This window comes from Burkholderia sp. AU27893 (assembly GCF_002223205.1).
Taxonomy (GTDB): domain Bacteria; phylum Pseudomonadota; class Gammaproteobacteria; order Burkholderiales; family Burkholderiaceae; genus Burkholderia.
The window spans coordinates 57,672-111,845 of record NZ_NKFD01000007.1 but is presented as its reverse complement, the minus strand read 5'-3'; the positions used below and the strand labels follow the sequence as shown (position 1 = coordinate 111,845).

Below are 54,174 nucleotides of genomic sequence, written 5' to 3'. Positions count from 1 at the left end.
GTCCAGGCTGTCCACGCGTCGTCGTCGGCCGATGTTTGCCAGCCCGAGATCGGATTTTCGCCGGAGGGTTCCGGCATCGCCTTGGTACTCAAGGCGATCGCAAGCGCGCGTCAGTCAATTCGCGTGTCAGCCTACGCCTTTACGTCGCGGGAAGTCGCGCGGGCCTTGGTCGATGCGAGAAGCCGCGGAGTTGATGTCGCAGTTGCGGTCGATGCACGACAGAACCTGACCGGTCCGGGGCGCGGAGCGAGCGCGGCCGCGCTGAACATGCTCGTCCGCGCTGGAATCCCGGTGCGAACGATCGAGGCGTACGCGATCCATCACGACAAGACGGTGACGATCGACGGTGAAACAGTCGAGACCGGAAGCTTTAATTTCAGTGCGGCAGCCGCCCGCCGCAATAGCGAAGACGTGATGGTGCTGTGGCACTGCCCTACCGTCGCGGCGGCCTATCTTGCGCATTGGCAGAGCCGCTGGGCACGCGGAACGCCCTATTCTGTACGAGGCGGCGTATGAAGGCGGCCACTGTGTTCAAGTTGCTGGGCCTCATCGCGGGCCTCCTCGCGTTCGGTGCGTTGGTGGTTGCCGGCCAGTATGCTGGCGCGACCCTGTTCGCGCAGATCGAGCAGCTGCCAGAGTCGGTTGTCAGCGTGTGGACGCTGCTTGACTACTGGCAAGCGTACGGCCACGTCTTCAAGGTGCGTTTAGCGCTGATCGCAGGGACGACCGTGTCGGTCATTCTGCCGGCTGTTCCGCTGTTCGTGGTCGTGCTCGCGCTTCTGGTGAACCGGCCGAAGCGAGAGTTACACGGCAGTGCGCGGTTCGCGCGGGTGCATGAGATTCGGAAGTATGGTTTGCTCGATGAGGCCGAGGGCCGAGTAAAGCCCGGGCGGCGTCGCTATCCATCCATCATCGTTGGCAAGTACCTGGGCAAGTACCTTACTTTCGCTGGCCAGCAGTTTGTGATGTTGGCCGCGCCTACTCGCAGCAAGAAGGGCGTCGCGGTTGTGATCCCGAACCTTCTCACCTATCCGGACTCGGTCGTCGAACTCGACATCAAGGGAGAGGGCTTCGACATTACGTCGAAGTACCGGCAGCAATGTGGCCAACAGGTGTTCCGCTGGGCGCCTTTCGACGAGGGCGGCTACACGCACTGCTGGAACCCGCTCGAGAAGATCGCGAAGTTGGCGCCCCATATCCGGATCGGTCGCCTGCAGATGATTGCGGCCCGTCTCTATCACACGCCGGATGCGCGCAACAAATTCTTCTATGACAGCGCGGCTGACTTGTTCCTGGGTGTGGCGCTGTACCTGATGGAAACGACCGGAAACTGCACCTTTGGGCAGGTGCTGCGTGAGGCGGTGCCGGTCCGACCGGACGTGAAGCTACGAGATCACCTTGCGGACATGATGAACCGCGAGGTCAACGGCGAACCGCTGTCAGGTGACTGCCTCGGCGCGCTCGGGCGGCTGATGGCGTCGCCTGACGAGACGATGCTCAACATCACCAAGACCTTCACGTCGGGGCTCATGCTCTTCGCGAACCCGATCGTCGACGCCGCGACGAGTCGGTGCGATTTTCAGGTCGATCAGGTACGTCGGCAGCCGATGTCGATCTATCTGGTACTGCCGGCCGCCAAGATGGCGATCGCCGGGCTGCTCGCGAATCTGTTCTTCACGCAATGGATCGAGGAGAACTTGGAGGTTCTGCCGGAGGCCGACGCGAGCCTGCGTTACCAGTGCCTGGGGATTCTTGACGAGGCGACTTCGGTCGGCAAGATTGAAGTGCTGGATAAGGCCAATGCGTTCATCGCTGGTTACAACATCCGTCTGCTCACGATTCTGCAGTCGAAATCTCAGGGCGAGGACGCATACGGCAAGCTCGGGATGCGGACGCTGGTCACGAATCACGCGCTCAAAATCATCTATCCGCCTCGAGACACCGAGGACGCGAAGGAAGTATCGGAGACGCTCGGCTACTTCACCGAGAAGTCGAAGTCCTCGAGCCGACAGCGTGGCCGCAATACGTCAGTGGGCGAGAGCACGTCGGATCAACGGCGCGCGCTGATGATGGCGCAGGAGCTCGAGCAGGCGGACCAAGATGAGGAGTTCATTCTCGGCATGGGCCTGCCGATCCGATGCGAGAAGGCGACGTATTACGAGGACCCCCAATTCATCGACCGCCTGAAGTCCGTATGCCCGATGCTGGCCGCGCTTGGCGATCGCATGCCGACAGAAGAAGAGATGAAGGCTGCGCAGATGTCGGGGCAAATGCGTGCGGAGGGGATCGAAATCCTCGACATCGCAAAGATTCATGCCGAGCGCTCGGCAAAGGTCGCCGCGGCCGTGCGCGCGTCTCGTCAGGCGGGCGCTGCGCCGCTGACTGCGAAAGCCCTGCGCGCGCTCAACGACGAACAGCCTGCCTCGCCGATCGTGGCAAAGGTATTCGAAGCTGCGCTTGCTGATCTGTTCGATCTCGGCGAGACGGTCACGGACGAGCTGCGCGAGATGTTCGCGCCTCTGACGTCGGCGACGAACCCGAGCGATTGGCCGGTCGGTAGACCTGCGCCCACTCCTACGAACCCGCCCGCACCCAGCGCGGCGAACAACAGCACCCATATGACGACGGAGGCTCTGTACCACCATGGCTGATGAAAAGACGACGATCGACCGTGACGCGATCATTCGCGAGTTCGCGGCGGCAGCAAAGGAACGCGGGCTGGTGTTGGGCGGGCCGCCGGTCGCGGACGGCGAATTTCACCGCGTGCCGGTGGAAGGCGACGCACCCGGAAAGACGAGTGGATCATATCGGCTGACGCTTGATGGGCGCGTGAACGGAAGCATTCGAAACTTCAAGACGCGCCGCGGTGGGAACTGGCTTCCGCGTCAAGCTGCACCTGCTGCCGATCCGGCAAAGCCAGCGAGCCGCAAACGAACTGCACCGGCGCGCGGTGCCCCTGCCGCCGATGCGGAGATCGCGGCCACGGCCGGGATCGCCGACAAACCTGCAGGCGCAGCGCAGTACACGTTAAAGGACCTCGATGATCCGGAGCGGCGCAAAGCAATCGCTACGGATATCGCGGCGAGCTCGGGGAGACCGCACGAGGAGGTCGAGGCGAATTTGCGTGCTCTCGTCGAGAAAGACAATTCGCCCGAAGCGGCCGCACTCAACGCCGCGCGCGAGGCGTTCTGGCAGAAATGGAACAGGGGGGGGCAGGTGCCATCGACGGTTGCGACGGGCGCTGTACCGGTCGCAGGCGCTGCACCACTCGACGAACAGATCGGGCGGGCGTTTCGCGAGGCGCTGCAGTCGATCGCCGCGTCCACGAACCTGAAGGGTTCGGAGGTGACCACGACGCTTGCGCTCGATGCGAAAGTCGAAACGCTGCATCGTGATGCATGGAGACGAACGGGGAATGCGGCCGCCGGCGATCGCGCGGTCGGTGAAGCGATCCGTACCGGGAGCGGCTTCGTTGCGGAGGGGCTGCCTCCGTTGGCAGGCGCAGCCGTCGCGAAGATCCGTAAGCAATTTCAGCTGGAGCAACCACTGGAGGCAGAGGTTGGTGTATCGACCGCGCCCGCCGTGGAGCACGTCGGCCCGTCGAACGGGGCGACGCAGAACGTGACGAGTGGCGACACGGAAATCTCGCCTTCATCGACGGAGGCCGATCACCGTGCCGATATCGCGGCCGCGCAGGAAGCGGATGTGGCTGGTGGAAGCGATCCCGAGCCGCAAGCATCGTCGAACTGGATGGACAGCCAGATGGGATTCTGGCGCGCTGTCGCGGATCGCCGAGGCTTGACAGCCCGTATCGAGGGGGAATTTGCGCAGGGCAAGACCGCGAAAGAGGTGGAGCGTGCTCTCGATAGCGAACTGGCCTTTCTTGAGTCGGCGGCCGATCGATCGGAGCTCGTCTTGTATGTGCGCCAGTCGCTCGGCATTCCGTCACGGTTGTCGTCCGAAGGGCAAGAGGAATTCGAACACTGGAAGCAAGCGTACGACCGGCGCCAGGCCACAGGGGAGGAGCCGGAGATCGGCGGCGCAGTTGAGCTGCCGGCCGCCGACTTGCACAAGGGCCATGTCGAGCCGCAGGTCGGAGAGCCCGGGCAGATGCCAGCAGCATGGACGCAGCCGCGCGATATCGAATCCTATCCGTTCGCGGGTACCGTTGAACTGTTTGAGTCGCTGGATCTCGACAGTACGCTGCCGGTGCCGCTTTCGACGTCGCTCGACACGGTCGCGATGCGGATCCGGATGTCCGCTCGGATGAACAGTGACCTGCCGGACGGCGCCAGCGAGCAGATCGTGGACTGGCTGGAGTGGGTTAGCCAGAATCCGGACCCGGCGGTGCAGGATGCAGCCGCGCGCGTCGCGCAGGCGCTCGGGCGCTACGATGACCGCGACGCTGGGCGCGCAGAGAATCCATTCCAGAATCCCGTGTTGGCCGACGCGTATCACGTCGGCCGGACCCGCACGGTAGTCGAGCACGATCCGGCGATCGGCCCTGCGAACGCAGCGAGTGCCGAGCGATTCGCCCCGATGTTTCGGGCCCTGGGAGTCACGGTGGATGCTCAGCGTCCGTTCTCGGAGATGGTCGGTACCGTTGACGACGCGCTGCGCAATACGGTCGCCCGTGGCGTGAAGATTCCTGATCACGTTCGCGAGCAGACGATCGCGTGGGTAAAGTGGGCATCCGCGCATGCGGTGACCGACGCCATGCGGCAATCGGTTGAAAACGTGGCTCGCACACTCGGTCATTACGATGGGGCGCGAAAGATTGTCGATCAACCGTTCGTCAACACGACCGTCGCGGCCGCGCACGTGTCCGGCTGGACGCTCGGCAAGCAGGCGATCGAGCAGCCGGCGCGTGCGCCAAAGCAGACCGTGGGCGACACGCCGGTACATGGCAGCACGGTGAAGGTCGGCAAGCCTGCCAACGAGGGGGACGCCAAGCATCCGGCGAACGATGCGGTGCGTCCGAGCGGCGATCGGATTGCCGATGCCGCGCTGGCGCGGGTCGGACAATCGCGGGTTGCCGATAGCGCCGCGGTGCGCGAGCAGCTCTCGGCCGCCCAAGCGCGCCAGCAGACCGTCTCGACCGAGGCACAGCGCAAGGTCGAGCAGGTCAACGAGCAGTTGCAATCGAAGCCGGCGAAGGTAAAACCAACGGTGACGTCGACACCGGGTGAAACCGCGAAGCCGCAGACAGCGTCCAAACCCGACGCGACGCCGAACGTGATCGAAATCGGCGACGGCGTCGATCGTAAGCCAGTGCTGAAAGCGAGCGGCTACGACGTCCCGGCCGACATTGCGGCACGGTACGTGGTGAAAGACGGGAAATTCTGGAAACCGGACCTGAAAAATCCGGGCGCACCAGAGCAGACCAAGCCGCATTTCGAAGACAAGGGGCCCCGGCTCACGTCGCACGCGAACGACCGAGAGACGATCGCGGACATGATCTCCGTCGCCGTCGTGAAGAACTTTACGTCGATCGCGGTAACGGGCAGTGCGACGTTCCGGCGCAACGCGTGGCTCGAGGCCAGCCTTGCGGGGGTCGAAGTTACAAATTTCAAGCCGAGTGAAGCGGATCGCGCGTTGCTCGAGGCGGCCACGCGCGAGCGCGATCGGCAGCGGGAGGCCCTGACCATCCGCAAGGGCCAGTCGCCAGACGGGGGCGGTGAGCCGGCGGTCGCGAAGCCGACCGCAGCGGCGGATTCGAGCGCGCCAGCGCCGACAACGCAACCGCCTTCACCGGCAGCGAAGACTGATCCGCAGCCCGCAACGCAACCGTCGACGACCGCGACGGTTGCGGCGACCCCATCCGCCGAGAGCACACCGGCCGCCGTCCAGGCGCCGCCCCAAACGGTCGCGGAATTGCGCGGCCTCGCGGAAAAAGCCTTGGCGAGTTACCCGGCGCGGACACGTGCGGAAGTGATGAACCGGTTCAATGCCCGCATGCAATCGGCGATCGAGATCCAGCAGCGCGTCGAACGCGGCGAATTGACGCCGCAGCAAGCGCTGGAAGCGATCGACGCCCGATTCAAGACGCAGAAGGCTGAGTGGACGGCACCGGCCCCCACGCCGGCGCCGGCGACGCCTGCGCCTTCACCGAAGATGGGGGTGTAAGTGGCCCGCCGCAAAGGATCCAGTCTGATGCCGGCCATCGCCGCTGCGCGATCGCCGCGTGTCTTGCCGGGATGGCTGCGCCTGCACCCTGCCCGCCGGAAGGGGTGGTTCGACGCATACCGGTTGGCTGACGCGATGGTCGATCCCTTCGTTGATGCACTGCGCGCCCGCTGGCCGCACCTGGCCGACATCGAAGCCCGCACCAGTGTCGTGGCTGGCAGCCGCCTTGGCGTCCACGCGCTCGGCGAACGGCACCTCGACACCGGGCTACGAGTGCTCGGCCAACCCGTTAAAAGGGTTCCCCGTACCGGCACGTTCCTGTGCGAAGCCCGGCCCGGACACAACGTGTTCGTCGCGTACACGCCTGCCTTATCCACTTTGGAGACCGTCAAATGAATATCAGCATTGCTCTCGTCAACTGTTCCGGCAACGTTGGCAAGACGACCCTTACCCGCGAACTGTTCGCTCCGCGCCTTCCTGGGATGCCGGTGCGCCAGATCGAATCCATCAATGCAGATGAGGCCGACCTTGCGCATCGCGGGGGAGACGTGCAGGTGATGATCGCCGGCCAGTTTGACGAGCTCCACGAGGAGTTGATGCAGGGACGCGCGTTCCTGGTCGACATCGGCGCGTCGAACGTGGAGGAGTATCTGCGGCGGCTGGATGAAGCGTCGGGGCTCCAAGAGGACTATGGCTTTTTTGTGGTCCCCGCCGTGCCGGATCGCAAGCAGCTACAGGACACGCTCAAGACCATCGACTTGCTAACCGACCTGGGCGTCGAACCCGAACGCATTCGCGTCGTGTTGAACCAGGTGGTGGTCGAGCGCAACGAGACGGTCGAGGTTTCGGTCGGACGTGCCTTCGCGCCGCTGCTCGAGCTTCATCGACGGGGAGGACACTTCATGCTCGATACGTCGGCGGTTGTTCCGAAAAGTGACGTGTTTTCGCTGGCGGCCGAGCTGGGAACGACCTTGCACGCGCTCTGTCGCGACGAAACCGATTACCGAGCGGCGATTGCGGCCGCTACCGATTCAGGCGAGCGCGTGCGCCTGTCGCGGCGGCGGATCCTCCAATCCAAGGCCAGATCGATCAGCCCGAAGCTGGATGCGGTATTCGAGGCCGTGATGCGGGAGACAGTTGCATGAATGCGCCGGCGCAGCGCCGAGAAGCGCAGTTGGCCGGCGAGAGCCCCGCGGGTGCTTCGGTACTCGACGGGCTTCAACGCTGGCCTAGCAGCAACGAATTGCGCGAGGCCGCGATCGCCGACCTCGTCAGCGACGTCTGGAATCTGATGGAGGCACTGAAGCACGTCGCCCCTGCGATCCACGAGACGGACGAACGCCTGACCGCGACCTTGGTGGCCGCGCGCGACACGACGGATCGGCTTGCCGAGATCGTCGGACATTCGGAGGCCGCGTTTAAGGGCGAGCTGGCGGTACGCGCATCACGCCTGGCGCGTCGCGAGGCGGTCGACGCGCTGCAGGCCGAGCTGACGAAGCTGCAGCAGCTGATCACGTTTCCACGTCCAGCGCCCACGCCGTGGCGGACCATCTTGCTTACCGCGGCGCTGAGCTCGGGCCTCTCGATACTCGGCTTCGGCCTGTTGTCGGCCGCGCTCCACCACTAACGATGCACCCACGCACCATGGAACAACTCGACACGTTCGGCTTACCCGATACCTTCCCGCCGCACCTAATGCCGCAGCGGGGCGCCCAGTTCGTCGCGGATTGCATGAGAGGCATGAGCAAGTCGGCACTCACACGGCTCGCACGGCAACGTGGCTTTATGCCGACGTGGACGAAGCTTGATCATGTCGGCGTAGGTGTGTACGGACTGAGCCTGACTATCGACGGATGCGGCGTGCCGCTGATGGTTCGCATGACGACAGTGCCGAGCGCGTCGACACCGACCGTCGCTCCGGACCGTCAACCTTCGCTATTTTGAACAGGATGCTCGACATGCACGCCTATCGCTTCGATACCACCGTGGTACAGGCTGATGCTGAAGACCTGCAGAGCCATCTCGCTAAAGCGTACCGGGGGAAGATCCGGCCGCTTTGCAACTGCCGGGATCCCGAGCCAGGGATCCCGATGTACATCGCACAGTTCGATGGTCGGTTCCTCATCAAGCGGATGCCGGGCACCGCTGGACAACACAAGCTTGGATGCGATTCGCATGAATTGCCCCCCGAGCTATCGGGTCGCGGCGCCGTGGTCGGCCAGGCAGTCCAAGATGGTGGGGATGAGGGACCGACGACACTACGGCTCGACTTCAGCATGAGCAAGTCGAGTGGTCGCACCGCGCCGGAAGCATCGGGCAAAGAAAGCGATACCGTCCGAACGGACGGGACCAAACTGACCCTGCGCGGCCTGTTGCACTATCTGTGGGAGGAGGCTGGCTTGAATCGCTGGTCGCCGGCAATGGCTGGGAGACGCAGTTGGTACGTCGTACGCCGGGCATTGTCGGAGGCGCTGCACGGTAAGACCGCGAAGAAGGCGCCGCTCGCACAGCAGGTGTTCGTTGCGGAACCGTGGTCGAAGGAACGGGACGCCGAGCTGACGGCGCGTCGGATCGCGGCGATGGCCGAGCTGATGAAGCCGGGAAAGACTCGAGCGATGATGATTGTGATCGGCGAGGTCAAAGATATCGTCCCGTCCCGCTTTGGAATGAAGCTGATCCTGAAGCACCTGCCGAGCTTCCCGTTCATGATGGACACTGACCTGCACCGGCGCTTCGAGAAGCGCTTTGCGAACGCAATCGGCCTGTGGGACAGCGTGGACGATGCGCGTCTGGTGGTGATCGGGACGTTCTTCCTCGGGCCGACGGGAATCGCGTCGCTTGCAACGCTCTCAGCAATGGTAGTAACGGGAAACTGGATCCCGTTCGAGGATGCCTACGACAAGATGATAGTCGACGCGCTGTCGGCCGACGAGCGCCGCTTCATTAAAAGCCTGCGCTACAACCTGGCAGATGACCAGGCGCTGGCGAGCTGTGTATTGACCGATACCGTCGAACCGATTGCGCTGTACGTAGCGACGCCTGGTGCGGCGCCGTCAGCGCGAGCTGCGCTCGAGGGGCTTATCGCGGACAGCGAGATCGACGGATGGCTCTGGGAGGCGGGTGAGCCGATGCCCATCCTGCCATCTCCGAAGTACCCGCGGCCGGCACGCCTCGCCTTGCCGGCGCCGACCAAAGCAGCGGGAGCGGACGAATGATGGAGCGCCAACCGCCCTCGATGGGACAGTGGACGCGTTCGCCGCACGTCTGGTTCGACGCATCACCAGTATGGATGGTGAACTTGCCGTTGATCATGCGCTCGGCCTTAGCCGAAGCTGCTTTGATCGTTGGGCTTGCCGCTGCTGCGGCGTTCACGCGCATGTGGCCGGTGCTTGCGCTCGCGCTGCTGGTGTCGCCTGTCGTTGCCGCAGCTGCGATGGCACAGACGCGTGCGATCCGGGTCGTGATCGATACGGAGCGGCTGACCATGACGACAGGGATTGCCTCGCGCCGTACCACGAGTCTCGAGCTCTTTCGCATCCAGAACGTGGTCGTCGAAGCTGCCTGGTGGCAAGCGCAACTCGGGTTTGGCACGCTGGTGATCGAGACCAGCGATGCATGGCATCCAGTTTGGGTTTTGCATGGGGTGCCAGACGCGGTGAAGTGGCGCGATCAGCTGACGCGATATGCGGTCGCACTGCGCATTGCGCGCGGTGTCGGCGAACTCAATATCGGGCGAGCGTAAGGGGACACACCGTGAGCAACAACGACTTGGGCGCCCTCGACGCGCGGCCGAAGCGCGGTCGTCGCCGTGCAGAAAACGGGCTCGGAACGCCGATTAGCACGCGCTTGACCGAGGCTGAGCGGCAGGCTTTCGTCGAGAAAGTCCGGGCATCGGGTTTGAGCCAGTCGGAGTTTCTGCGCCAGTGCGTGCTGACAAACCGGACTCAGATCGTCGCGCGGCCGCCCGTGAGTGCCGACTACAAGCGCATCGTGTTCGTGATCAACAAGACCGGCAACAACCTGAACCAACTGGCCCATGTCGCGAACCACGCGAATGCTGCAGGCCAGCTGCGCGACGACCTGTTCGTCGCGTTGCTCGACGAACTGGAACTGATCACGCAACTCCTGAAAGCGCACCTCCATCGTGTTGATTAGAGTGAAGGGCCGCCACGACGGCGTAAAGGCGTATCTCGAAGACGGTCGAAAGGCCGGGCGTGAACTTGACCGTGACGAGCTCGACGAGCGGGTCGTGCTCGACGGCGATCTCGATGTCACCGACGCAATCATTCAGATGATCAATGTGGCGCCGAACGTCGATCGGTACTTGTCGATCACGTTGAGCTTTAAGGAGGACGCCGTTGACCGGGCGACGCTCGACGCGGTGGTACGGGATTTCAAATCCTTCGTGTTTTCGGCATACCGCCCCGACGAGATGAATTTCTACGCCGAGGCGCACCTGCCGCGCGTGAAAAGTTACATCGATCAGAAGACCGGCGAACTCGTGGAGCGCAAGCCGCACATCCACGTGGTGATTCCGAAGCTCAACCTCGTATCGGGGATGCACTTGGAGCCGCTGGGTTACGTGAAGAAGAACCTCGCATTCATCGACGCGATTCAGGAACACATCAACGCGCAATACGGGCTCGCGAGCCCAAAAGACAACCGTCGCGTTGAGCTGACCGACGCGTCAGAGATGCTCAGCCGCTATCGCGGAGATCTGTTCAAGCCAGTCGGCCGTGAGTTGAAGGAGGCGTTGCTCGACGCGGTGCTCGATCGTGGAATCGAGCGCTACGAGGACTTTATGACGCTGTTGGCCGAACACGGCGCCGTGCGGATGCGCAATGCCGGGAGCGACGACGAATATCCGAACGTTAAGCCGCCAGAGGCGGCCAAGGGCGTGAACCTCAAGGACTTCGTGTTCTCGCGCGAATTCATCCAGCTGTCGACCGAGGAGAAGCGTGCCCAGCTATCGGCCGACGCTACGGCGAACTACGAAGACCGGAAGGCTCCGCGCGCGACACCACATGAGATCGAGGTGTTGCTCGATGAGTGGTCCTCGAGCCGTGCGCGCGAAGTGAAGTATCTCAATAGCGGCAACGCACTTCAGTGGGCGCGCTATTACGAATCTTCGGCCGCCGATCGGCAGCTGATGTTGGATGAACTGGAACGGGGCTTCTATGCCCAGCATTTGAGGGAATTTCATGATGACGACACCTCCGGATTCGCACCACTTCGACCAGACGACGTCGAGCGACCTTTTGACGGGCCATTCGACAGCCCATTCGACGACATCACCCTCTCCGGACCACCTGCCGGATTCGAACCTGGCGGGCCAGGCGGCGCCAGCATCGATGCCGACGACGAGTTTGGCGCTTGGGCAGATGAACAGGAGTTTGCGCCCGAACCCTTCGACCTTGTGCGAGCGCTGTCCAGCAGCGCTGTGGTTCGGGTCCCCGAAGGACGTACAGTGCTACTGCCAGATCATGCGGACGATTACCTGGAGCCCGAGCGTCCCGTATCCGCGTATCGCTTGCGACGGCCTCGCGATCGCGATCGAGAAATTGCGCGAGAAAGAGAGTCGACGGGGCGAGTAGCCGACAACGCGATCTCCCAACGTACCCGTGATGTACATGAGCGGCAGCGCGAACGGGCCGCGAGTGGCGAGTTTGGCGAGATCCGCCGGCGACTCAGCGGCGAGCGGCTGCTGGCGGAGCTGTCCCATTCGCATGGGGTCCTGCCGCAGAAATACATGGTTGTGACCGGAAAGGATGGCGGCACGCGCATTCGTGCCGGCCGCCGGCATCTGACGGTGTCCGATTTTTTAACCAAAGAATTGAATCTGCCTTGGCGGGAAGCAGCGCCGCTACTCAAGGCGGTCTACCAGCGCCAGCTCGATGGGCATCCGATTCCCCGTGTTCGTGAGCAGCCGCGAGCAGCGCTGTGGCGTGAGTATGTGATGGAACGCGAGGCTCGCGGCCGTGCGCGGCAGAACGCATGGCAGAACCAGCGGGAAGGGGAGCGCAGTCGCCGGGACACAATTGTCGAGACCTTCGAGGGCAAGCGCACTGCACTGCGCCAGGATCCGACGATGTCCCGCGCGACTCAGCGTCAGGCGTTGTCGGCCGCGCGATTCAGTCGTGCACTCGACGAGACGTCACTTGCGGCGGCTGTTCGTCACGAACGCGATGCGCTGAAAGCGCAACACGGACCGGCGTCCGGCCCGACCTTTACCGAATGGTTACAGGAACGGGCCCAGGGGGGCGACGTCGCGGCGATCGCCGAGTTGCGTCGGACCGGCAAACCGACCGAGCCCGATCGGCGCGCGGTCGGAGTGGTCCGGTCGCCCGGCGCAGTCGAATGGAGAGAGAACGCTATCGTCTTCGGTGGCCAGGATCTCGCACTTTCGGTCAGCGCCGGCGGGAGCATCTGCTATAGCCGCGATGGCCACGATCTGATCGTCGATCGCGGTAACGCTGTCGACGTGCTCGCGATCGACTGGGCCGCGCTCGAGGCGGGGTTGCGGCTCTCGCAGATGAAGTTCGGCCGGACGCTTGAGCTCGAAGGTAGCGCGACGTTTCAGCAGGCTGCTGTCGAGGTGGCCGCTGCCGCCGGGCTGAGCATTCAATTCAGTGACGCGGCCTTGAATCGTGCACTGACCGAGGCGCGTCATGTTCGCATCGATTCACACCTGCAGGCGGCACAGCCGTCGCGCGTCGACACGGCGGTCGGATCGCCGGTCGCGCAGCACATCGAGACGGTCGACGTGGTGCCGTCCTCGCAACCGGAGATGAAACCGTGATCTAGCCGAGAAAAAGAAAGCCCCCGTGGACTAGACGGGGGCTCTCCCGGATGATGCCTACCGAACGTATCCCAGACGCCGACAGTCACCCTCCTCACCAGAGAATTGATTGTAGGAGAGGACAACGTTCTGTCAAGCGTCATCTGCCGCCTTATTTTCTTAATATTCGAGCAGATGAACCAACCTCACAAAGCCGTCTCCAAAACATGCACCGGCGCGGTCTCGACGCGGCGTCGGCAGGTATTGCTGTCGACCGCCACACGCACGTTGCGTAGTGGCCAGGAGCGCGGTTCACGGTAGCGCGCCCATCGTGCCGGTCGCACTTCCATTCAACATGTCGCAATGCCCGCCAACAACCGGGCAGGCTGAGCCGTTGACGCCCGATCCGAGTCGGTCACTTCCGGAGCGGGTGTGGCCGGCCGACATTCCATTTCCTGCGTCAGCTCGCTCACCGCGCATCCTGCGCGAGTTGAAGATGCGCCTCGGCCGATATCTCGACCAGCCGGCGCAGTGGCTTGGACGCCTGAACGCACAGAACGGTAGCCCCCGTCAGCAGCGCAGCGAACGGCGCGTTGCATGTGTGCAGCTCGCACGTGCGATGATCAAATTCTGTGACCTGGCGACGCTGCGGATTGGCGTACCAGGTGCCAACGGTTGGGTCGACTTCACTCTCTCTTACCTCGCGGAGCAGGCCGGCTTGCCATTGCGCCGCGCGGAGCGTGCGCTGCGCGATCTGGCTGGCGCCAAGCTCGTGAAGCTTCGCCGGCAATGCGAGGTCCAGGAATCGGACCAAGGTGTCCGATACAAAGGGATCGCGGCAATTCGATACATCGCGCCGGTACTGTTCGAAGCATTCGGCCTCGGCCGATGGCTCCGTCATGAACGCACGCGAGCGCTGCTGCGAGCGCAGCGCCGAGTTTCGAAGCAGAGGAAGCATGATCGCAAGGCGTCGGAGATCGCAACGGTTCTGACCGACAAAATCGCCGCGATACAAGCGCGTAGCAGGCAGAGTGCCGACAACGGAACCAGCCAGGCCGAGTACGATCGCGCACTCGTGCTCCGTGCAGGACAAATCAAGGCCGAACATCCCGAATGGGGCCGCGACGCTTGCTACGCGGCCGCACGTCAGCAGCTGGCCCCACCAGGCTGACACCTCTCCCATAGTTGTCCACCTTTCGATCGCGCGAGCGAGGGCAACCCACGTCCCGCGCTCGTGTTTCGCGTTAGCGCGACGTCGCGGCGTAGCCGCGGCCACCGCGAATTGGTGACTTTTGTCGTGTCGACAGTCCGTCCGCCGGTCAATGGCTGTGTATAAGTTCGTTTATTTGTCGGGTCTGACGGCATTTAAATGTCGGTTCTTAACCAGGGTACATCTCTAACTACAGCCGATTGAAATCCACCCACGGCTCCGCCGTGGCGTCACGCGTGCTACGCACGCTTGCCAACTATTGGCCAGCGGTCAGCGCAGACTGTCCTCCGGCAGGCCCTAAGTCGAGGGCGGCTATCGCCGCCCTCGACAAGGGCGCGTAAATCGCTCGCGACCGACCAGTCGGCCGCGAGCTCAACGCGCGCGTGTGCGCGCCCGATTGCCCGCCATTGCCCTCGATCGCCACCGGCCCGCATGTCTACAGAGGAGGGGCAGCGCGAATCTCCTTCGCAACTAACTGTCAGCGACCAAACCGTCTCCGCGCAGTGTCGCCAGCGCGACCCACCCACCTGCTTCCTGAAACCGGCCACACGCCGACCACCTGGTCGGGATGCCGCACCGCCGACAAGCGTGCTATCAGCACGTCGGAGGTGCGCCTCTCGAAGCACCGCGACACGAGCCGAATGTCGCATCGACGCAACGCCTGCCAGCGGCAGGCGCCCCGCCGATTTCGGCGCCGGATGTTGAGCGGGCGGAGCCCGCGGGGTTTCCAAAGGGGCCCGCCCCTTTGGGCACGCGATATGAAAACGGGAATGCGTTAGCATTTCCGTTTACATATCCATCGTGCCTCGGCCGACAGGCGGCCGGGCCGCGACCGTACACGACCTAACAAGCTCCTACGCAAATCCAACAGCTCAAGTCGTGGCCTCTCAGATTCCATACGGAATCCGTATCATTTCGGTCAGAACCCGGCACAAGAATCTGCCCTCCGCGTATTGACGCCCGCCCCGGTGCGGCTCTACAGTCAGCCCGTCTCACGTCACAAATGCACTGATGGCACACCTCGCGCTCGCTCTCCACGGGTCTACGTCATGACCGACCTCGCACTTCTCGCTCACGATTCGCTGGCACTGGCACGCGGGGCCGAGCATCGCTCGAAGATGGCCCGCTTTCGCGAAATGTTCGAATACGTCTGTGCCGCGATCGACGCAGGCGTGCGGCATCTCGCCATTCGCGACCTGCTCGCAAAGCACGGCCTCGACCTGTCCGTCGCGACGCTCGACGTGATGATTTCCCGCGTCCGGCGCGAACGTAATCTGCCGCTACCGCGTGACGCGCGGCGAGCCGCTGCACGGCCCGTTGCCCCCCGCACGTCGCTTTCCGAACAGCAGGCCCCGGAGCCGGCATCGGCGGCCGACGACGCACCCGCTACCGCAGCGCAGCGGCCAGCTGGGCCGGTCCAATCCATCAAGGCATTGGTCGCGGCCGTAGTACGGCCGAAGGTCGCGCTTCCCGACGACTGGCTGACGAGCGAGACGCTTACTCACGAACAGCGGCGCTCTCTGACGCCGGAGCAACGCGCGGCGCGACAGCAGGCACGAAAGGAACTGTATTTCCCGAATCCGCTGCGCGACCCATCTCCTAAGCCTGCGTCGGCCGCTGTTGACCCCGACAATCCGGAGCGACCGCCGGCGTGATGCCGGCGGCCTGCTGTGTTACCGGTCGGTCCGTGCCTGCGTACGGCCGGCGTCAAATGCAGCAATGAGCGCATCCTTTAGGCTCCACACGGCGACGTCGTAGAAGTCGAGCCGATCCCGATAACGGCGTTCGAGCGTTTCCACGAACAGGTATCGGCGCGCGATGCCCGCCAGCATCGCGTCGCGTTCAGGGTCGGGCATCACGCGTCCCCCACGGCCTTACCGGCCTCGTAGGCTTCGCGCAGTGCGTACAAGAGGTCGCCGAGCGCTACGTCGATGCGGGACGAGGCTTCGCCATGCACAAGCGCCGCCGGCACAAGGCAGAAGATGTTCTCGGCGATCGCACTCAGCATTGCATTCTCAAGATAGGGTTTCAGGGTCATTGTTCAGGTCTCCGCGAGGGGGGCCGCCAGCGGCACAGACACGCGCCGGCAGCGCCGTACTGTCGATAGTCAGGCGGCGATTGCGTCGAGCGCCGCCAGGCGCGCGACGGCCGATGCGTGATAGGTAGCGTCCAGCTCGATGCCGACATACCGCCGGCGCAGTTGCTTCGCGGCCGCGCACGTCGTGCCGGACCCCGCGAACGGGTCCAGGACGAGATCGCCCGGCTTCGTGAAGGCTTCGATCAGTGTTCGCATGCTGCCGATCGGCTTTTCGGTCGGGTGCAGACGATTACCGGAATACTTCCACGGCAGTACGTCCGGCACCGGCGACGCGGGCAGGGCCGGCGACCCCTTCGCGAGAACATAGGCGGATTCGTGCTGGTACTTTACGAACCGTTCGCGCGACGCGTACGGCTTTGCGAACACGATGTGTCCGACGATCCGGAATCCGACCGAGCGCCATGCGTCGAAAAATTCGTCTGTTTTCGTCCAGCCGTAGAAGCTGATACACAGCGCGTCTCGTTTCAGCACGCGGAACACTTCATCGAAGGCAGGTGCGAGCCATTCACCATGTACGTCGTTGGCGATCGAGCGACCGGAGCGGTCCTTGTAGTTGACGAGATAGGGCGGGTCGGTCAGTGCGAAGTCTGCAACGCCGTCCGGAAGGGTGGGGAGAATGTCAAGGCAATCGCCAAGGTAAAAGAAGTCCATGATGTGCTCCATCGAGGTTAGGACGATGGGCAGCACGGCAGCGCCAGCGGCTGCACAGTGTGTCTACCCGGCGCTGGCGAGCGCCGGAAGGGGGGCGGCGGTCAAGGGACCGTGGAATAAATGATGGGCCTCCCGGTCAGGGAGAGCCGGTCGTTTATGCCGCGAAAGCCCTTGAAGGTCGGTTGACGTGTGCGACACTCGTTGCGCACACGTCAACCGACCGGCCGTCGACACACTTCCGGCGATCGTTGGCGACGGGTAGACACACCCCCGTTAGCACGCTGACGGTCTTCCTTGAGCTGGCGATTGCAAGAACGACAAGGCGACCGTGGAGAGGGTGGTAAGTCGCCTTTGGACGTGAGAAAGCACCGCGCAGCGGTGCTTTCGATCTGGAGTGGCGGGCGCTCCACTGGATTGCCCGATTGCGCGCGCGAATGTCATTGCCGCGTGCGGCAGCTGAGCCGACCGTGGCTCCATGCAAAAGGCCCCGCCGAAGCGGGGCCTTTGGGAGCGTTGCAGGCTCGGCGGTTAGCCTTGCTTGAGCTTGCGCATACCTTCACCCAGCACCCACAGCGCGCGGTTGAGCTTTACGTTTTGGTCGATCCCGGCTACTTCGCGCGTTGTCATCGTGCGACCAGTGGCCGACCGGCCACGCAACCCGCCGCGAATCATGTTTTCCTGAATCCGGTTGAACGTCGTCCACAGGTCGTCGTTTCGATCCTCCGTGCGACGTGCCCGCAACAGTTGATCCGGCGTGATCGGCGCGGGCACGTCGGCGTTCGGTTCGTACTTCAGGGACAGCGCGGTTTCGGCGAGTAGCGCTTGCTCCTCGCGCTGCAGCGTGACAGCCTGCATGCCTTCCTTCTGCTCACGGATCAGGTTGAAGCCGTCCAGAACGTCGAACGCGCCTTGAATCACGTTGTCCACGATGTTGCCCTTGTGGGGCACACGGATATCCGACAGCGTGTCGCCGCACACCATGCCGTTTTTGCAGACGAAGCGGAACATCCCGGCGATCATCTGGTAGCTGCTCGAGCCGTCATGGCTGTTCAACATGATGATCTCGTCGGCTTCCGCACCGTTGATCTGCGTCGCATGGCGCAGACGAATCATGTGCTTCGTGTGCTCGCGCTTGCTGTCGTCGCGCACACGCGTCTGGCAAACAAAGAACGGCTCGAAACCCTCCTTGCGCAGGCCGTCGAGCACCTTGATAGTCGGGATGTACGTGTAGCGATTCGAGCGGCTTTCGTGCGCCTCGGTCGCGAGGATCGACGGGGCGACGCGCGCGATCTGATCATTCGACAGCGGCGTGTCTGCGCGCAGCGACGGGGAGTGGGCGGCGAACGTGCGCGAAAGGCGGGTAATTTGAGTCACGGCTTTTTCTCCGGATAAGGACCGCTGCGATATGCTGCGGCCATATCGATATAATAGGTCTTTAAGACCTATTAAGCAAGTGACATTTTTGTTTCAATGAGGAAGTCGCCCGATGTCTAATCGACAATGGGCGAGGGCGTATGAGTCAAAAGAGACGCCCCGTCAGGGCGCCACTGTTGCTTATCGGATCATGGCGTCAATGCGGAATGTCAGGATCAACCTCCGGGTCGGCTTCGTCTGCGTCCGGTTCATCGTCCTCCCATACCGTGTCCGTCTGCCGGTTCGCCAGCACCTCTGGCAACCAGCCACTTTCTGCAAGCCGCAGTTCGGCGGCCGCCGCCGCTTCGCCCTTCTTCATACCCACGAGCTGCGCCGCCGCGTCGGCCGATACCGCCTGTGTTACCACGTCGATGATGCGCTGCTTCGAAACGTGGTTCAGGTAACTCGCGCGGGTGGGCTTCCAGTACGCGGCCATGTCGAGGCCAAGGGTGTCGGCCAACGTGTTGACATCGTGCGGCCGGTCCCATCGACTCAGGCCGTTGACGGTCGAAGCCACACAGAAAGCGAACAGATTGGCAAGCATGTCCTCGGAGCACGACAGAAGCCACGGCAACAGATCGCGAACCTTGCAAGGCAGCACCGCGCGCCACTTCTGCCGCTCCCCGTCGATGAACAGCCACGCCGGACTGTCGGCCATGTCGTCGGCCGCGCGCAACAGGCGTTCATGGGTCGGCGTGAACTGCGCATCCAGTGCATCCATCGCGCCTGCCTCGTAATGCTCGGCGAACACGCGCGGCACCATCGCGAACATCTGATAGGCGAGGGCGACGGTCGGCCGCTTCATCAGTTCCACCTGGACGGCAGCGGTACGATGCGCCGTCAGACGTTCGCACAGCGTTTCACCATGCAGCGGTTTTGCCTTCTCAGGCGTGATTTGCTCGGTCCCGACGACACCCGACTCCTTTACTGCGGCCTTCTCGCTTGGCTTGACGAGTCCTCGCTCGATCTGCAGGGTGCCGGAATAGTCGATCCAGATGTAAGCGCCCGCGCGTGCTTTCTGCTCGTCCGTCCAAGCGTTGCGTCGCTCGGCAAGTTCGGCTAAAGCCGCTTCCGCCTCTTGCGCGACCTCTTCCAGTGCTTCGCCTTTCGCGTCGTCGTCCTCCGCTGCATCCGAGTCTTGGTGCGCAAAAAACGCTTGGCGAGCGTCATCACGGGCCTTCTCAAGCTTCCGAAACTCGGCCTTTTCCTTGCGGGTAAAGTCCCGCGTCTCCGGGCGCAACCGGCCATATCGTGCGAGTAGCGTCGAATCACGTTGGACAGCCGTTTCCACCCACGACCAGCCTTCCGCGCCGGTGTCCACGGCTACCGCCGTCAGCCTTTCTACTGCCAGTCGGCTGAGCAATTCCAGATCGTTGATGTATCCGCTATTCTTCGCATCGCTGAACAAATCCCGGCGCACGTATCCGCCTGCCGCCTCGTAAGCGTCCAGCCCGACAAAAGCAACAAGCGGGTTGTCGCGCGCGCATGTCTCCTCTTGCGTGATCACACTTCGGATTGCGTTGGGCCGCTTCTGCCAATCCTGTTTAGCGTCGAACCAAATCCGCTCTTGCTGTTCGTGACTGTCACTCAATGCGAGCGCGCACACCTGCTCGTACGACATCCCGTCATCGCGAAACACGTCGATCAGCTTTGGCGAGACACTCGCCAGCTTTAACGCTCGGCGCACGTCCCGCTCTGCCACGTTGAGACGGCCGGCGATGTCGGCGATGGAGCGCCCCTCTGCGGCCATTCGGCCGAACGCCACGCATTGGTCGGCAATATGCATGCCTTCACGCTCCGCGTTTTCGATCAGGGAGATCGCCAATGCTTCCCCTTCCGACACGATGCGAATCGGAATCAGGTCGCTGTCGCGTGCGCGTCCCTCACTTTTGAGCAGGTCCATCGCGGCGAGCCTGCGCTGTCCCGCGCACACGCCATGCTGGCCGGGTTCGCCATCGATCACGTGAGCGACAAGGTTTTGCAGCAGGCCCGAAACGGCGATGTCCTCCGCCATCTCGCGGATACGAGTGGGCGGCTTCTTACGTGCGTTGTGCGGCGACACGCGCAAGGTGCCGAGGGGTACGTACTGGAGCGGGGCAAGGCCGTCGATGGCAGGGGTCGCATTCGTTGCAATTTCAGACACGGGTTTTCTCCGGTTACGGACCTCAGCACCACGCCGAGGCCACAACCATATAATAAGGTCTTAAAGACCTAACAGCAACGAATTATTCAAATAAATTCATTGCCTATTAGGTCTTTATGTCCTAATATATCGATATGGCCGCAGCACATCGCAGCGGTCCTTAACCGGAGTAAAACCGTGGAAGAAAACGTCATTGAAATTCGTTCGGAGCTGGTCGTCGAGGAACAGCGTATGCACTTTTTGCCGCATTACTTCGGCGCGCGATACCTGCATGGCGAAGCGTTTGTGTACGATTGGGCGCGCCGTCTCTGCTCGACGTACAACGGCGGCATGTGGCATTTTTTCCGCCTCTCGAACGGCGCGTTCTATCTCGCCCCGGAGATCGCAGCGCCGGTGTCGGTACGCTGGAACCTGAACAGCTACGAGGGATCGATGGGTGCCGAGGCGTTCGGCATCGTCGTTACGTTGTACGCGCTGTGCCACATGGCCGAGACCTTCGGCGACGAGCGGTTCATCGATCACTACCATGCACTGCGAGCGTTCGCGGTTCAACATCCGGAACAGCGGGAGATCTTCCGGGCAATTGACTAATTGATACGGGGCGCTCGGTCATGCGACCGGGCGTCCATGCGGCGCGACGAAGAAGCGGACGATCCCCCCTTCTTGTAAGCTCGGGGGCGACGTCGCGAAGACGTTGCGCGCGCGCCTGCGCGCCCGAATCGAGGGCCACGGGGACCCACGCCATGCGTGGGGAGAGGCCCGGCCCGGAGCGAAGCGCAGGGACGATTCGGTGGGGCCTGCGCAGACCACTACGGGGTCGTCAAGCTTGGTCCGCGATCGCGAAGTGATCGCGGGGCAAGCGTGTTTCCTCCGCGGCACAAGCCGCGGGGGCTGGATCGGAAGGTCTCGTTGTGCAGGGCGCCGGTATGGACCCGACTGGGGTCGTCAAGTACGATCCGTGATCGCGACGCGATCTCGGATCGTACGTGTTCCCCCCGCGGCGTAAGCCGTGGGGGCTAAATTGAACAGTCCCAGCCCCGCCGCTGGGAGTTCAAAAAAGGAGAGGGGTGTGAACAAGGAATACATCGCGAAGGGGATCGAGGTTACGGGCGCCGCGCTTGGGTTGGTCGTCGCGTATCAAGCCGTTCGCTTCTGCCAAGGCGCGATTGGCGTGCCGATCGTCGACCAGGCCATCCAGTACATCGGCCGGCCCTTCGCTACCGCCTTCGAGCATCAACTGGGCGTCCGTCTGGTGTATTCGGACACCGGCTCGCAAGATCTCAGCGTAGCGGTACCGGCATGGATCCAAAGAGGGGCCTACTACGTGGTCGGAATTGCGACGTGGCTCCAGCTTTGCCTCCTTGTACAGTCGTCCGCTCGAGCCGCTGCACGCATCTATCAAGTCGGTTTCGATCAATATTGCGACGAAGTGCGAGCGGCGAGGGCGGCAGCGGAGCGCCAGGAGCGAATCCTGGCGGAGCGTGAGCGTCGACGCGAACTCCGGCGCAAGCAACAGGAGGCGCTGCAGCCCCGATCTGGCTTCAGCCTCGGCACCCTGGTTGCCGGCATCATCATCGGCTCGTTCTTTTTTTGACTCGAACACTACACCCGTCCACGGAGGGCAAAGTGAACTACGCGAAATCGTTCTTCAGTTGGAGACTGACCAACACTGAGTTGGCAGCGTTCGCGCTGGGCCTCGTGGTTGGCGCAGCGGGCGCAATCACCGGCTCTCTCTCATACTGGCACTCGCGCGACGTCGAATCGAGTAATCTCGCGCGAGCCGAGCTCGCGTCGGCAAGGATCCAGCAGGCTCAGTTCCTCGAGATGGTATGCCTCGAGGCTGCGTCGGTGCGGCCGGTCGGAGCGCCGGCGCCAGATCTTCCTACCGAGTGTTCTCCGGTCCTCGCAAAATTGCGTGCCGCGATAGACACCCAATCACCGAATCAACGAGGTAAATGATGAGTAGCTCTGTCCAAATGGAAATCCGACCGGAATGCCTGCAGCCGGCCATCCACTGGGCGTCACCAACCGGCTCTGAAGTTCAGGAGGTCGTTCGTCGGACCGGTATGAGCGCACGAGCTGCCACCCGATACCTCGGTCTTGCGGATCCGACCGGCCGCCAGATTCGGCGGTGGATTGCCAACCAGGCGGCCATTCCGTATTCGGCGTGGGCACTCCTTTGCGACGCTGCCGGATTAGGCCCGATCTGGCGTATTGATCCCGAGTCGCTGTGACATCACACCGTAGCCCGTGACACAGTCGTGCGCTATCCTGCCCACGTCTCCATCACGAGGTCGACAAACCCATGCTCATCCGCGAACAGGGTCGCCAGGTGAAGCTGTTGCGTGTTCAACGCTCCACGGAAACGGGGCGCAACCGTCAGCTGCTTATTGGGGCATTTCGCGCAGGAGATGAGGTTCCGAGAGCATTGCTTGAGCTGCTATCGGTCGAAGAGCACACATCGCTCAATCGGTGGCTTGCGGTCTATCACGCGAGTTCAGAGCTGGCTCGTGCCCGGCCCACGCTTGCAAGTGCATCGGCGCAGCTCGAGGGGATCGTCACCGCAATCGATACAGCGGCTGATACGCTGACGCCGGCGGCGGCCGACCAATTGTGGGCGCAATTGCAAGGCGTCGCGGCAGCGTTGCGACGCGGCGGCCATCCTCGGCTGCGGCGGGCGCCGACAGTTCACGCGCCGCAGCCCGGCCAGCGAGATCTCGTCGACGAGCTCGCCGTTGTCGACAGCGAATTCCGAACGCCGTAGCCGGACTCGTCGCGATCGCGATTCGGGTCGGTCGGACAGCGCACTGGATCGGTCCTTGCGACACGCAAACCCTGCAGCGGAGAGCTGCCTCGAGCTGCTGGAGGCCGAGCCGCGGGGAACCGTTCTACGTTCCGTCGCGCTTTGCAGAGCGGGCGGCGATGGCAGCCACCAGCGCGGCAAATGCGGCCATACCCACCGCTAACCCAATCTCCTTCAGCAACGTTGTCACTGCCCCTTTGGCCCCATGTTGCCTGGCACTCTCCGAAACGTGCTCTTCCCTGGTTCCCCGGACGAATCCGTACCTCGCATGTTCCGGTAACGCGAGGACCATTCGGTCGACCAGTTCGGTCAGTTGCCAGCGGCGTGTCGCGGAGGCGGCGCAGATCTCGGCGGTCGGAAGGTTGAAGAGGGCGCCAACGTCCGATCGCTTCTGCTCGATGTTCGCGAGCTGCTCGGCGCCTGGCCGGCGCTCGTCCCGGATCCAGGCGTCTGTCGGCTCCAGCTTGTCGCATTGATTGACCACCACCAGGAATTTCGTCGCGCTGCGCCCGATTTCCGGCTCCACGATCGTCTGATAGTAGGCTTTGTCGGCCGCCAGGGCGCGGTCGTCGGCTTTGACAACCCACAACACCAGGTCTAATTCCGGGAGGAGGTTGCGGTAGAGTGCTGCGTACTCCACGTCGCGTTCGGCGCTTTCGCCCAAGCCGGGCAGGTCGACCAGGAGCACGCCGGCAAGATCGCCCTGCATGTCGAGGAGGGCCTGCTGCGGTGCACGTGTGCATGCGGACACGTCGTTGACTTCAGCGACGTCGTGTCCGAACAGTGCGTTGAAGAGCGCGGACTTTCCCACCCCGGTCTTGCCGAGCACCCCGACCCTCGGCACGTAGCCCAAGGTTTCTCTGATCTTCTCGATGGTGTCCTTCGTGACCTCGACGCCATGCCTGCGCAGCACGTCGCCGAACGCCTTCACCAGGTGAGGGTCGATGGCCATAATATTGCACGCTCCTTCGAGTGGATGTTGGTGGTAGGGCACCGGCTCTCCGCGGCTACCCCTTGTGTCGTGTGTCAAGCGTCGAACGCTTCGATCATGCGACGCTGGGCCTCGACGATCGCCAAGGTGTTGCCAGGATGCCAGTCGGCGATCGAAAAAGGCATGTTGAAATATGGATAGCAGCTGAAGGCGAACCGGGCGAGCGGCGGCAGCGGACGCGGCGCCCACGGGTTCTCGAGAAGCACTACGTCCTCATGGAACACGAACAGAATGGCCGACAGGCGACTCTTCTTCTTGCCCTCGAGGCGGAAGCGCCCGTCGTGTCCCATACGCTTCGGGCCTGACTGATCCTCGAACACGGGCGCATCCCTCCAGCCGTAGACCCCGTACCACATCCCACCACTGCACAACTCCCGACCAGCGGATCCACGAATGAGCGGCGACGTCTGGTGCGGCTTGACCAGTTGCGAGGCTATGGCGCCGCCAAAGTTGGTGAAATCGGCAACGAGCACGCACGGCCGGTCGGGGTCCACCTGGCCCTCGTCCGGCTTCATCCCGCAGACCCTGCTAATCAGGTTGGCCTGGACGCTGTCCCCTTCCTTCTTCGGATCCGGCCGCCCGCCCGGGGTCAACACGGTCACTGTCGTACGCACCGTCCTATCACCCTCCGTTATCTCCGAGCGTTCGATCCCGTAAGGGTGCTGACCGTTCGGCGTGTTCGCGGCCGCCACGAGGTTGTCCTGCTCCTTGTCCTGGTGCTTCTGAAACACCTCGACCGTCACCGGCCCGTCGCCGGCGTCCACCGAGAAATCCGGCGTGGCGTCGCTGCGTCTGATGATCGGCGTCACCTTGAATCCCGCTTCAAGCAGACCGCCGTATGCGCGGATCTCCGCCAGGGCCGACGAGGCTCCGCTCTCGTCTTGGAGATTGAGAAGGCGATCGACGAGATCTTCCAACCACGCTTCGCCACCAGTCTCCTGGGCAATGCGCGGCACCGATTCGTGGACCAAGATATCGACCACGCGCAGCTTCTCCCGCGCACACAGCGGGAACCACGACGGGTGGCGTACACCGGAGGGTAGTAGCGGTGCATTGTCGAGCTCCTCGAGCTGCTCTGGGGTGAACAGGTCGAACAAGCGGGTGACGGTACGTGTGGAGGTACTCATGCGATGCTCCCTTCCTCGGGCAGGTGGATACGCGATCGGTCGATTGTACGGCGACCACGTGACGATCGCCCTGCAATTGACACGCGAGCGGCCGCCTACAGGCGCTCGCCGCGCAGAAATGCCCCCAGTTGCTGGCGCTGATAGCCGATACTGCCGCCTGTCTCCAGCACAAGCGCACCCGCCGGTATGTGCCCGAGTTCGACCTGGCGTGCTAGACCGGCGTTCATCACGCGCCTGTAGTTCCGGCCGCCAGCGAGCAGGATCGAGCGTGCCGACGCCGGCCACGCCGTCGGCATGAAGCGGTCGAGCTCGCCGAGCATGAGGTCGGCACGGGCGGGCGTCATCAGTTGATCGTAGGGCTCAATGATCGTGTCCGGCGCAATGAAGCCGTGCAGAGCGGACAGGATCATCACCGCCGGCGCCGACGTTGCCCGGACGTTCACGCGGAACGTGCTGTACATCACACCTCGGTACAGATCGATTGCTCGTGCCGCATGCTCCAGCTTGGTCGCGGAGCACGCCATGATCACGAGGGTCGGCGAAAGCTGATTCAAGGGAGGCATGCGGATCTCCTTCAAGCAGCGAGCTCGAATTGAGCGAGTCGACTCGGGACGCTGAGTGGCTCGATTTTCCATGGCTGCCTCGTTTGCGTTGGAGACTCCATTATTGTCGATAATCGAGAAAACGAGCAATAGATATCTATTGCTTAATCTCGTATGCATAACGTAGTATTCAGTCATGGCGTTACCGTCATCGCGCCTCTCCAATAGCCGGCGCGAAACTCAATCGAGGACCTTGGACCATGGCTCGCAACAACTTCTACGTCATCACCCTGAAGGCGATGTTTCTCTCCGACGTCGGCGACGCAGCATTCGGAACAGTGGTCTCATCGCATGCGGAGTCGCACAAAGCGTCCGAGCGCGCGCGCAAGCTCAACCGCGACAGGGAGTGCTCCACCCGAACGCCTGGCTTTGGCTTCATTGATCACGACACGCCGCTGGTCAAAGGGCAGGCATATCCGGAGTTGGCGCAACGCTATCTGCAGATGAAGTTCGATGCTGACGCGATCTATGCGATGAAAGGGGTGCTCGACCCCTACTGGCAGAGCAGCAAGCCCGTGACGGAGGAAGACACCGCGTGGATGCTCGAGCATCTGCAGCTGTCGCTGGGCGAGCTGCGCGAGCGATACGAGGACAAGGCGCGGGCCGAGCTGGATGCCGCACAGATCGATCGCCTAGCGAATGCCGAGCGACGCGCGCGCGTCGAGGCGGTGACCAACGAGCTCGCAACGGAGCGCAGTGAATTCACCTACACGTTTCCCGCCGTCGCCGGCACGCAAGCGGGCCGAAGTTACTATGCCGCTCAGGTGCCGTATAGCGCCCTGGTCAAGCTCTTCGCATTCGACGAGGAGGACACCGTGCCCGCGCGTCTGCGTGCGCAGCGCCAACTCAACGAGCGCCGCGCCGCGGACATTGGCGAGTATCTGGTCGACAACCCCGATAGCTACGTGCTGCCGGCGATCACCGCGAGCGTGTCGGCCGAAATGTCTTTCGAGCCGCTACCCGTGGCGGGTGCTGGTGGACGCATCGGTCTGTTACATGTGCCGATGGGTGCCACGCTGTTGATCAACGACGGTCAGCATCGCCGCAAAGGCATCGAACTCGCGATCGCTCGCCGGCCGGCACTGCGTGAGGAGTCGATCGTCGTGACGATGTTTTTCGATCAGGGCCTCGAGCGCTCGCAACAGATGTTTGCCGACATCAACGGCCGCCAGGTCAAGCCGTCATCCGCCATCAACGCGTTGTACGACCGGCGCGATCCGTTCAATGCCTGGGCGCTGTCGGTCATCGACATGCTGCCGGGGATCGACCGGCGGATCGATGTCGAGAACTCGGCGGTAGCGGCCAAGTCCTCGAAACTCTGGAGCCTGGTCGCGTTCAAGAAGTTCCTCTCGCTGCTCACCGGGGTCACCCAGAAAAACGTCGTCGAGCTGGAACCCAAGCAGTTGGCCCAGATCGACGCGTTTCTGAAGACGTTCTTCGAAGCGTGCGCACGGCACGTTCCGCATTGGGCCGCGATGATCAACGGCGATCTCCCTGCCTTCGAGGTGCGCGAAGAATTTGTGATCGGCCACGCCGTGTGGCTCGAAGCGCTGGGCATATTCGCGCGACGCGCGCTCTTTACCGGCTACATGTTGGATCACGGTCGCCCAGAGGAGGGCGTGATTCATCCAGAGCTCGCGCGGTGGGATCAGATGGCCGCCCTCGCGAAGGTTGATCCGCGGCGCGCCTCGCTGATGTGGGATAACCGCTGCGTCGTTCTCGGTAAAATGCAGAAGACGTCGGACGGCGTGAAGGCGACGGCCTCAAGGCTGCTGCTGTTGGCGCATGTTTCACTGCCGCCCGAGATGGCGGAGCTCGAGATGCGCCTGGATGGCGAGTTCCAATCAAAGCTCACATCGAAGACCGCTGTGGCCGCATGACGTGGTGCGGAGCGGCAGCCACACCGGCGCCGCTCTGCCCGAACGAAGACAACGAAAGGTAATGCACCCACCCGATGAAAGTCCCGGACTACCCCCTCACTGCAGAGACTCTGGCCGCCATGCTCGCGCTTTCACGGATCGAGAACGAGAGCATGCTCAGCGCGCTACGTGATCATCTGGTGCAGGGTGTGCCCTTGTCCGAGGCAGCGGAACGCTATGGATACAAGCGACAGCAGCTTGCGGTCCATGTGAAGGCAATCCAGGAGAAATTTAAGCCGGCGTTCGACTTATACGCGGCGCTGGTCCAGCGTGGACTCGCGAAGTCCCATCGGCCACCCAAGCCCGCGAAGTAGCGCAAGTTCGCCCGAATCAAGCTACCGGCCGCCGCCGGCACGCGTGCAATCCGATTCTCGCTAGGGATTCCTGGGATGAGCGCGCCTGGTCGCGCCAAGCGTCGGAAACGACACTTGCCGGAGCTGAGTATCAAGCCGGTAGGGGCCGGACATTCAGCGATACTGCGATCTCCTGCAGGCAGTCGCGTGGCCCACCACTGACGATCGTCGCCGAGCAGGCGAGCATCAAGTTGACCGGTAGGCCAAAATCCTCAATAAGGTAGCCGCGCATGCATTCTGGCCGACGACCTGCGCTGGGATGGCGGGGCACCCGGTCGATCAACGGCGCGACGTCGCTCGTGTAGGCGAAGACCGGTTTGCCATGTGCTACTGCAAAACCGACCTCGAACGCGGTGCCCGAGTCCGGCTCGCCGGCGCCACGGAAGTCGGCCAGATTTGCCATCACGACGTCGCAGCATTGGATCGACGCGATGTTGCTTTCGTAGATCTGACGCGCCTGGTGCGCAGGCGCTAAGCCCGGGCCGATCTCTGCATCGAGTGGAAAGACCCCTCGGAAACCGAGCTCGTCGCATAGCACTTTTAAAGTAGCGCCGTAGGCGGCCGCATCCGGACGAAACACATCGAAGCCCGCGAGATAAACAATCGGGCGTGTCATACGGCATGGCCAGTCAGCGCGCGGACAATCGCGCGAATCCCGAGCTCGACGGAGCCAAGGACGCCGGCAGCAACCACCGTGCCGACCATGAGAATCAGCCACCAGCGGATGGCCCAGTCGCGGAGCCGGATTAGCGGTTCAATGTATGGCGAGAACATGATGCTCCTCACGTAAATTTGGAGTCTAGTTAAACCATAGTCACTAAACACAACCGGCCCGTACCAAGCTCCGGTTAGTGTGCTCGCCGATTTACTCGGCGTCGGCAATCAGGAAGCGGGCACGATTCTTCCCTGCAATCCATCGCGGCGCCTTACCGCGGCCACTCCAGGTGGCACCCGTCTTCGGATCACGATACTTCGGCGCGATCGGCGCGCGCTCGCTCGCCGCACCAGCGCGACGTCGGCCGAAAAGCTGATCGGGAGTGATGCCGAATTCAGCGATCTGCTCACGCATCGTCGTGATGATGCCATCCAGCTCTGCAAGTCGCGCTTCTTCGGCCTGCTGTGCGAGGGCTTCTGCTTGCGCTTTCAGTTCGAGATAGGTAGCCATGAATGTGAAAGACTTTCCTCTATAAGGTTGCTGGATCAATAAATATACACAGATTCAATAAACGTCGTTCGGCGTAAACCCCTCGGCTGCCGACCGTGTCTCTCCGCAGTATTTGCACTTCCACTCTCGGGTACCGTCGCTGCGCGTGTCATCTTGGATCTCCAGCGTGTGCTTACCGCGCTCTTTGCAAAACGCTCGCTTTTCCTCGATGGTTGTGCGACCGATGCCCGTTACCACCTTGATATCCGAAATCAGACTCATTAGGAATCCTCGTGATTTTACATAATGGAATACATCGCCGTCAGAGGTGCATTTCTGAGTGTTGCACTTTTCGATGACACGTCGACCGTGATTCAAGAGCAAAAATCACCGATCACCGAGATAGTTCGAGACGTCAAATTCGTACTTGCACACGCTACCATCCGATTCGAAGCACCCTATCCATTTCAACGAGCCTGATTCAAAGTAGAGCATGTACTCGCGACGTTCAACGTTGCCAATCGTCATAGCGTCGTCGTAGTGAAGATCGCCGTCTTCGTCGCAGAGCAGTCGCCCGGCCGCAGTCACCTTGCAAAACCGCATTCTGAACTCCGACGGCAGGATGTCCTTGGTGTCGTAGGAATCGACCGCCTCGAAGCCGTCCGGCATTCTGTACGGAAATTTCACAAAACTTAGGAGGGACATGGCTTTCCTTTTCGTCAATCCCGTCGTCGCGTGACTATGACTTCTATGACACCGCTACCGAGAGCAATTCCTCCGCTTATGCACATCGCCGTAAGCCACCCAGTCACATTGAGAGGGAATGACCAAAGAACGCCAACGCAGAAAAATGACACGCAAAGAGCAAGTATCGTGGTGCCCGTCAATACAGAATTCGCGCGTATTTGATACGGGTTTTTCGGATTCGCCAACACAACGAAACCTTGGTGTTCGCCGTACTGAGCCAAGACACGACGGGCCTCCGCTATAGCCGGGGTCGTTGCCATAGGCTCTGCGTTGTCGATAAGGCAACTGAGCGCCGAACCCATCGCGTTCCGAGCTGCCACAAGCTGTTGATAATCACGATCGCTAAGTTCGACGGTCATGCCTCGTCCTTCGAGTGACGTTGCGCTTCATCGCCAAAAAATGTCCTGCGGAACCCGAAAATGTTGAAAGTGTAGAGAGCCCCGAACCACAAAAGTGATGTCAGGAGCACATACAGCACTTGGTCAAGCGCCCCCAGGCTGAGGTACCAAGTCCACCATTGATTAACGACGATCTTCACGTGCGAGATCCTCCCAACGCCCGTTTCTACACCAAACGACACTTCGGGCTTCACGCGAGCGCGTTATATAGCCCTCCGTTTGACACGGCTTTTCTCGATCGACTAGGCCATAACGGGCTGCATTTTCGTCCGCGACTGCTCGGGCCACAATGAACGGGGCGTCGTTTGGTAGTGCTTGTGCGAACAGTGCACGCGGCTCTAGTAAGAAGACCGCGAATGGGACAACCAGGGTTCCTTTCATTGCGTGCCTCACACCATGTGCTCCTGGGCACCTCCGCCCGATCTGTCCACCTGCTCCGACGTCGCAGCATTGGCCTTTCTCGCACGCGCCGCGTCAACTATCAAGTCAAGCTTCGTTGCATGAAATGTGGCTCACATTTTCTGTAGCTCAACGGGGGAAAACATCAGGATCGCGAAATAGCCCGTCCTGGTCGTGAAAGGCCCATCGGTCCATCCCTTCGGTACCTGGATCAGGGCGAAAGAGTTGGTTTGGATACCATCGACCGGCACGTCCACCTTGTGCTTGGTCAGCGTCTCGAGATCCTTCTGCGTAAACGGCTTAACCACACCCTTCACCGGCACCCACTTCCCGGCGCGGAATTCGGAGAGCGAATACGTGTCACCTGCCGATTCGACCTTGACGAGCGGATTCACCTTGCCATGCTCTTCAACTCCGTACGTTCCCGCTACGCCCTCGGTACCGTTATGGCACGCAGCCAAAAACAGACTCAGGATTCCCGCACACACGATCTTTATCATTTTCTGCTCGTCTGTCTACATTTTGCACGGCGGCCGGCCGGCACGGAACGTCGACACATACCACGTTAGATACGCACGGGAGTGTTGACGCTGATCCCGATTCCTCATTGAGTATATCTACATACTATATACTCAATGAGTGCTGTCAAGGACAGTGTTTGTCGCGGCCCAGGATCTCGCGGATGAACTTCCACGCCATGTCCGGCATGGAGCGATACTCTGCAGAACTGGATGGGAGTAGCCAGTTGTCGAGTGCGCGCTTCTTCGCACCAATGCGTTCCGCGAACTCTTCACGCGTCATGCCTAGAACACTCATGGCGTGTCGCAGGAAATCCTGTTGTGTGTGCGGAAGCTTCTTCACGCGCCCTCCCCTTATATACTCATCGAGTATCTTAGGCGACCGAGGACACTACGTCGATCATATTCGCTGGTTATCGGCAAGATGCAGCGTATTCTTAAATCGAAGCGACATGGATCGCCAGACCATTCAGCTTCGATGCGATCTGTAGTCTGCAGCGGCACGGGTCCTGGACGTCGCGCGCAAGCTCGTGGACCGGACCGAGCTACTCGGCGCCCTGCCGACGAGCGAGCGCGCTACTACTTGCGCTGCACGAATGTGCTGCCGTTGTAACGATATTCGCGCGTCGCATTACCGGCGTCGTCGATATTGGTCCAGGTGATCTTGAATCCGAATGGGTTCTCGACCCACTCAATCGCGAGCCACGGCGACCGATAGCCTCCATTGTCATCGAGAGACACGCTGTGCAAACAGCTTTGTACCGGCATCGAATAGACCGGGACCGCGGCGTTGCCGTTGACCTGCAGCGCATACAGCGTGCTCTCGTCGCCGGCTCCGCAAAAGCCCATCGGCTTGTTGCTCGACGATTGGCTCACGACCACCAGCACCAACTCCTTTCCGTCGACGACCTTTGATGTCGCCGATGGAAATCCGATGCCCGACGATGAAGCGACGGTCCGACGAAATGCCGTGGGCAACTTCACCGTGATTGTGCGGTGATGGGCGGCGTCTACTTCGATCAGCCGCTTTCCATCTTCAGTCGGTTGGAACCGAAGTCCATTCGAAAGCTGAACCGAGGCGGGCGCCTGTTCGTCCGCGAACGCGTTCACCGCACCGGCCACAGCAACAGCAACGACGCAACACTTAATTACCGAAGATATGATCGACATAGCAGATTCCGGAATACTTCCATGGATGATCTTTGGTTTGACCACCCTTCATTTTCGGGTACTCATCCTTGTCGCGCGCGCGAAGCTCTGCTTCACTCTTGCCTGCGTTCGAAGGGTTAGTCATGTCCCATCCTATGTTACCCGCTTGCGTGTCGCACAACACGTCGTTACGCTCGATCGTCCCCGCCGCCTTATCGACCTTGTAGTAGCTGCCACCGTTCCATCTCGAAAACGTCTCACGTCGAAGCTGCTCCTCGGTGTAGGGAAGGCCCTCAAAGTGCTTAATGGCATCGTTTTGCTTCTGCTGCCACAACGCAACACCAGCCTTGATGTTCTCCTTCCAGCTCCAGACCTGTTCATACGTTGGTGCGGGATGCGTCATTTGCGTCATGCCGAACCCCTTGTCGCCCGCGACCACGGGCTCCTCGTCAGAATTCCTGAAGTTTTTGAAGTGGCTCTCCTGATCGAGAACGAGATCAAAGCCGACCGTCTTTGGAATCGGTTTGAGAAAGGCGAGCACGTCGTCTTTCGATGGATTTTTCCCGAGAATGATCACGGTACGTCGGAAGTCCGTTGTGCCCGCCTTGACCTCGACGGACAGCTTCCCGCCGAGGATCTTGTCGTTCAGTTTCGCGTCCCACACCTTGTCATTACTGGTAAAAGACCCGGTCTCCGAAAACGACCGGACTTTCTTACCGCGGTTTCGCTTCTCGTTCAGCGGGCTCACCTGCGCATCCCATACGATCGTCCACTTCCATTGGTAGGGGGGAGGATCGTCCGACTTAAACTCGAACGTAATCGACGGAAACTTCGCGGTTTCGTCGATGTAGAACTTGTCTCCTGTCGCGGGGCGCACCCATTCACCGGCGTCGTTCTGAATGACAGCCTTCACCAGCGAATTTTGATCAGTGCCGGTCGTCGACGCGTGCCTCACGTGCCGCTTCACCGTCTTACGCTTCTTCTTCGTCGCCGTCATCATCGACCTCCTTGTAGACCGTCAGCGAAAGAGACTCTGGTTGATCGGTATAAATATGCTGAGTAAAGCCGTTTGCATCGCTGAAGCCGCTCCACTTCTTGCCGGATTCGCTTTCGATCTCGTACTTTGTGTGTGGCAGAACGGTCGTGCCATCGTCGTCGACCAGGTGGAACTGTTCGTGATATCGGGGGGTGTCCCCCGCATGGGGTAGCCCAGGAAGGACATAGCCTTGCGCGGTCGGTCCGTCCAGACTGTGCGACGCGCCCTTGATATCGATCTTGCCAGGCGCGTGGATCTGGATGTCACCGTTTGCGATGCGGATGTAGGCGCCGCCGGAAGTTAGGTAGATCTCTTGATCAGCAGCAACCTCGATTTTCGCGGTCGTCGAAAGGACTTTGACCGATTTCTGGGCGGTCAGCTCGATGTTGTCCGAGTGCGCTTGCACCTCGATCTTGCCGCGGCCGGCGAACAATTTCATGCCGGCACTCTGAACGAAAATGCTCAGCTTGTTGGCGACGCTCGCGATCAGCGACTTCCCGACCGCCACGTGCGTGCTCTGACCGCTGACGATGTTGACGTGTTGCGCAGCCGACAGGTGGGCGGAGTCGTTCGTCGAGATCGCGATGCCCGACGGACTTCCCAAAAGCATGATCGGTTCTTTGAAGGTATTCGCAGAACCCGTACCACCGCCTGCTGTGCGTCCCCCAGACGCGGAACCGGGGGCCGACTCTTGCGACGCGTCGGTCAGCTGCTTCAATGCGTCGTATCCGGCCTGCAAGCCCTCGGCGTCGTGTGCGGTGCTTGCGTCGGAAAGTGATTCGAGCAAGCTCTCGGCCCGCACCAGTTGCTGTTGTGTCTCGCGTGCGTCGAGTGGCTGGCTGTCGACCGGCTTCGGATACGTGGTAACGTATAGCCCACGATTCGCGCGAACTGCACCGTAGCTGTCGGTTCGGAGATCGAAGCCGGTCCCTAGGTAATCACCGCGCGCATTGCCGGTCTGCTGGATCAGGTAGCCGAGATGCAGCGCGGAATTTCCTTGGCTGCTGAACAACTGCACACGGTTTTGCCCGGTCGAGTCGTCCATCACCATCTGGTTGTACCCTGCCCCGGCGAACTCCTTCGACCGATAGCCCGATAGCAGACCATTCGTATGCCACTGGGGCTTCGTCGCGCCGTTATAGACGCGTGCAATTGCGATTGGGCGGTCACAGTCCCCACCGACGTAATCGATCAAGACCTCTTCGCCGACTCGCGGTGGATGGACGGCACCGTACCCGCTGCCGGTATCGGACTGCGCAACGCGGACCCAGCACGATGCGCTCTCGTTCCCGTCGTTAACACGATCCCAAATGAATCGCACCTTGATGCGGTTCAACTCGTCGGTGTAGACCTCTTCGTTCTGCGGGCCGACCACGACCGCGGTCTCGAGATGTGTGGTCGGCTTGGCATGATCAAACGGGCTTCGGAACGGAACCGTCGTCCGCTGTGCTTCGATCTCCACCTGATACGCACCCGTGGATCCGTCCGCAGCCGGCGAGGTATGCGCACCGCTGCCCAGGTCGTCAACCCCAGACTCGGCGATCAGCCGGTCGAGGCTATGTGGCATCCGGGTCGACGTTTGCGAGATCGGCAAGTTGTTCCGCACGATCCAGCGCACCGCGATCGCAGCGAATTCGCGCTGCTCGGTCGAGTCGCTGTCGTGATCGGGGTGGCCGTTCAAGGTGAAACGTTTGCCTGCGTCTGCTGCTCGCCAACCGCCGACACCGAAAAAACGCTTTGACCGTGATTCCCATTCTTCGAGGCGGGTTTTGGACAGCGCGTCGCCTCGCTCCTGCGCCATGAACGTATAGGCACCGGTGTACTGATAGACCTCGGCTTGCTCCGGAAGATCGCCCTGATTCGGCATCGTCGGCAACGACGTTCCCTTCGCGTTGAACGCGCTCGCCGGATTCTTGTAGTCGAAGGTGCGCGTGGTCAGCGACGTGCTTTGCAGCGTGCGCGTGCCGCTCCACTGCGTGAGCGCGTCCGAAACGATGGTCGTGCCTGCACGGGAAAACGTGAGCGGCAGTGCTTCATCGAGAGCCGTCAGGCGATCGGTGATGACAAGGCGGTGCGCTTTGCCGTCGCTGTCCTGCTTCCAGTAGCCGTACAGCCCTTCCGATTCCAGGAGCCGGTGGACGAAATTCCAATCTGTCTCGTTCTGGCGGCAGAACGAGAGCGATGGCAAGGTGCGCGACAGATGAAACTCGAAGAAGCCGCGTGCTTGGGGATGCGCGTTGAAAATGTCTGTGACGATCGAGTCGACCGACCTGTCCTGCCAGATCTTCTGGTCGCGGCGAAATCGAAGAAAGTGCATCCACGAGGCGATAGTCAACTGGTGAAACGTCAGTCCGCCGTCGGCACCCAGACGTCTCGCCGTATGCACGTAGCCGTTGTGTGGCGCGTAGGCGCCACTGCTCTGCTGGATCCAGACTGTCGCAGGCTGCGCGATGAGTTTTTTCAGCTCGACGCTCGACGTCGTCGAGACGACGTCGACGACAAACTCGAAATCGCGGCCGAGTCGTGATTCCCCGACCATCTGGTGGGGAAGCAAAACGTCGCTTCCCAACGACGTATCCAACTTGAGAAGACGGTCTTGCTGAATCAGTCCGCCTCGAATAAGCTGCATAAGATTACGCGAATCCATCTGCACACCTTTCTTTTTTATTACGCACACTTGCAAGGTGTAATGACACTTTGCCCTCGCGTCCGATTGTACAGAATGGAAAATCTCGCGAATCTCAAAGATGGTTAATGTTGGTAAAGGCGGTTATATCGCATTCCTTGATATCTGTCGGCTCGATAGAAAATAAAATCCGCTCGATTGAATGGCTGATATCGGCCCCGGCAATACCCCACTCACATCGGAGAATTTTTCTCACGAACTCGCCCGCACCGTTCGCACTGGTACGCATGCGTCCCGGTATCGTTCAGGATGTAGTGGTAGTGGCCGTGCCGGACCCAACGGTGGATCCCAAACAAGCACGCAATGCGCGTCGCCCAAGCACCAAGCATAACGTTCTCCTATTGGATCAAATGGGCGGGTCGCACGCTTTGTCGCTATGACGTTGCTGCGAGCGATACGATCGGCCCGGTGTTCCACGCCCGCCACACATTGGCGTAGGTGATCGCTTGAATTCGGTCGAATGCCCCACCGAACTGGCCGCCCATTGCCTCGATCGTACGGGCCGCCTTGACCACCGTCGCATGCCATACGAGTCGTGCCGTGTCAGTGTCGTACTCGTTCCACTTTCCGTCATCATGCAGGTCGTCCAGAAGTCCCTGCACTTCGTGCTCCAGTGCATCGAGCGCCGAACTCGGCAACTGCCGATCTCGGTCGAACCTACGGGCGACCCGAATCTCAGCCAGCCCGCGCCAGAGCCAAACCTGGGCATCGGTTCGATCCTGCTCGCTATTCCACGGGTCACGGGTCATCGCGGGTTGGCTCCCAGGCCGAATACTCTCCGCAGACGCGCAATCCATTTACGCCGTGCAGCATGAAGGTGGATCCGCAACGGCACTTGTGCGCACCGGCTCTTGGCCAGCGCGAAGCGCATCAAGGCCCAAGGTCGCCAGATCGGTGGCCGTGCCCGGCCGGCGATCGCTCTGTCATGGATATGCCGCTCGATATCGCGCTCGTATCGACTGAGTTGTCGACGCGGCAGGCCGAACTGCTTCCGGAGCGCCGCAGCGAGTGCGAGCGCGCGATCCGCGACGTCGTACGCGCGGCGGGCAAGGAGCTCAAGCGCGCCGCTGGGACCATAGAACTCCGAGTCGTACCACTCGCCGACCTGCCGGCTCGCTGCCGCGATCTCGCGCTGCAGATCGCGGTAGCTTGCTTCGAACCTCAAGTGACGCGCCCCCTGCCCGGTCGTCGCCGCATCGGCCAGGTCGGGCAGCGCGAACTCGAAGCACTCAGGCTGGCTCCACGGCGGGATCTCCTCTGCCGTATAGGCATTCTCGTTGATCAGCTTCCGGCAGCGATTCGCGTACGTTTCGAGCCGTTCGGCATTGTCGAGCGCGCGGCGGCCGCTGTCGGTCAATGCGATCACGCGGGCCCGACGTGCGTCGAGCGCCCACTTCCAGACCGCACCGATCATACCGAGCACGGCCACCACGGTTGCTCCGGTGATCAGATTGCCGTGATCCGACTTTTCGGGTTCGCTGGCCATCGCAGAGATCTCCGTCAAAACCCATACGGGTCGTCGCCCCAGCTCCGCAGCACCTGATAATCCAGTTCGGGCAGCATGATCAAGCCGGCCTCGGCGGCCTCGAGCACGCGTGTCATCTGCCCTTCCAGGATCAGGTTGCCGTGCAGACCGTAGAAATACCATGCGAACGGATGGCCGATGCGCTCGTCGAACTGGGTGAGCTTGCCGAACAGGCTGTATGCGTCGAGCTTGGCGGTGTTCCGCAGCTGCGCCACCTTGCGCGTATGCGTCCAGGCCGGCACAAAGTCCATCTGCCGCCCGCTGCGCCCATCGTCGTAGTCCTCGATCTTGAACACCCAGCGCAAGCACGCGCGCGCGCCGGCATGGCCCGCGCTCGACGCGGCCCAGTCGTCAAAAAACCGTCGGCCGCGCCATCGGCGCCGGTCGTAGCCGGGCGTGAGGTCACGCACGGCCACGACACGTTGCTCGCCAGTCGTCCGGTTGGTTTCGACGAACTGCCGAGCGCCGTCGCGCTGCCGGCGCACCCGATACACCGCCTCGGCGAGCTCGATGAAGTGCTGCATGTCGGTGGCCGCCTGCAGGCGATAGCGCGGTGCACCCAACTGGCGTTGCTCGAACTGTTCGTCCGGCGCGCTGCTCCAGCCGTTGCGCAGGTCATCCTCGCCCGGAGCCCCCGAGGATGCATCGCGCGGAAACACTTCGCGCTCGACGAATTCCTGCTCTTCCCAGACCTCGAGCTGCACGAAGTTGTCCTGGTCGCCGCCGCGATCGTGGACAAAGTAATGCAGCACGGACTCGATCTCGACCAGCTGGTAGCCGGCTTCCCTGTACGCGTGCCACACCGCACGTGCCGAGCCGTCATGCGCGTCGAGCTGCGCGTCGATCCACGCGCGGTAGTCGGGGGCGATCTCGCGGCCGTTCGCGTCGATCACGCGCGCCGGCCGCGCACCGAACTCGTCGCGCGATTTCACATGCCGCGCGCCACGAAACTCGGTGCGCGTCGCGAAGGCCGTCAGCAAGTCGGCGTGTTTTGGGGTGACGGGCGTGGTCGCGACGATCGTCGCCAGCACGTCGGTCTGCAGGTCGTATTCCTTGCGCATCGCAGGGCTCCGTTTACGTTGTGGTCACCGCCGGGACACCGGCCAGGTCATTTAGTTGATGCTGCCTCGAATGCCCAAGCGGCGACGCCTGCAATGCCGCAGCCGATCATGGCCACGGCCCACCCAATCGCCGCAGTTGAGGGAAGCGAACCGACTCTCACAAAGAACGCAGGGAGGCCGATGAGCCCGCCCGCAAGAAACAGCGCATTGCTGAGTTTCATCGCCTGCCTCCCGTCATTGCGTCGATCGCGCGGCGGCCGGCGGCACGCGCTGCTCGAGGTGGATCACGTTCGACCGCGCGAAGCTCACGCGCTCGCCGAGGGTAAAGGTTTCGAGCGGAGCACCTGCGGGATACGACGCGACGATGCCCGTCACGATCCCGCCATACGTGTGCTCGTCGGCCAGCCCATCGTGGACCCGGTCGACACACACGGTGGCCTGGATCAGCGGCCCGGCGATCGCCTGCAGCTGCACGACGTCGCCGCGCTCGATGGTGCTGCGCTGGACGTCGCGCTGCGCGTCCCAGCCCCAGCTCGGTGCCGGCGCTGTCGTGAAATCCCCCCGGAACCGCGTGCCCCATTCGCGACACAGCAGCTGCCAGGACGCGACCGGCATCGTGCCCTGCCCGGCTTCCCAGCGCTGCACCTGGCGCGGGGTCACGCCCACGCGCTCGGCGACGGCCGCCTGGGTCCGGCCGTGCTGCGTGCGCAGGTGGACGAGCTCGGCCGCGGTCGGCGGGTGGGCCACACGCACGCGCGGCGTCGCCTCCAGCGTGACCCCGCCGTCCCATTCGAGCGTGACCGGGCCGTAGCACTTCGCGCAGGTCGTGGCCGCACCGTCGTAGCTGTCGTCGGCGTGGCGCACCTCGCCGCGATGCCCGCAGGCGGTGCAGCGATACACGTACAACACGCCCTCGACGAGCGCCCCCTCAATGACCTTTTCCATCGTGGTCCTCCGACCAGAACCCGACATAACGTCGTGTAGCATCAGCGCAGCACGACATTTTGTCGTGTCAAGCAAATCAGTCGGCCCCTCCCCGGTCAGAACAATGACAGCTGCCGCGGATCGCGTTCTCGCACCGCGAGTGGACGCGTACCCGCCCCGACTCGACGCAGCCGCACGATCAGCGGCACGACCGTGTTGCTGACGGTGAGCGTGACTTCATACGCCGTCAAATCTGGCGTATCGAACGTCGGCACCCGCTTCCAAATCGGCCGCCAGTCGAGCTTGCGCATACGCGCGTGCAACTGCTCCTTGCTCGGTCCCGGCACGGATGCCGCGACAAACTGCGCAAGCGGCGCTGGCACCCGCTCCGGCGGGAACGAGTCGGGAAGTCCGAACGAAACCAGTTCAAGCGAAGCTGTCACGACTCGTGCTCCCATCGACGGTCAGGAAATCAGTTCGAGATGCTTGGCGCCATTCGGCACGGCGTCGACAACCAGGCGCCGATCGAAGGTCGCCAGCTTGCCCTTGTGTACGCGCGCCAGCGCCAGCAAGTACGTATCGGTCAACTGAGCCGACGACAGTAAGCGCGTGGCGTCGACGTGCTTCTCGTCCAGCAAGCTCACATCATCCGGCCAGAACGTGTGCCCGGCGTGCGCCCGCAGTTGCGCGACGAGCGGGGCGACGGAGGCCGGCGACCCCATCGTGTTCGGATACTTCGGATTGCCGATAATCCGCAACACGCCGTTCTCAGTCAGAGGGCAAGTCGACCATGCGGCATACCCTACCCGGCCAAACCATGCATGCGCCGGTTCGTGCTGAACATGAGCAGGATCCAGCAAGGCGATAAGGACGTTGACGTCGAGCAGGTAGGTCATCAAAGTGAATCGTCGCGAAGTTGATTGACGGTGTCGAGCGTGACCGACCGGGCCGTCGCGGAGGTCGGCATCAACGGCAGTCCGTTACGGCTCGTCTGGTTGGTCGTCGTGCGTTGCAATGCGGCGCGCGCGAGCTCGGAAATGACCTTGCCGATACTCGTGCCGGGCTTCGCACGCGCCCGTGCGAGGGCGAGGATGTCGTCATCGATGTCGATAGTGGTACGCATAGGGCTCTCCTGGTGAGCATCAAACATCAAGCATCACCCATTGTACCCCACTCACATCAAACATCAAGCATCGCGCATCATTTCTGTTGTAAACCCCGTTGGCGGGCGGTATACTGGCTGCGTACCTGAAACAACAGGTGCCGGGTTTGGCGACCCGAACGGTTAATGCGCACAGCCGCGCTCAGCGGCTTTTTTGTGCGAAGTGCCTGTGCACGTCGGTTTCTATGGGCGGGCCTGGGTGGGGAGACCTTCGGGTCTGCCGGTGTTCATTAGCCGCCGGTTCGCCAACCCCGCTCTGCGCCCGCTCACCCCGTTTGGCGACGGGGATCGGGTTGACTCCCAGCTAATGAGGCCGCACATGCACAGCCACCCTTCCGACCGGCGTATCGCGTCGCGCTCTACCCTTCCCCGTCTCATCGCGTTGATCCTCGCACTCGGCGCCACGGGCACGTCCGCGTGGATCTCGATCGTCGCCGGCATTGAACGCGGCGGCACCTCGGCCGAACGCGCCGCATGGGCCGCTGTCGCGCTCGTGGTGCTACTGGCCGCTCACCTGCTTCCCGCGCTGACGCGCGGCGAGCCGTTGCTGATCAAGCTTCCGGCCTTGGCGCTTTGGGGGGTGTGCCTCGTCGGCACCGGTTACGGTCACGCAACGTTCTTCCTGGCCGCCCAGCAACATGCTGGTGCGCAACGTGCAGGCGCCGTCGAGCCCGTACAACCCGGTGCACTGCCGCCAGTTGGGTCGGGGCGTGCGCGTGATGTCGTCGCGCGTGACCAAGCACGCGTCACGGAGTTACTCGCCAATGCGCGCGCCGAACAGTGCGTGTCGCGCTGCGCCCCGTTGCGTGCTCGGCGCGAAGCGCTCGCGGCCCAGCTGGCTGCGCTCGGCGTCGAGGCTGATATGGCACATCGACGCGAACAGGTAGCCGATCGCGCAGAAGCCGTGCGGCAACTCGTCCGTGCACGCCAGGACAAGGCCCGCATCGACCCCGTCACGTCTCGGGTCGCACAAATATTCGCCCTCTCGCGCGATGGTGTCGATCTGGCGATCGCCCTGCTGTTCGGCCTGCTGCTCGAATGCGTCGCCTGCCTGGGTTGGTTGCAAGGTCTTCCGCGGCGTGCCGCTACCCCGGTCATCGAGAGTCACGACGACAAAGTCACGCGTGACTCATCGGTCATGCCGAGTCACATCGCAGTCGTAAGCGGTCACGAACGCGCTGAATCGCCCGCCACCGTTGAAGTCGCCAGTCACGACGCTCCGGCGCTCAGTTCGATCAGCGCGCCGGCGGCCGACGATCTGCCAGTCCCGGAATCGCTCGTGACCGTGATTGAATCAGAGGCGTTGGCGTTGGCGAATGCCATCGCGGCAGGGCAGGTCCGTCTGACCGTTGCGGATATTCGCCGCCACGTGCGCTGCTCGCAGGCGAAAGCGGCGCAGCTGCGCCGCGCAGTGCTCGCGATGCTGGATCCGATCCCGCACCGAGACAGCGCACCATCGTCCGCACTCCGTACTACGCCATCCCGGCCGAGACTCGTCCACTCGGCATCACCGAGTCGCGCCGCGTAGCGCGTCGCGAATTCAACAAGACTTTCAGATGACACGTCGATGTTCCGACGTGTCGAATCGACTTCAAATGCGTGAAGGGAAAGCGAACGATGGGCTACGAGAATCCGCTTCTGAAACTGCCGGCAGGGCAGGCGCTTCAACGCCTGCCGGCCGAACTGCGCGCTCCGTTGGAGGCCGTATTGCGCGAGCTGCGCGACCAGGCAAACGCCGAGGCCGAGAATGCCTGGCGCCGCCGCAAAGGACCGATGGCCGCGTACTGGCGGGCGGTATCGACCTATGCGCGGCATACTGCACACGCACTCCGTCAGGGGCGACCGAAGGCCGAGGACTGAGCATCAGCGTCTCGAAATTCGCCACGACGTTCCGTCCGCGCCGAGCAACACCACCTGCGCCGATTACGGAGTCGCGTGGATGCGCTACAGTCTTGAACAATCGAACAATGACTGCGAGCATCGTCATGGACTTCCGACAATTGGTGTGGGTTCAGCACCCCATCGGCTCCGGCTGGACCGATGCGCCCGATCCGGTCATTTGGGCCGCCGTCGACAGGCTCGACGCGGTGTGGCGGGACACGCCCGAGTATGTCGGCGTGAACGGCTCCGGTTCCGACCAGGAAGGCAAATACGAAGCGGTCGGCACGTTTCTGCGATGCGCAATCGGGACGCGCTCAATATTCATCCCAACCGTTTCCATCGAGAACGGTACGGCCATTTTCACGGATGGACGCCATCGATTTGCCTGGCTGCGCGATCACGGCCTGCGAGCGTTGCCGGTCGAGGTCGACGAGGACTCCGTCGAGACCTGCAGGACTTGCTTTGGGACCACCGAGCGCGTCGGGCGATTCGATCCCGTCGCGCGATAGAGCGCATTCGATCGAACCGAGGAAAGACGGAGGCTTTGCCATGTCACTCGCATCACTGGATCCAAGGTTCGTGCGACGGGTCTGTTTGCTCTGTTGCCACTGCGTGCGCAACATCGCTTACTACCGCATGGGCTTCGTAAACGAGGACGGCACCGGTGTTCTGAAACAACACATGGAATTCGGCAAGACGGTCAACAGCAACATGCTCGATATCGCGGTTCTTGAGTGGTGCAAGCTATTCGCCGATCGCAACGCAGTTCATCACTGGAAGCGCGTCATTCGAGATGACACTGAGCAGCAACGCTTTCTTGGCGACATGTTGCTGGATGCAGCGACGAGTCTGAACGACTGGAAGCGCTATCTGGACACGGTGCGCGTCTACCGTGACAAGTTCGTCGCTCATCTGGACGACCTCGACGAGATGCACACTCCGTCGTTGGCGGTCGCATTGAAATGCGTCCTCTTTCTGTACGCGCACATCCGCGCGAACTACCCTGTGTCAAGTCTCGCGATGCCGCGTCGCGCACGGCTGCCAGAAAGCCTCTCGGTCTACTACGAGGCCTGCCGTGACGAAGCCCGGCAGGCCTACGACGCGGGGAGAGGTGTATGAACGATCACTCCTGGTCACTCGTGATCGCCGGATGGGGCGCGGTCCTCTCGACGATTCTCGCGGTAATCAAGTGCTGCGAACTGTGGCGAGACCGGCATCGTATCGACATCGGATATTCGTTTTGTAGCGACGAGCAGGAGGGAAACACGATCACGATACGCAACGTTTCAGGACGCCCCCTCATCCTGTGCTATTGGGAGCTTCAGCTTCGTGAGGGGCGCTGGCCATGCGCGCGATACAACACATTTCTGACCCCCGAGCCCGACGAGGTGAGCGACTGTCGGATCGAACCGTATTCGAGCTACCCCTTGGTTTTTTCCGACGAGAGTCACTTCGACAAGGACAAGGTTGCACCTTCCGGCAGCCCCTTGTATATCCGCTTGCATTTCGCTGGCCATCGGCCGGCGAGATGGGTGGCCTACCCGGGATCCTAGCTCTCTGCGCGAAAACGCCGTTGCCGCCAATCGGTGCCAACCAGACTCACCAGCGCCACCGTTCACCCGCGACCTCGGCCCACGCCTCGGTTTCCGACGTACAACGATGCTGCTCGGCGGTGAGCGCGATCGCGACCAGCAAGTCGTCGACGCGCCGGTCGAACGCGTCGTCGTCATCGATCGGCACCTGCTACACCGTCACGCCGTCGCGGGTCGCGCGTTAGACGCATCCGACCGAACTGAACAAAAGAAAAAGGGGCTTGCTATTTCTCTCGCATCCCTCAATCCGAGCGCCTTAGGTCGTACCCAAGCCCGCAAGGTAAGCCTCAAATTGAGCAACCTCGGCCGGCTCCGAGACGAGCGTCGCGAGTGGAGCGAGATTCTCGGGCGTGAGCAATGCGCGACCCATCCGGATCGCTTCGCCGGCGCGCTCCAATGAGAGTTCGACACCGCCGCACCACTTTGACCAATGACTCAGTTGCGATGGCGACAAATTGTCGATGTCGAGCCCGGCGAACGCCTTGAGGTTCGTCTCCAAATCCACGATCAAGATCTCACGCAGATCGTTTTCAGACCGCAGTGCGTCCAGGTGCTCAACGCGACCGACGACTGCCTCAACGTAATGCGGCCGCTTCACCGCGCGGCCCGACATCGCTTCTTCGCGTTCGATCTCCTCGCGAGTCGCTTCGCGAACCCCCATCACCTCATCGCCGCCTGTGCGCAGCAATTGAACAACGCGGCGCACGATCGGGGCGGGGCAGCCGGCGTTGAGCAAGAGCAGAGGACGAGTTTTTTTGTGCACCCAATCGGCGCCCGGCGCGCCGGCGCCACCTTTGCGCATCCTCGCGACCGAGGCGTTGATTTCGTCGAGGCGAAACGAGAAGCTCCAAAGCCTTTCGCGATGTTCCTTGGCTGCAATATCCCGCGTGAATTGGCTCAACATCGTTTCGAAGTCAACTCCAAAATACACGCGGCCGCAATCCTTCCCAATGTTGGTTGTGCGCCCATCTTTGGTCGCAACGAGGTAACCGCGGCCATGTAGTGTGCGGCAATTCGATAGACCGCACGGGATTTTGTCTCGCAAGGCATAGCTGCCAATGATCGCCTCGAGCTCATGAGCGTTCGGATCTAGTTGCCCATCAAAGTCCGGCCTCGCCTGGATGTCGGCCCAATCGTGTATGCGGGTAAGTTCCTTTTCGCCATTGAGCGTAATCATGCCGTGCCACCTCCTGCGTCTTTGGTCTTCCGTCGTTCATACGCTGGCTTATGCGCCTTCGTCTTGTAGTTGTTGTCGATCCACCCTCTCGCCCATTCGATACCGCGTTCGTAGGCTTGGGCACGATAGACACGATTGCCGAGGTCGGTGAATATGAACCGCTCGTCACCCCGCGAGACGATCACACCCGAGACGAAGAGTCGCTGCTTCGCCAAAATGGTCGGTGACGCCTCGATCTTCCACCCTTCGTACTCCGCGAACCGGTTCACGCGTTTCATCGCAACCTCCGGTGACTGCTTCGTTCCTGCTTTCCTATCGGCCGCCCATTGCATGCGACGCTGCGCATGCGTGACTAACTCACGAGTCGTCACGCGGCGCCCTTCGGTCCATCCACGACACTTTTCAACACGTCCATCGTTCTACTCTGAAGGCGTTCCATATGCTTCGGTTCAGGGCGCCACATACCGATCGCATTGCGCGTGACGTCAAAGCCGATTTGAAAGATGATCGCCAACGCCTCATCCGCGGTAGGAAACGTCGCCGCGCCGTCATCGCTTGCGTCGACGTCCTTCCGCTTCACCGCGACCAGAGAATCCGTGCGCCCCGTCTCGACGAGTAACACACACCAGCCGCCGGCGATGCGTTGAAGCATGAAGTCCGAAATGAGGCCCCCCGCGCGCTGGGCGCTCGCGGCCTCGACAGAGATGGTACGAACTTTCGTCACTCGATTCACCAATCCTAGTTTTCGTTAGCGTACTCGTGAACCAGTTGATTCATGTCGGCGATCTGCGCCAGCGTATCAGCGATGCAATCCGCGATGACGGCCTCACGTTCCCGCTCATTCAAACCGGTAATTTTCGCGCGGAGTCCTGCCTCCAGCACATCGGCCAAACTGAAATCCTGATCGTGGCCGGTGGCGCACTGGGTGCCCTTGACGATCCACAATCGGACCTCGGTGGGACCGAGGCTCACACATCCCGCCCAGCCAGCTTGGGCGTTTGGATCCAGCATCTCTTTCGGAACTCCTCTCATCGCTATCCTATTTCGAGTTACCCTGTTTGCGCCCCGCATTCAGCACGCCCCACGAAGCCATCGTTGCCCGGGCCGATCATGTATCGCTCACCATCGCCACCGCTCGCCGGCGACCTCCGCCCACGCCTCGCTTTCTGACGTACAGCGGTGCTGCTCGGCGGTCAGCGCGATCGCGACCAGCAGATCGTCGACGCGCCGGTCGAACGCGTCGTCGTCATCGAACGGCACCTGCAGCACCGTTACGCCGTCGCGGGTCGGCGTGCGCGCGACGCCAGCCAGCACCTCCCGCTCGACGCGCTCGAGCACCCGGGCCCGGCCGCGGCCACTGGCGCGCTTCGGCTCGACCTTCAGCGTCACGTGCACGGCGACCATCCGCGCTGCGCTGGCTGGATCCGCGGCGACCGGGTGCGACGCCAGGCTCGGCGCAACGCGCGGGACGGCCACAGGCGTCGTGGTCACGCCCGCGCCGTCGGCCCCGTCGAGCGCCGCGTTGAAAAACGTCTCGACCGACTGGAACTGGCGCACCGCATCGGCCTTGGTGTAGAGCGTGGTGGTGCCCAGGCTTGCATGGCCGAGCAGCTCCTGCATGTCGCGGATGTCGGCGCCGGCGTCCAGGCCGTGGTTCGCGAAAGTATGGCGCAGCCAGTGCGTGCTGGCCCGGCGCAGGTCCGCGGCCGCGTTCGGATACGTGATCGCCAACTGGTCGGCGGCCCGCGCAAAAATCCGCTTGAACAGCCAGCCGAGCCCGTCCGGGTGCAGCGCCTCGCCGGTCACGAGATGGGCGATCAGCGGCGTGTCGGCCGGCGCGGTCTCGAGCTCGAGCGGCACCGGTCGGTGGCGCAGCTGCGCGCGCAGCGCGTCGATCAGCCGCCGTGGCATCGGCACGGTACGCGCACGCCGACCCTTGCCCATCACACGCAAGCTCCATGCGTCATCCAGCGCGCCGTCGAGCGCGGTGCGCGACAGTGCGCCGATCGTCGCCGCGGCGAGCTCGGCGCGGCGCAGACCCGTCGCATAGGCAAACAGCAGCAGGAACGCGTCGCGTGCATGGGCCGCCTGGTTCGTCGCATGTTCGCCCGAGCGGTCGAACGCCGAGACGGGCCGCAGCACGGTCTGGAGCACGTATTGCCACTGCGCGCGGGTCAGCGTGCGGCCGGTCGCGTCGATCGGCACCGACGGCGCGGCCGGCAGTCCGGCGAACGGATTCACGCGCAGGTACTGCTGGCCGACCAGCCATGCGCCCATCGCGTTGAGGATCCGCCGTGCGGTATCGCGGCTGCGCTCCGACAGCGGGCCGACGAACGGCCGCCAGGCCGGATCGAACCGCTCGACGCGACCGCGCCCGATCCAGCGCGCGGCGGGTTGCGGATCGCGCAGAAAATGGTCGAGGTATTCGGCGCAGTCCATCGTGTTCAGCGACGACAGCGGCTTGCCCTTGGCGACGATCGCCCACAGCAGCAGCCGCTCGGCTTCGCGCCGGTACGCGCGGCGGGTCGCCTCGCTACGCGCGCCCCGCGTCGCGATCCACGCGTGGACCGCCTGCAGGTCGGTGTTGAGCTCCGCCTGGTGCGCGGGCACCGGCGCGCGGTTCAGGCCGGCCGAGCCGTCGAGCGCGGCCGGCACGCGCAGCGCCTCGAGCGGCACCACGTCGCCGCCCGATCCAACCCCCGCGCCCGGCACCGGCTGCAGCGCCGGGTGACCGGCGGCCAGCTGCCGGCGCGGCGTGACCGCGAGCGGCGACAGGTAGCCCAGCGTGTCCGGGTGCTGCGCGATGAAGTCGGTGAGGCGCTGCGCGCCCACCTTGCCCAGGCGCGGCACCGCGTTGTACCAGCGCTGGCGTCGCGCACGCATCAGCGCAAGCAGCTGCGCGAAGGTAGTGACGCCGGCGGCCGCCAGGCGCTCCACCAGCCGGGCGTCGAACCAGCCCTCGAGCGTGTGCTCCAGCTGCGGCGCCTCGACGAGACTCGCCTCCATGCGCGCAAGCGCCGCGTCCTGCCGTTCGCGCAGGCGGCGATTGCGCGCGACCTTGCGCTCGAGCGCGGGCGACGACGCCGGCGGATAGGTTTCGACGTACAGCGCGACGAGCTCGCGCTCGCTGTAGAACGCGTCCGGGTCCACCGTGGCGCGGAACGCCTCGAGCGTCGGCACCTCGACCGCCCGCCCCTCGGCGCCCCCCGCGTGCGCGTCGCGCGGCAAGCTGCCGGGTTTGAGGCGCAGCAGGTGCGCGGCGTCGACGTCGCGCGCGCGACGCGCGGCGATCGTGAACGTGTCGCGCAGCGTCGCCAGGGTGCGGCGGGTGACGCGCACGTCGGTGCCCGGCACGCCGTAGTGCGCGTGCAAAGTCGCCTCGTCGAGCCCTTCCAGATACGCGCGATACAGCGCGAAGTGGGCGGGCGTCAGGCGCAACATCGTGCGGCTGGTGGAGGCTCGCACGTCAGCGGGCTCCGATCGGCGCGGGATGCAGCCAGGCGGTCCGCCGTGCCGCCCAACCGAATGCCCAACTGGCCGCGACCAGGCCGGCGAGCCCGAGCCCCAGTTGCAAGGCGACCGTCTCGGCTGTCACCTGCGCGTGGGGTGCGTGATAGACCTTCCACAGGCCGTCGCCCACCAGCCAGAATACCGCGCCCACTGCACCGGTGACCCGTGCCGGGGCCGCAAGCGCCGCGCGGCTCGCATGGTTCGGCCACGCCAATGGGACAGTCAGGCTCACCGCGATGAGCAGCCCGGTCAGCACGCGCGTGTTGGGGTACATCTGCGATGCCATCCCGCAGCTGACGCCCGCGATCCCGATCGCGAAGAACACCCATTGCCACGGCTGCCACGGCTCAACGGGGCGCCCGCGTGCCGAAACGATCACGCCGTAGCCGACTTGCAGAGCCGCGAACGCGAACAGGGCGCAGCCGGCACCCGTGGCCCCATGCTCAAGCAAAGAGACCGCGTCGCGAGAGCCAACCTGGGTGCGCACCCATTCGCGCCCGGCATGCGCAAGGGGATGCCCTTGCTGCGCCGCCGCGCGCCACGCTGAACCGGCTGCCTCGAAAGCCGCCGCGAGCAAGGTCAGCAGACCGCCGAGCACCAGGTGGTACATCACTCGGCGACCGGTCGGCCAGTGCTCGATCGCGCGCCAGCCGCGTCGTGGCGTTCCCCCGTTCATACCGCGGGCCCGTCAGAGGTGCGCGGCTCGCCGTCGACGACGAGCGCCATCATGTGCGCCAGCACGTCGCGCACGAACGCGGGCGCCGCGCGCCGCGCGTCGGCCAGGTGGAAGATCCGTTCGGACCGAAAGCCGAGGTAGTACAGGCGCCACGCGCCATCGGTCTCGAACTGCAGGTGCGCGGGGTGGCCGGCAAACAGCGCGGTGTAGCTGTGCGTGTCGTGCGCCGCGTGCTGGTCGGCGATCCAGTGCTGTTGCGCGAACGCGAGAAATCGCGCGCGCTCGTCGGTGGTGGTCAGGAGCATCGGCAGTCCATCAGGGTTACGCGCGCGCGGGTCGCGCGAGCGCCGCGCGCAGGTTCGATTCGCAGTTCGCGAGGCGGCGCTGCAACTCGCGCTTCTGCTCGACGAGCTCGGCGAACGCTTCTTCGCTCGCCTCGAGCTCGGCCGCAGCATCGAGCAGCGCCTGCGCGACGTCGGCCGGCAAGGTGCCACCGTGCCGCCGCACGCAGTCCCGCAGGTGTGCTGGGGTCGGCGAGCGGTATGCCGGCGGACTGGGCGGATGCGTGCCCCGGTCGTCGCGCGTCGGCGGTAGGGTATCGGCGGTCGTCATGGATTGTTTCGTCGGCCCCGTCAAACAGCGTCCAGCACCGGGGCATCGGCCGACAGCCCGAGCCGGGCCAGCAAGGCGGTCTCGGCCTCATAGCACGCGGTCATCGCATCGATGTACGAGTCGTCCTCGACCGGTTCGTCCGGGATTTCGCAACCGGGCGGCACCGGGCCGATGTCCTGGCGGCGGCGAACCGTGTCGATCAGCTGCTGGAAGTCCCGTTCCGACGTCAGGAACCGACAGTGGTCGACGCCGTATGCATTGGTCAGCGACCAGCCGCCGTGGTCGGGCTCGTGCCACAACGTGTAGCCCTGGAAGTCGAACGACGTCCCCTCGCCGTTCGCTTCGGCCGCCACCGCACGCATGAGCTCGGTCGCGGACGGGAGCGACGCTTCCCACTCCGCTTGACGCGCCACTGCTGCTGCGCGGGCCGCATCGTGCGCGTCGGTGGCCGTCCGCCACGCGACCGCCGCGCGGCGCAGATCCTCGACTTCCGGAACGTCGTCAAAAAACGCCACGATGCCGCCCGGATACTTGGTTGCAATCCTGAAAATCGTATCCATCACCACCTGCACGGCATCCGCATCGGCTTCGTGGACCGCTTGATCGAATGCCGCGCGGGCCTGCAGGCAAGCGTCCAGGCCGGCCGCATCGAGCCCGTCCGCCCCGCTGAACTTGATCGCAAAGCGTGCGTTTTCGCCGTCAAAGTAGCCGGCCTCATGGTCGTCATGGAGCGGTGGATTCTCCGTGATGTGCGGCGAGGCATCCTCGCGCTTGTAACCGGCCACGGCCAGCTGCCGGCCGGCCTGCTTCGCGTGTGCGCGCGCGGCGGCCGCGTGCCGGCCGTGCGGATCGATCCCGAGCCGTTCCATCGCATGGTGGCCGGCCGCCTCGAGCGCGTGGTTGACGTTGGCTGCGCTCATGCGGCCGACCCCGCCGGCTGGGTCGCGTCGGCCGGCACGCGCATCAGTTCCATCACGTAGTCCGGCATCGTCAGCGCGATCGCCGACGCTTGCTCGAAGCTGACGATGTTTTTCGGCGTCTCGCGATAGGCCAGATCCGTGATCGAGAACTCGACGGATTGCGTGCCGAATTTCAGCCGCCGCTTGACGGCGTAGCTGGGGCTGCCGCCCCGCTCGTAGCTGACGATTTCCGCGACGCTGGCGCCGATCACCGCGTGCCACTGGGGCGCATTCGGCGCCAGGGCGTACCAGGTCAGGCTCCCGACCTGACGGGTCGCAAACTCGAACCCGGTCGCCCAAGCGACCGCCGCTTCCGCCGTGGCGAAATCGTCCCGGCGTGCAGCCAACTCGCAGAGGGCGGTCGCCCGGACGGTGGCCTGGTAGGTCGAAGCAGCGTTGTTCGCATCAGGGTGTTCCTCGATCGTGACGTCGGGCAGCCGCGGCTCGCCGGTTCGACTGAGTTCCACAGCGCCGTCGCCGCGGCGCGAGACCATCCAGAGATAGCCAGCGACGGAGACCAGCGAGTTGTCATCCAGCGCGGCAAACAATGGGGATGCTGGGGTCATGACGGTTCCTTGTCGTGGATCGAAGATAGAGGAGCTACTTCCAGAAGCGCTCGGGTGCCGCCAGGGTCGCGGCCAGCGCCTGGTCGTCCGTGAGGCCCTGCACGATCACCTTGCCGTCCCGCTTGACCGTGTCGAGCACAAAAAACTCGCGGGTCTGCAGGCCGTCCGGCGTGCTGCGCGTGAGCGCCCGGCGCGAGTATTCGACGTAGTGCGAGGGTTCGTCCGCCACCTGGTCGGCGGTGCGATAGGTCAGGCCGGCCGAGATCCCGTGACCGGGAAAGGCGTAGCCATGGAGCGGGCCGCCGACGGCCCGGCACTGGGCGTAGTCGTTGGTGGTGGTGTTCATGCTGGTGTTCCCCGGAATAAGTGGTGAAGGCGCGCCGCGCGCGTCGTAGTGATTGTGACGGAAACCGTAGCGCCGACCATGGTGCGGGATCGGCACCCCACCCGGGCGGGGGCGAGCCGCCGGCGCCGCGCGCCCGGCCCGGCCTTGCCCGGCGGGGTCTGGACAAGTATAGGGGAAAATCCGCCCGATCTGACAGACAAAAGTGTCACACCTGATAAGAGTAGTTATCAGATGTAGCAGTTTTGCCGCCTGCCCTACTGCACGCTGCCGCCGACCATGAAAAAACCCGGCCGGAGCCGGGTTACGGGACTGTCGTTGTACTGCTCTGGCAGACGCTTTGCCCTTATGCCTCTCGCGCGTCCTCGTGGAGCATCGAAACTTGCAGCGAAATTCGAACCGCGTCCATCCAGAACCCCTTGGCCTCGTCGTGGGAAATCGGCGCGTTATCCGGTGACAAGCTGGTGGCGTACTTCTGCGCGTGTGCGTCGATTTCCTTGAGGTGCTGGTCAGCAGCGGCCGCGATCACCTCCAGACGCTGAATTCGTTGCGCCGCAAGCCGTTGCTCGCCCTCACGGCCCCGCACGCCTTCGAGCTTGGCTTTGGCCTCGGCCAAGACAGAATCGATGTCGGCCTTCGCCTGCCGGGCCCGGTCGGTGGCCGCCTTGATATGCCAATTGACACGCGTGAAGTAGTCCGCCTGATCCGCCTGCGCCGCGGCAGCTGTGAGATTCCGGGTGGTCATCGTGTGGTGGGTGTTTCGAATGGTTGGTGGATGGCTGACACGCCAAGCGCAAGCGTTGTTTTGCCACGCCGCGTGCTTGGCGAGACGGTGCTGGCAATCGTGTGACGAAAACCGTTCCGTAGAATACTTCATCTGGCACCTCGATTGAACGATGGCCGGTAACCTCACGGCAGCCGAGCAGTCCCCGCTGCACCAGCGATTGGTACGCGCCCCAAAACCCGGCCGGAGCCGGGTGTTGCTGCCGAAGCAGATCGACGTGCCCGCTTGCATTTCGCTACGCAGGCCGCAGCCAGTTTTCGACGGCGAGCCCTGCAACGCGGGTGAATTCGGCCGTATTGTCCGTGACCAAGACGGCGTCGACGGCCAGCGCATGGGCAGCGATCAGCATGTCGTTCGCCCCGATCAACTGACCCTGCCTCTCGAGATCGGCTCGGAGCCGCCCGTAGCATTGATCCGCGTCCGACTGCAGCGGCAATACGGTCAAGCTCGCGAGCAGCTGCTCGACACGCTGCGCGAGCGCTGAGGAGCCGCGCTTACAGACGCCGTACCGTAGCTCGGCCGCGACGACGATCGAGGTGCACACTTGCTCGGGCGGCGTTTCCCCGATGCGCGAAGCGCACGCGCCCCGAGGGTCCCGGATTACGTTCGACAAAATATTGGTGTCGAGCAGATAGAGGCTCATTCAATATCGACCGGTTCAGCCGGGAGGTTTTCGATGTCAGGGAAAGTTTCGTCCAAGGGCGCCCATTGCGCGAATAGCTCGCGTAGAGACGGCGCTTCGACCGGTTCGATGATTAGGCGCCGGCCTTCACGATGAATAGTGACTTCCGAGACCGGCAGCTCGAACTCGCGCGGGATCCGCACGGCCTGGCTACGTCCGTTGCGAAATAGGCGTGCATGGCGGGTGTCATGGGTTGGCATAGGGACGGCTCCAGTTCAATTGCGACGGCATATGCCACAGCATATACACGTTACAGAAAGTTCGCAAATATCCGCCGACATGCGGGCCGGCCTGCGTCCATTTATTGGCGGTTGCCTGCGCCCTTCGGGCTGGCCGGATCTTCGCGGGCAACTGTGCGTGCCGGCTTGTCGGCGCGCAGCCCGCAAAAGACGGATGCCTTAACCGGCCGGCCGGCGTCCACTCGAGAAA

General features: G+C 62.9%; 67 protein-coding genes (2 of these 67 running past the window's edge). 22 read left to right on the top strand and 45 right to left on the bottom strand.

From position 1 onward, the window contains the following. The 11 genes in view from CFB47_RS39455 to CFB47_RS39405 are tightly spaced (at most 27 nt apart) and all read left to right on the top strand, a layout consistent with a single transcriptional unit that may run on beyond the window. On the top strand, nt 1-516 hold the 3' portion of the coding sequence (locus CFB47_RS39455; RefSeq protein ID WP_226206196.1) for a phospholipase D family protein. 162 nt of this gene lie to the left of the window's left edge; the window shows 516 of its 678 coding nt (coding positions 163-678); the start codon falls outside the window, past its left edge; the stop codon is at nt 514-516. Further along, nucleotides 513-2,651 carry a type IV secretory system conjugative DNA transfer family protein gene (locus CFB47_RS39450; RefSeq protein WP_070162865.1) on the top strand — a complete coding sequence of 713 codons (2,139 nt, stop codon included), beginning with the start codon at nt 513-515 and terminating at the stop codon, nt 2,649-2,651. The genes CFB47_RS39455 and CFB47_RS39450 overlap by 4 nt, the downstream gene beginning before the upstream one ends. Further along, nucleotides 2,644-6,126 carry an LPD7 domain-containing protein gene (locus CFB47_RS39445; RefSeq protein ID WP_070162864.1) on the top strand — a complete coding sequence of 1,161 codons (3,483 nt, stop codon included), beginning with the start codon at nt 2,644-2,646 and terminating at the stop codon, nt 6,124-6,126. The genes CFB47_RS39450 and CFB47_RS39445 overlap by 8 nt, the downstream gene beginning before the upstream one ends. A gap of 27 nt (nt 6,127-6,153) precedes the next feature. Next, a complete protein-coding gene (locus tag CFB47_RS39440) occupies nt 6,154-6,522 on the top strand; it encodes a hypothetical protein (RefSeq protein WP_070162863.1) in 369 nt (122 codons plus the stop codon). Next, entirely contained in the window at nt 6,519-7,271 is a 753-nt protein-coding gene (gene stbB, locus CFB47_RS39435) for a StbB family protein (RefSeq protein ID WP_070162862.1), read from the top strand. Before CFB47_RS39440 ends, stbB begins: the two co-directional genes overlap by 4 nt. After that, the gene (locus CFB47_RS39430; RefSeq protein WP_070162861.1) at nt 7,268-7,753 is read left to right on the top strand and encodes a hypothetical protein; all 486 of its coding nucleotides are present in this window, start codon (nt 7,268-7,270) and stop codon (nt 7,751-7,753) included. The genes stbB and CFB47_RS39430 overlap by 4 nt, the downstream gene beginning before the upstream one ends. A gap of 17 nt (nt 7,754-7,770) precedes the next feature. Further along, a complete protein-coding gene (locus CFB47_RS39425; protein WP_070162860.1) occupies nt 7,771-8,070 on the top strand; it encodes a hypothetical protein in 300 nt (99 codons plus the stop codon). 14 nt (nt 8,071-8,084) lie between these two features. Further along, nucleotides 8,085-9,341 carry a DUF1173 domain-containing protein gene (locus CFB47_RS39420; RefSeq protein WP_070162870.1) on the top strand — a complete coding sequence of 419 codons (1,257 nt, stop codon included), beginning with the start codon at nt 8,085-8,087 and terminating at the stop codon, nt 9,339-9,341. After that, the gene (locus CFB47_RS42025; RefSeq protein WP_089464356.1) at nt 9,338-9,868 is read left to right on the top strand and encodes a PH domain-containing protein; all 531 of its coding nucleotides are present in this window, start codon (nt 9,338-9,340) and stop codon (nt 9,866-9,868) included. The genes CFB47_RS39420 and CFB47_RS42025 overlap by 4 nt, the downstream gene beginning before the upstream one ends. 11 nt (nt 9,869-9,879) lie before the next feature. Then, a complete protein-coding gene (gene mobC, locus CFB47_RS39410; RefSeq protein ID WP_226292500.1) occupies nt 9,880-10,281 on the top strand; it encodes a plasmid mobilization relaxosome protein MobC in 402 nt (133 codons plus the stop codon). Continuing rightward, a complete protein-coding gene (locus CFB47_RS39405; protein ID WP_143330925.1) occupies nt 10,271-12,925 on the top strand; it encodes an LPD7 domain-containing protein in 2,655 nt (884 codons plus the stop codon). Before mobC ends, CFB47_RS39405 begins: the two co-directional genes overlap by 11 nt. 448 nt (nt 12,926-13,373) lie before the next feature. Here the strand turns inward: CFB47_RS39405 and CFB47_RS42105 are convergent, their stop codons facing one another. After that, the gene (locus CFB47_RS42105) at nt 13,374-14,012 is read right to left on the bottom strand and encodes a hypothetical protein (RefSeq protein WP_174990678.1); all 639 of its coding nucleotides are present in this window, start codon (nt 14,010-14,012) and stop codon (nt 13,374-13,376) included. Between the two features lie 1,151 nt (nt 14,013-15,163). Between CFB47_RS42105 and CFB47_RS41520 the strand changes: the two genes are divergently transcribed. Continuing rightward, on the top strand, nt 15,164-15,769 hold the full coding sequence (locus CFB47_RS41520) for a hypothetical protein (RefSeq protein ID WP_070162855.1): 606 nt from the start codon (nt 15,164-15,166) through the stop codon (nt 15,767-15,769). Nucleotides 15,770-15,787: 18 nt separating this feature from the next. Here CFB47_RS41520 and CFB47_RS39390 read toward each other — a convergent pair whose 3' ends face one another. The 5 genes from CFB47_RS39390 to CFB47_RS39375 all read right to left on the bottom strand — a co-directional run bounded on the left by CFB47_RS39390 (nt 15,788) and on the right by CFB47_RS39375 (nt 20,419). Continuing rightward, a complete protein-coding gene (locus CFB47_RS39390; protein WP_070162854.1) occupies nt 15,788-15,970 on the bottom strand; it encodes a hypothetical protein in 183 nt (60 codons plus the stop codon). Beyond that, a complete protein-coding gene (locus CFB47_RS41010; RefSeq protein WP_143330924.1) occupies nt 15,970-16,152 on the bottom strand; it encodes a hypothetical protein in 183 nt (60 codons plus the stop codon). Before CFB47_RS41010 ends, CFB47_RS39390 begins: the two co-directional genes overlap by 1 nt. Nucleotides 16,153-16,221: 69 nt before the next feature. Beyond that, nucleotides 16,222-16,863 carry a DNA methyltransferase gene (locus tag CFB47_RS39385; protein WP_070162853.1) on the bottom strand — a complete coding sequence of 214 codons (642 nt, stop codon included), beginning with the start codon at nt 16,861-16,863 and terminating at the stop codon, nt 16,222-16,224. Between the two features lie 528 nt (nt 16,864-17,391). Further along, nucleotides 17,392-18,237, bottom strand: coding sequence for a DUF932 domain-containing protein (locus CFB47_RS39380; protein WP_070162852.1), 846 nt, complete (start codon nt 18,235-18,237; stop codon nt 17,392-17,394). A gap of 196 nt (nt 18,238-18,433) precedes the next feature. Then, nucleotides 18,434-20,419 (bottom strand): ParB/RepB/Spo0J family partition protein, encoded by a 1,986-nt coding sequence (locus CFB47_RS39375; protein ID WP_070162851.1) that lies wholly within the window; start codon nt 20,417-20,419, stop codon nt 18,434-18,436. 177 nt (nt 20,420-20,596) lie between these two features. Here CFB47_RS39375 and CFB47_RS39370 point away from each other — a divergent pair, with 177 nt between their 5' ends. The 3 genes from CFB47_RS39370 to CFB47_RS39355 all read left to right on the top strand — a co-directional run bounded on the left by CFB47_RS39370 (nt 20,597) and on the right by CFB47_RS39355 (nt 23,183). Then, nucleotides 20,597-21,010: an antirestriction protein gene (locus tag CFB47_RS39370; RefSeq protein WP_226292501.1), complete on the top strand. Its 414-nt coding sequence runs from the start codon at nt 20,597-20,599 to the stop codon at nt 21,008-21,010. 478 nt (nt 21,011-21,488) lie between these two features. Continuing rightward, on the top strand, nt 21,489-22,013 hold the full coding sequence (locus CFB47_RS39365; RefSeq protein WP_070162850.1) for a hypothetical protein: 525 nt from the start codon (nt 21,489-21,491) through the stop codon (nt 22,011-22,013). 711 nt (nt 22,014-22,724) lie between these two features. Then, nucleotides 22,725-23,183, top strand: coding sequence for a hypothetical protein (locus tag CFB47_RS39355; RefSeq protein WP_070162849.1), 459 nt, complete (start codon nt 22,725-22,727; stop codon nt 23,181-23,183). 124 nt (nt 23,184-23,307) lie between these two features. Here the strand turns inward: CFB47_RS39355 and CFB47_RS39350 are convergent, their stop codons facing one another. The 3 genes from CFB47_RS39350 to CFB47_RS39340 all read right to left on the bottom strand — a co-directional run bounded on the left by CFB47_RS39350 (nt 23,308) and on the right by CFB47_RS39340 (nt 25,918). After that, nucleotides 23,308-24,174 (bottom strand): GTPase, encoded by an 867-nt coding sequence (locus tag CFB47_RS39350; protein ID WP_070162848.1) that lies wholly within the window; start codon nt 24,172-24,174, stop codon nt 23,308-23,310. Nucleotides 24,175-24,248: 74 nt separating this feature from the next. After that, on the bottom strand, nt 24,249-25,340 hold the full coding sequence (locus CFB47_RS39345) for a hypothetical protein (RefSeq protein WP_070162847.1): 1,092 nt from the start codon (nt 25,338-25,340) through the stop codon (nt 24,249-24,251). 95 nt (nt 25,341-25,435) lie between these two features. Further along, nucleotides 25,436-25,918: a DUF6884 domain-containing protein gene (locus CFB47_RS39340; RefSeq protein WP_226292502.1), complete on the bottom strand. Its 483-nt coding sequence runs from the start codon at nt 25,916-25,918 to the stop codon at nt 25,436-25,438. Nucleotides 25,919-26,142: 224 nt separating this feature from the next. Between CFB47_RS39340 and CFB47_RS39335 the strand changes: the two genes are divergently transcribed. Both CFB47_RS39335 and CFB47_RS39330 read left to right on the top strand, forming a co-directional pair. After that, nucleotides 26,143-27,822, top strand: coding sequence for a DNA sulfur modification protein DndB (locus tag CFB47_RS39335; protein ID WP_070162846.1), 1,680 nt, complete (start codon nt 26,143-26,145; stop codon nt 27,820-27,822). Nucleotides 27,823-27,896: 74 nt separating this feature from the next. Continuing rightward, entirely contained in the window at nt 27,897-28,175 is a 279-nt protein-coding gene (locus CFB47_RS39330) for a hypothetical protein (protein ID WP_070162845.1), read from the top strand. Between the two features lie 130 nt (nt 28,176-28,305). Here the strand turns inward: CFB47_RS39330 and CFB47_RS39325 are convergent, their stop codons facing one another. From CFB47_RS39325 to CFB47_RS39240, 20 genes are all read right to left on the bottom strand, one after another. Beyond that, the gene (locus tag CFB47_RS39325) at nt 28,306-28,830 is read right to left on the bottom strand and encodes a nucleoside 2-deoxyribosyltransferase (RefSeq protein WP_070162844.1); all 525 of its coding nucleotides are present in this window, start codon (nt 28,828-28,830) and stop codon (nt 28,306-28,308) included. Beyond that, on the bottom strand, nt 28,827-28,988 hold the full coding sequence (locus CFB47_RS41515) for a hypothetical protein (protein WP_174990677.1): 162 nt from the start codon (nt 28,986-28,988) through the stop codon (nt 28,827-28,829). The genes CFB47_RS39325 and CFB47_RS41515 overlap by 4 nt, the downstream gene beginning before the upstream one ends. A gap of 91 nt (nt 28,989-29,079) precedes the next feature. After that, complete coding sequence (locus tag CFB47_RS39320) at nt 29,080-29,379, bottom strand: H-NS family nucleoid-associated regulatory protein (protein WP_070162843.1); 300 nt, start codon at nt 29,377-29,379, stop codon at nt 29,080-29,082. A gap of 54 nt (nt 29,380-29,433) precedes the next feature. Continuing rightward, complete coding sequence (locus CFB47_RS39315; protein ID WP_070162842.1) at nt 29,434-29,640, bottom strand: hypothetical protein; 207 nt, start codon at nt 29,638-29,640, stop codon at nt 29,434-29,436. A 105-nt stretch (nt 29,641-29,745) separates the two neighbouring features. Next, nucleotides 29,746-30,063 (bottom strand): hypothetical protein, encoded by a 318-nt coding sequence (locus tag CFB47_RS39310; RefSeq protein WP_069301965.1) that lies wholly within the window; start codon nt 30,061-30,063, stop codon nt 29,746-29,748. A gap of 397 nt (nt 30,064-30,460) precedes the next feature. Then, nucleotides 30,461-30,643, bottom strand: coding sequence for a hypothetical protein (locus CFB47_RS39300; protein WP_141716975.1), 183 nt, complete (start codon nt 30,641-30,643; stop codon nt 30,461-30,463). Nucleotides 30,644-31,015: 372 nt separating this feature from the next. Then, nucleotides 31,016-31,402, bottom strand: a complete 387-nt coding sequence (locus CFB47_RS39295; protein ID WP_069301963.1) for a hypothetical protein — start codon at nt 31,400-31,402, stop codon at nt 31,016-31,018. Between the two features lie 145 nt (nt 31,403-31,547). Further along, complete coding sequence (locus CFB47_RS39290) at nt 31,548-31,763, bottom strand: transcriptional regulator (protein WP_226292008.1); 216 nt, start codon at nt 31,761-31,763, stop codon at nt 31,548-31,550. Between the two features lie 236 nt (nt 31,764-31,999). Further along, a complete protein-coding gene (locus CFB47_RS41005; RefSeq protein WP_141716974.1) occupies nt 32,000-32,590 on the bottom strand; it encodes a hypothetical protein in 591 nt (196 codons plus the stop codon). Beyond that, nucleotides 32,565-33,566: a hypothetical protein gene (locus tag CFB47_RS39280; protein ID WP_069301961.1), complete on the bottom strand. Its 1,002-nt coding sequence runs from the start codon at nt 33,564-33,566 to the stop codon at nt 32,565-32,567. The genes CFB47_RS41005 and CFB47_RS39280 overlap by 26 nt, the downstream gene beginning before the upstream one ends. Continuing rightward, complete coding sequence (locus CFB47_RS39275) at nt 33,541-36,252, bottom strand: type VI secretion system Vgr family protein (protein ID WP_069301960.1); 2,712 nt, start codon at nt 36,250-36,252, stop codon at nt 33,541-33,543. Before CFB47_RS39275 ends, CFB47_RS39280 begins: the two co-directional genes overlap by 26 nt. A gap of 94 nt (nt 36,253-36,346) precedes the next feature. Then, nucleotides 36,347-36,520, bottom strand: coding sequence for a hypothetical protein (locus CFB47_RS41510; protein ID WP_174990676.1), 174 nt, complete (start codon nt 36,518-36,520; stop codon nt 36,347-36,349). Between the two features lie 145 nt (nt 36,521-36,665). Continuing rightward, nucleotides 36,666-37,040: a hypothetical protein gene (locus tag CFB47_RS39270; protein WP_069301959.1), complete on the bottom strand. Its 375-nt coding sequence runs from the start codon at nt 37,038-37,040 to the stop codon at nt 36,666-36,668. Beyond that, on the bottom strand, nt 37,037-37,777 hold the full coding sequence (locus tag CFB47_RS39265) for a hypothetical protein (RefSeq protein ID WP_069301958.1): 741 nt from the start codon (nt 37,775-37,777) through the stop codon (nt 37,037-37,039). The genes CFB47_RS39270 and CFB47_RS39265 overlap by 4 nt, the downstream gene beginning before the upstream one ends. 14 nt (nt 37,778-37,791) lie before the next feature. Further along, nucleotides 37,792-38,877: a hypothetical protein gene (locus tag CFB47_RS39260; RefSeq protein WP_069301957.1), complete on the bottom strand. Its 1,086-nt coding sequence runs from the start codon at nt 38,875-38,877 to the stop codon at nt 37,792-37,794. A gap of 47 nt (nt 38,878-38,924) precedes the next feature. Further along, complete coding sequence (locus CFB47_RS41505; protein ID WP_174990675.1) at nt 38,925-39,098, bottom strand: hypothetical protein; 174 nt, start codon at nt 39,096-39,098, stop codon at nt 38,925-38,927. 13 nt (nt 39,099-39,111) lie between these two features. Further along, nucleotides 39,112-39,822, bottom strand: coding sequence for a helix-turn-helix domain-containing protein (locus tag CFB47_RS39255; RefSeq protein ID WP_083264182.1), 711 nt, complete (start codon nt 39,820-39,822; stop codon nt 39,112-39,114). Between the two features lie 95 nt (nt 39,823-39,917). Continuing rightward, nucleotides 39,918-40,244, bottom strand: a complete 327-nt coding sequence (locus CFB47_RS39250) for a hypothetical protein (RefSeq protein WP_141716973.1) — start codon at nt 40,242-40,244, stop codon at nt 39,918-39,920. A 21-nt stretch (nt 40,245-40,265) separates the two neighbouring features. After that, a complete protein-coding gene (locus tag CFB47_RS39245; protein WP_069301955.1) occupies nt 40,266-40,697 on the bottom strand; it encodes a TA system VapC family ribonuclease toxin in 432 nt (143 codons plus the stop codon). Continuing rightward, nucleotides 40,697-40,924 carry a CopG family transcriptional regulator gene (locus CFB47_RS39240; protein ID WP_069301954.1) on the bottom strand — a complete coding sequence of 76 codons (228 nt, stop codon included), beginning with the start codon at nt 40,922-40,924 and terminating at the stop codon, nt 40,697-40,699. The genes CFB47_RS39245 and CFB47_RS39240 overlap by 1 nt, the downstream gene beginning before the upstream one ends. 358 nt (nt 40,925-41,282) lie before the next feature. Between CFB47_RS39240 and CFB47_RS39235 the strand changes: the two genes are divergently transcribed. From CFB47_RS39235 to CFB47_RS39215, 5 genes are all read left to right on the top strand, one after another. Then, nucleotides 41,283-42,491, top strand: a complete 1,209-nt coding sequence (locus CFB47_RS39235) for a hypothetical protein (RefSeq protein ID WP_070162840.1) — start codon at nt 41,283-41,285, stop codon at nt 42,489-42,491. 89 nt (nt 42,492-42,580) lie between these two features. Further along, nucleotides 42,581-42,823 carry a hypothetical protein gene (locus CFB47_RS39230; RefSeq protein ID WP_069301913.1) on the top strand — a complete coding sequence of 81 codons (243 nt, stop codon included), beginning with the start codon at nt 42,581-42,583 and terminating at the stop codon, nt 42,821-42,823. 125 nt (nt 42,824-42,948) lie between these two features. Continuing rightward, nucleotides 42,949-43,353: a hypothetical protein gene (locus CFB47_RS39225; RefSeq protein WP_141716963.1), complete on the top strand. Its 405-nt coding sequence runs from the start codon at nt 42,949-42,951 to the stop codon at nt 43,351-43,353. A 40-nt stretch (nt 43,354-43,393) separates the two neighbouring features. Continuing rightward, nucleotides 43,394-43,963, top strand: a complete 570-nt coding sequence (locus CFB47_RS39220) for a hypothetical protein (RefSeq protein ID WP_141716964.1) — start codon at nt 43,394-43,396, stop codon at nt 43,961-43,963. Next, nucleotides 43,960-44,397: a hypothetical protein gene (locus CFB47_RS39215; protein ID WP_069301916.1), complete on the top strand. Its 438-nt coding sequence runs from the start codon at nt 43,960-43,962 to the stop codon at nt 44,395-44,397. The genes CFB47_RS39220 and CFB47_RS39215 overlap by 4 nt, the downstream gene beginning before the upstream one ends. Nucleotides 44,398-44,443: 46 nt before the next feature. On the opposite strand, the gene CFB47_RS41500 is transcribed toward CFB47_RS39215, so the two are convergent. The 16 genes from CFB47_RS41500 to CFB47_RS42005 all read right to left on the bottom strand — a co-directional run. After that, a complete protein-coding gene (locus tag CFB47_RS41500; protein ID WP_174990674.1) occupies nt 44,444-44,584 on the bottom strand; it encodes a hypothetical protein in 141 nt (46 codons plus the stop codon). 108 nt (nt 44,585-44,692) lie between these two features. After that, entirely contained in the window at nt 44,693-45,613 is a 921-nt protein-coding gene (locus CFB47_RS39210; protein WP_069301917.1) for a hypothetical protein, read from the bottom strand. Beyond that, on the bottom strand, nt 45,610-45,891 hold the full coding sequence (locus CFB47_RS39205; RefSeq protein WP_069301918.1) for a hypothetical protein: 282 nt from the start codon (nt 45,889-45,891) through the stop codon (nt 45,610-45,612). The genes CFB47_RS39210 and CFB47_RS39205 overlap by 4 nt, the downstream gene beginning before the upstream one ends. An 89-nt stretch (nt 45,892-45,980) precedes the next feature. Further along, on the bottom strand, nt 45,981-46,337 hold the full coding sequence (locus tag CFB47_RS39200) for a hypothetical protein (protein ID WP_141716965.1): 357 nt from the start codon (nt 46,335-46,337) through the stop codon (nt 45,981-45,983). Nucleotides 46,338-46,351: 14 nt separating this feature from the next. After that, on the bottom strand, nt 46,352-46,624 hold the full coding sequence (locus CFB47_RS39195) for a hypothetical protein (protein ID WP_069301920.1): 273 nt from the start codon (nt 46,622-46,624) through the stop codon (nt 46,352-46,354). 108 nt (nt 46,625-46,732) lie between these two features. Beyond that, a complete protein-coding gene (locus tag CFB47_RS39190; protein ID WP_069301921.1) occupies nt 46,733-49,078 on the bottom strand; it encodes a phage integrase family protein in 2,346 nt (781 codons plus the stop codon). 1 nt (nt 49,079) lies between these two features. Next, nucleotides 49,080-49,733: a hypothetical protein gene (locus tag CFB47_RS39185; RefSeq protein WP_226292009.1), complete on the bottom strand. Its 654-nt coding sequence runs from the start codon at nt 49,731-49,733 to the stop codon at nt 49,080-49,082. Between the two features lie 62 nt (nt 49,734-49,795). After that, a complete protein-coding gene (locus CFB47_RS39180; RefSeq protein ID WP_069301923.1) occupies nt 49,796-50,104 on the bottom strand; it encodes a hypothetical protein in 309 nt (102 codons plus the stop codon). A gap of 16 nt (nt 50,105-50,120) precedes the next feature. Beyond that, nucleotides 50,121-50,411, bottom strand: a complete 291-nt coding sequence (locus CFB47_RS42010) for a hypothetical protein (RefSeq protein WP_069301924.1) — start codon at nt 50,409-50,411, stop codon at nt 50,121-50,123. Between the two features lie 20 nt (nt 50,412-50,431). Then, nucleotides 50,432-51,331, bottom strand: a complete 900-nt coding sequence (locus CFB47_RS39170) for a hypothetical protein (RefSeq protein ID WP_069301925.1) — start codon at nt 51,329-51,331, stop codon at nt 50,432-50,434. Then, nucleotides 51,328-51,936, bottom strand: coding sequence for a hypothetical protein (locus CFB47_RS39165; protein WP_226292010.1), 609 nt, complete (start codon nt 51,934-51,936; stop codon nt 51,328-51,330). Before CFB47_RS39165 ends, CFB47_RS39170 begins: the two co-directional genes overlap by 4 nt. Before the next feature lie 34 nt (nt 51,937-51,970). Next, nucleotides 51,971-52,282, bottom strand: a complete 312-nt coding sequence (locus CFB47_RS39160) for a hypothetical protein (protein ID WP_069301926.1) — start codon at nt 52,280-52,282, stop codon at nt 51,971-51,973. 343 nt (nt 52,283-52,625) lie between these two features. Next, nucleotides 52,626-53,156, bottom strand: a complete 531-nt coding sequence (locus CFB47_RS39155) for a hypothetical protein (protein ID WP_141716966.1) — start codon at nt 53,154-53,156, stop codon at nt 52,626-52,628. A 142-nt stretch (nt 53,157-53,298) separates the two neighbouring features. Further along, nucleotides 53,299-53,706: a type II toxin-antitoxin system VapC family toxin gene (locus CFB47_RS39150; protein ID WP_009692912.1), complete on the bottom strand. Its 408-nt coding sequence runs from the start codon at nt 53,704-53,706 to the stop codon at nt 53,299-53,301. Further along, on the bottom strand, nt 53,703-53,945 hold the full coding sequence (locus CFB47_RS39145) for an AbrB/MazE/SpoVT family DNA-binding domain-containing protein (protein ID WP_009692911.1): 243 nt from the start codon (nt 53,943-53,945) through the stop codon (nt 53,703-53,705). The genes CFB47_RS39150 and CFB47_RS39145 overlap by 4 nt, the downstream gene beginning before the upstream one ends. After that, a protein-coding gene (locus tag CFB47_RS42005; RefSeq protein ID WP_252447792.1) for a hypothetical protein crosses the window boundary here: on the bottom strand, nt 53,932-54,174 show its 3' portion. Its footprint extends 6 nt past the window's final position; the window shows 243 of its 249 coding nt (coding positions 7-249); its start codon lies beyond the right edge, outside the window — the gene reads right to left on this strand; it ends in the stop codon at nt 53,932-53,934. The genes CFB47_RS39145 and CFB47_RS42005 overlap by 14 nt, the downstream gene beginning before the upstream one ends.

Coding starts and splice junctions, on each gene's coding strand:
- CFB47_RS39450 (WP_070162865.1), top strand. CDS start 513: ATGAAGGCGGCCACTGTGTTCAAGTTGCTGGGCCTCATCGCGGGCCTC.
- CFB47_RS39445 (WP_070162864.1), top strand. CDS start 2,644: ATGGCTGATGAAAAGACGACGATCGACCGTGACGCGATCATTCGCGAG.
- CFB47_RS39440 (WP_070162863.1), top strand. CDS start 6,154: ATGCCGGCCATCGCCGCTGCGCGATCGCCGCGTGTCTTGCCGGGATGG.
- stbB (WP_070162862.1), top strand. CDS start 6,519: ATGAATATCAGCATTGCTCTCGTCAACTGTTCCGGCAACGTTGGCAAG.
- CFB47_RS39430 (WP_070162861.1), top strand. CDS start 7,268: ATGAATGCGCCGGCGCAGCGCCGAGAAGCGCAGTTGGCCGGCGAGAGC.
- CFB47_RS39425 (WP_070162860.1), top strand. CDS start 7,771: ATGGAACAACTCGACACGTTCGGCTTACCCGATACCTTCCCGCCGCAC.
- CFB47_RS39420 (WP_070162870.1), top strand. CDS start 8,085: ATGCACGCCTATCGCTTCGATACCACCGTGGTACAGGCTGATGCTGAA.
- CFB47_RS42025 (WP_089464356.1), top strand. CDS start 9,338: ATGATGGAGCGCCAACCGCCCTCGATGGGACAGTGGACGCGTTCGCCG.
- CFB47_RS42105 (WP_174990678.1), bottom strand. CDS start 14,012: ATGTTCGGCCTTGATTTGTCCTGCACGGAGCACGAGTGCGCGATCGTA.
- CFB47_RS41520 (WP_070162855.1), top strand. CDS start 15,164: ATGACCGACCTCGCACTTCTCGCTCACGATTCGCTGGCACTGGCACGC.
- CFB47_RS39390 (WP_070162854.1), bottom strand. CDS start 15,970: ATGCCCGACCCTGAACGCGACGCGATGCTGGCGGGCATCGCGCGCCGA.
- CFB47_RS41010 (WP_143330924.1), bottom strand. CDS start 16,152: ATGACCCTGAAACCCTATCTTGAGAATGCAATGCTGAGTGCGATCGCC.
- CFB47_RS39385 (WP_070162853.1), bottom strand. CDS start 16,863: ATGGACTTCTTTTACCTTGGCGATTGCCTTGACATTCTCCCCACCCTT.
- CFB47_RS39355 (WP_070162849.1), top strand. CDS start 22,725: ATGCTCATCCGCGAACAGGGTCGCCAGGTGAAGCTGTTGCGTGTTCAA.
- CFB47_RS39350 (WP_070162848.1), bottom strand. CDS start 24,174: ATGGCCATCGACCCTCACCTGGTGAAGGCGTTCGGCGACGTGCTGCGC.
- CFB47_RS39345 (WP_070162847.1), bottom strand. CDS start 25,340: ATGAGTACCTCCACACGTACCGTCACCCGCTTGTTCGACCTGTTCACC.
- CFB47_RS39335 (WP_070162846.1), top strand. CDS start 26,143: ATGGCTCGCAACAACTTCTACGTCATCACCCTGAAGGCGATGTTTCTC.
- CFB47_RS39330 (WP_070162845.1), top strand. CDS start 27,897: ATGAAAGTCCCGGACTACCCCCTCACTGCAGAGACTCTGGCCGCCATG.
- CFB47_RS39325 (WP_070162844.1), bottom strand. CDS start 28,830: ATGACACGCCCGATTGTTTATCTCGCGGGCTTCGATGTGTTTCGTCCG.
- CFB47_RS41515 (WP_174990677.1), bottom strand. CDS start 28,988: ATGTTCTCGCCATACATTGAACCGCTAATCCGGCTCCGCGACTGGGCC.
- CFB47_RS39320 (WP_070162843.1), bottom strand. CDS start 29,379: ATGGCTACCTATCTCGAACTGAAAGCGCAAGCAGAAGCCCTCGCACAG.
- CFB47_RS39315 (WP_070162842.1), bottom strand. CDS start 29,640: ATGAGTCTGATTTCGGATATCAAGGTGGTAACGGGCATCGGTCGCACA.
- CFB47_RS39310 (WP_069301965.1), bottom strand. CDS start 30,063: ATGTCCCTCCTAAGTTTTGTGAAATTTCCGTACAGAATGCCGGACGGC.
- CFB47_RS39295 (WP_069301963.1), bottom strand. CDS start 31,402: ATGATAAAGATCGTGTGTGCGGGAATCCTGAGTCTGTTTTTGGCTGCG.
- CFB47_RS41005 (WP_141716974.1), bottom strand. CDS start 32,590: ATGTCGATCATATCTTCGGTAATTAAGTGTTGCGTCGTTGCTGTTGCT.
- CFB47_RS39280 (WP_069301961.1), bottom strand. CDS start 33,566: ATGACGGCGACGAAGAAGAAGCGTAAGACGGTGAAGCGGCACGTGAGG.
- CFB47_RS39275 (WP_069301960.1), bottom strand. CDS start 36,252: ATGGATTCGCGTAATCTTATGCAGCTTATTCGAGGCGGACTGATTCAG.
- CFB47_RS41510 (WP_174990676.1), bottom strand. CDS start 36,520: ATGCGTACCAGTGCGAACGGTGCGGGCGAGTTCGTGAGAAAAATTCTC.
- CFB47_RS39270 (WP_069301959.1), bottom strand. CDS start 37,040: ATGACCCGTGACCCGTGGAATAGCGAGCAGGATCGAACCGATGCCCAG.
- CFB47_RS39265 (WP_069301958.1), bottom strand. CDS start 37,777: ATGGCCAGCGAACCCGAAAAGTCGGATCACGGCAATCTGATCACCGGA.
- CFB47_RS39260 (WP_069301957.1), bottom strand. CDS start 38,877: ATGCGCAAGGAATACGACCTGCAGACCGACGTGCTGGCGACGATCGTC.
- CFB47_RS41505 (WP_174990675.1), bottom strand. CDS start 39,098: ATGAAACTCAGCAATGCGCTGTTTCTTGCGGGCGGGCTCATCGGCCTC.
- CFB47_RS39255 (WP_083264182.1), bottom strand. CDS start 39,822: ATGGAAAAGGTCATTGAGGGGGCGCTCGTCGAGGGCGTGTTGTACGTG.
- CFB47_RS39245 (WP_069301955.1), bottom strand. CDS start 40,697: ATGACCTACCTGCTCGACGTCAACGTCCTTATCGCCTTGCTGGATCCT.
- CFB47_RS39240 (WP_069301954.1), bottom strand. CDS start 40,924: ATGCGTACCACTATCGACATCGATGACGACATCCTCGCCCTCGCACGG.
- CFB47_RS39235 (WP_070162840.1), top strand. CDS start 41,283: ATGCACAGCCACCCTTCCGACCGGCGTATCGCGTCGCGCTCTACCCTT.
- CFB47_RS39230 (WP_069301913.1), top strand. CDS start 42,581: ATGGGCTACGAGAATCCGCTTCTGAAACTGCCGGCAGGGCAGGCGCTT.
- CFB47_RS39225 (WP_141716963.1), top strand. CDS start 42,949: ATGGACTTCCGACAATTGGTGTGGGTTCAGCACCCCATCGGCTCCGGC.
- CFB47_RS39220 (WP_141716964.1), top strand. CDS start 43,394: ATGTCACTCGCATCACTGGATCCAAGGTTCGTGCGACGGGTCTGTTTG.
- CFB47_RS39215 (WP_069301916.1), top strand. CDS start 43,960: ATGAACGATCACTCCTGGTCACTCGTGATCGCCGGATGGGGCGCGGTC.
- CFB47_RS39210 (WP_069301917.1), bottom strand. CDS start 45,613: ATGATTACGCTCAATGGCGAAAAGGAACTTACCCGCATACACGATTGG.
- CFB47_RS39205 (WP_069301918.1), bottom strand. CDS start 45,891: ATGAAACGCGTGAACCGGTTCGCGGAGTACGAAGGGTGGAAGATCGAG.
- CFB47_RS39195 (WP_069301920.1), bottom strand. CDS start 46,624: ATGCTGGATCCAAACGCCCAAGCTGGCTGGGCGGGATGTGTGAGCCTC.
- CFB47_RS39185 (WP_226292009.1), bottom strand. CDS start 49,733: ATGTACCACCTGGTGCTCGGCGGTCTGCTGACCTTGCTCGCGGCGGCT.
- CFB47_RS39180 (WP_069301923.1), bottom strand. CDS start 50,104: ATGCTCCTGACCACCACCGACGAGCGCGCGCGATTTCTCGCGTTCGCG.
- CFB47_RS42010 (WP_069301924.1), bottom strand. CDS start 50,411: ATGACGACCGCCGATACCCTACCGCCGACGCGCGACGACCGGGGCACG.
- CFB47_RS39170 (WP_069301925.1), bottom strand. CDS start 51,331: ATGAGCGCAGCCAACGTCAACCACGCGCTCGAGGCGGCCGGCCACCAT.
- CFB47_RS39165 (WP_226292010.1), bottom strand. CDS start 51,936: ATGACCCCAGCATCCCCATTGTTTGCCGCGCTGGATGACAACTCGCTG.
- CFB47_RS39160 (WP_069301926.1), bottom strand. CDS start 52,282: ATGAACACCACCACCAACGACTACGCCCAGTGCCGGGCCGTCGGCGGC.
- CFB47_RS39155 (WP_141716966.1), bottom strand. CDS start 53,156: ATGAAGTATTCTACGGAACGGTTTTCGTCACACGATTGCCAGCACCGT.
- CFB47_RS39150 (WP_009692912.1), bottom strand. CDS start 53,706: ATGAGCCTCTATCTGCTCGACACCAATATTTTGTCGAACGTAATCCGG.
- CFB47_RS39145 (WP_009692911.1), bottom strand. CDS start 53,945: ATGCCAACCCATGACACCCGCCATGCACGCCTATTTCGCAACGGACGT.